The sequence below is a fragment of the Erwinia sp. 2186 genome, from assembly GCF_057812255.1.
This window is the reverse complement of sequence record NZ_CM173824.1, coordinates 2,524,655-2,582,082: the sequence shown is the minus strand read 5'-3', so window position 1 is coordinate 2,582,082 and position 57,428 is coordinate 2,524,655. Positions and strand designations below refer to the sequence as shown.

Here is a 57,428-nt window from a genome sequence, read left to right as displayed (position 1 = left end):
CTGGATGGCACCATTGCCGGCGGGCAGTATCAACAGGTGCTGCAACGCTGGGGCGAGCAGGATGAAGCGATTGCTCATTCCACGGTGAATCCGCAGGGGATTGTTTATTAAAAATATTGGTATTTTGCAGAAGTATAGGGTTGATATGTTGACAATATAGGTTTTCGACCCTATATTTCGCATGGCGCTGGGATGGCGTTTTAAGGATGTTAAGCTAACAAGGATGTTATATGGTTCAGATCTATTGGACAGGTAAAGCAGCGAAAGACCTGCGAAAACTACCAGCGAGAGACCAGGAAGCTGTGCGCAGCAAGGTTAATTCTCTGGGTGATTTCCCCATTATCGGCAATCTTGATTTCAAAAAGCTTACCGATATGAAAAACCAGTTTCGCCTCAGAGTTGGAAATTATCGTGTCCTCATAGAGTTACATGGTGGAACCCCAGTAGTGATTGAAATTCTGCACGTTCTTCGCCGAAACAACTCGACCTACTAAGCAAACTGGGCGATCCGTCTGGCTTTTCACCTTAGCTTATGATTTTTGGGCTAAGACGCCAAAACAAGCAGCATAATGATAATTTATAACTCTCTGAATTAGGAAGGATTAATGGCATGGCGATTCAATATATCACCAACAGTAAAGGTGAAAAACTTTCGGCTATTGTGCCTATGGATTTGTTTAAAAAGTTAATTTTTAACAGCGAGTTAGATGAGCTTTATGAATACCTTGAAACCGAAAGGGGCCCCAGCGATAACGTTAAATACCCCAATGAGGTGATAAACATATTCTCATCGAAAAACTGCACCATGCAGGCTGCCTGGCGACTCTACAGAGGCATGACGCAAAAGCAAGTTGCTGAAAAATTAGGAATCACTCAAGCAACTGTTTCAGAGTTTGAAAAGTCAGAAAAACCCAGAAAAGATAATTTAGAAAGGCTTGCCCAACTCTATAAGTGTGATCCCGAACAGTTGACGTTAGAATAAATTTAACCCCGCATAAGCGGGGTTTTTTGTAGATAAATTAAGGCGATAGAAACAGGGTGGCAACCTGTTTCACTGATGATATGTCGGCGAACAGGTCGCGGCTTTTATAAGGTCAGATAAGTGAGCGCCTGGCATATCTGTCCACCGCATAACGGATGCAGATATCCTTATTTCCGTTCAATGCTGGGATCCGGTAAATCTGGTGTCACAGAACGAATAATCCTTTAGGAGATGATGATGAGCAACTGGTTAACTCGCCTGTTTGGGCAGATCGCTAACGGGCAAACCGATGAAATGGCCAATCACAATCCGATCTCAGAACGCGTGTTTGAGTCGATTATTCCTATCGCCGGTATGTATGGCCTGGATTTTGGCAATTTCGATCCGAGATGGTTTGCCAACGCTGAATCGCAGTAACCCCGTAAGTGGGTCACAGCTTAGGAAATCCATCGGGAAAGTCCGTGTAGCGTAATGAATGAACGTCGAAACCATCGCCGTGAGGTGAAGGAATGTGTTGAAAGTAGGGTCGTGTGTTGAGGTTTGCTGTAGTTTTGCACGCTATGTGTTACCGGGGCAGGCTGAATCTGCCCCGGTTTTTTCATGCTTTACTTGCCAATCTGCTTCAGGATTAATGCCAGCTCATCACGCTGTTCGCTGTTGATTTCACGCGCTGCCGAGTAGCCCGCGTTTTGTAAAATCATCTCGTTTAATCCCACCAGCCAGTCATAAATATACCAGGCCGCGTAATTATTCGGTTTCAGATCCAGTTTGGTCAGGCGCTGGCCGGGGCCCAGGCTGGCGGTCTGCGTTTCCGGTTTGGCGAAAATCGGCTTTCCACGGTTGATCTTGCTCTGCGGACGCTCGGCTTCCGGCACATGCTGGAAACCTAACCAGGCGACAAAATCCCCCATCACGCTCAGCGCGCGGGAAACCTGACGATCGGCCATCATTTCAACCGGCGTGCCTGACGCGTCATGATCGGTCAGCTTTTTCACCAGCAGGGCTTCAATATCTAAACGGATGCTGGCGGTCACCAACTCTTCGGTCAGCATTTCCAGCGTCGGCTTGGTCACGCCCAGCAGCTCCAGCAGCGGCCCCTGATCCGGCAACTGACGCAGAATATTGATCCAGTGGCGATACACCTGCTGGGCAAATTCGGCTTCCGGCTCTTCGGCGGCGTGTTGCTCTTCCGCATTCAGCAGTCCGGCAACCGGCTCATCGCTCAGTAAATCGATGCTCATGCCGATGCCAAACGGGTCGTCTTCACTTAACGCATATTCTTCCACCAGCGGACGCTCGCCGGGGTTCTGACGCTGAAGGAACAGGTGACGCAGGGTTTCACGCGCTGGTAACAACCTTTCCAGCAGCTCGCCATGCACGCCGGTTCTGGCCTGCAAGGATTTCAGCAGGCTTCCGGCAATGCGCAGACGCGCCTGCGGCTCTTCCTTCTCGGAGGCCAGATACCAGCGGCCCAGCAGGTTTTCAGCCAGTTCACGACGGATTTCGGCGCTTTGTTCCTGCAATCTTTCCACTTTGGCTTCGCGACGGATCTCGGTCATCAGCCAGCCCGCCATACGCTTAACGCCTTTTTCATCCATCGCCAGCATCGATCCCCAGACATCGCCCGGATTACCGACATAACGCTGAACGGCTGCATCAAAGTTTTGTCCACGGGTGATGCGCTGATCGAACGGCGTCAGTGCCCAAATCAGGCCGGGCTTGCGGCGACTGCGCACCTGGGTATTTTCGCCCTGAGTCTGCTTCACCCAGTTGTCCAGCACGCGGCCGACGGTGCGGGTCTCCGCGCGGTGACCGACGGCGCTGCACACCATCAGCAGGTTAACATCCTGATGCTCTGCGGCACGGGTTAACAGGAAAGGGCGCTTGGCGGTCATAAAGGCCAGCGCCAGCTCATGGTGTTCATCATCGGGCAGCACCGCAGGCTGTTCGAAGCCGGGATAATCCAGCATATCGACCTGCTCGAACAGGCTTTCACGCGGGGCGCTGTACAGCGGCATCAGCACTTCGCGGCCTAATAGCGCCAGCTCGGCCAGCGGCAGATTGACCGGCTGCAGATTGCGGCCGTTATGCTGAGGCACCACCTGAATCACGCGATCCGATGAGGCGTTGAAATAACGCAGGCCGTTGCTATTCAAAATACTCAGGGACGCATCGTCCAGCGCCGCCAGCGGAGCCAGCACGCGAGGCACGCAGGAGACATGATGCAGCACGTGCGCCAGCTGGCGATAAAGGGCGGTCAGCCCGCGATCTTCATTCCATAACAGCGAGAACAGGCGGGCACGATCGTCGACGCCGAGCATCGGGGCCAGTTCAATCGCCAGCGGCCAGAAGTGCGTTTCCAGCGCTTTACCGGAACACAGCTGCGAGGTGGCAAGGCGATCCCACAAGGCCACCACGTCCTGGCGGTTCATGCCATCGATGGCCTCTGGCTGACGGTACATCGACACCGTTTTCAACCGTTCAGAAATCTGCTGCTCGTCGAGCACCGCCGGTTGATCGCCGCAGCGGCGTGACCAGACGTCGGCCAGAATAGCGACCAGCTCTGCTTCACTCAACAGCGCCAGCTGCACCGGCCACTCATTATCAACGCGAACCTGCTGACCGCTGTAGCGAACCACCATGGTGCCGGTCAGCTGTTGCGGATTCAGCACGCTGTAGTCGATGACCGTATTGCCCAGCGCAATCTCGGTTTTGCCTTTTTCACTGGCCGCCAGGGAGGTGATCAGATAGGACTTACCGGCCTGCGACAGGCCGAAAAAGCCAATCGCGCACTCTTTACCGGCGGCTTCCAGCAGGTTAGTGGCTTTATTCAGCTGACGCTGCAGCCGCACGCTCAGGCGATCGGCTTCCATATTCAGGCGCGGCGAGGTTTCGCGGGCGCTTTCCAGCCAGCTGACCGAGCGCTCAATGCCTTTGGCCAGCGTTTCCAGTTTTTTGCCGAAGGTGCCGGACAGCTGTTTTGGCGTCAAAGGTTTCATTTCTTGTATACGCTCCCGCTGTCGATCCAGTAATGGGTTAATCCCGATCCGCTGCTGGCTAAGGTATTCAGCTTCAGGCGTAAATGCTCCAGCGGAACCTGGGTGCCGTCATCGAGCGTGGCGTCCGCAATTTCAAAGCGTTCCGGGCCAAAGTCGCCGGATTCTTTAGCGACAGCAAGTTTAATTTTCAGCACCTTATCGCCAGCCACGCTGCGCGCCAGCTGTGGATCGGCAATGTGCAGGGTGTAAAGCGGCGAGGCGGGCCAGCGGTCATTATCCAGCTGACGGAAGCCCAGCGTCAGGGCACCGCGTACCTGGAAACGCTGACGGGAATCGAGGCTGAACTTCTCGTCATCCAGATCGATATCGCCATACCAGACGTTATCCGTGCTCAGCGCGCCGTTGCTGTCCAGCATCCCCAGATAGCGGATGGTTGAATAGGGCTGGAAATCGCCGGCCTTGAACCAGAAGTTCGCCAGGCGTAAATCCAGCGACAGCAGGCAGAGCATTGCCCCGACGGCGGCGGTAGATTTAGGGTTCTCAATGCGGCCCTGTTTGTTAAACGGATACCAGTCGTTGGTGTGGTAACCGTCCAGCGACAGAATACGGCTGACCGGCAGCGGCTGAAGGTGGCGGAACAGCGCCTGCACGCCAGGGAAGCGTGAAGGGCGGCCGGTAAGCAGCAGCACATCGCAATCATATACCGCCACCACTTCCGCCATCGAACGCAGGCTGTGGGTGATATTCATGCGCGGTGAAAGGAACTCGGCGTGCAGCTTGCTCAACTTGACGATCAGCGGCACGCGCAGAATATCAAACTCATCGGCTTCACCCGGCAGCTCGCGCTGGATTTCCCGGTTGATGTAATCCAGCAGCTTGCTGGTCGGTGGCAGCGCCAGCAACTCTTCAAAGCGGGCATCCACTTCGGCATTCAGATCCAGCGGGTCGAAGCGCTCGTAGGCTTCCAGAATCGCCTGGCCGACCGGAATAAACACCTGCAAGGTCACCTGCTGACGCAGCGTGGAGTGTCCGTCCAGACGACCTTCATGGCCGAACAGGCGGGTCATCACGCCTTCCGGGTTGACCATCCCAGCCTGCTTAAACGCCGCCTGTAAGGCCGGCAGGACATACAGCTGGATCACGTCGAGTAAGATGTCGTCACCCGCCAGCTTAAAGCCTTCACGGAACAGCAGGCGCGGCATGATTTTGACGTTGTTGCCGACGCCATCATCAAGACGGTACTGGGTGATCGCCAGGTCCGTGGTGCCGCCGCCGATATCAATCGAGGCGATGCGCAGGGTTTTGCCAACCGGCTCATCCGCCGCGCGGGCGCGGTCCGGGCGTGCCATGCTGACAAAGAAGGCTTCCGCACGGCCACCAAAGTTCACCTGGGTTTCATTGTAGAGATAGACCATCTGACCACAGGTGGCTTCATCCCATTCCATTTGCACTTCCGGCACCGGTACCAGGCTTTTGGCCTTGTCTTTGGCGCTGGTAAAGTCGTCATCCGCCGGGTGCCAGCCCATCGCTTTCCACACCAGCGCGATGGCTTCGTGCATCCGGCGGCGGAAGATTTCCCGCTCGGGTTTCGGCATCGCCGACGGTAGCGTCAGGATGATGTTGCGTAACTGGCGCGGCGCGCTGCTGTGCAGCATTTTCTGGCGCTGGATGGCGCTGTTCATCTGCATCAGGGCCTGGGCCAGCAGTTCGGACAGCATAAAGCTCATTACCGAGCTGCGGCTGTACTGCGGCAGGAACACCGGCAGACGCTCATCAAACGGTTGATTATACAGCGGCTGGCCTTCGTCATTGACCAGATTGGTCATCGGCGCAGCGGTGGCCAGCGGCTCCTGAGCGGAGTTGCCCGGCGTCCGGCTGAAGCGCCAGCCCGGCGTGTAGCTCTCTTCATCCCACAGGTAGCGACGCGGGCTGGAGATGCCGGTGGCGCCTTCGGTGCCGAGACGTTGCAACGCCAGATGGCTGGCTTCGCGGCCCACGCGGGTGATCGACGGCCAGATAAAGGCGTCATCGCGGCCGCTTTCGACCGAGAAGTTCTGTTTGCCAAAGTTGGCCTGGGCAAATTCCACGCGGCTTTCAAACAGCTCGTTAAACAGCTGATGCGGTTCGCTCAGGTTGCGCAGATGCAGTTCGTAGGTGTGCTTGAGGCCATGATGATCGTCAACATGCTCTTCCACCATAATGCCGCAGGTGTGCGAGTTGCCGACATCGAGGATTAAATCCACCGGGATCGCCGGTTCCTGCAGAGTGGCGGCGCTGATTTTCAGCTCTGGCAGGTTTAGCTGCTCGCCGAGCATATGCAGGACATTCAGGTAATGCGCCTGATATTCAAACTCGCGCAGGGCGGCACGAATATTGACCTGCGGGCGGTCTTCCACGCTGGCTGCCTGCTGGCTGAACACTTCGCGCAGCCAGCCGTCAATCCAGGTGTGGTCGAGGAATTCACCCAGTTCGTTACTGCGATGTGCCAGCGCAAAGCTGACGCCATTTTTGACGTCGCTTTCGTTCAACGCCAGCGACTCATCTTCACCTTCGGCCCAGACACGGGTTTCAAAGGCCAGGCAGACGCGGTGCGAGTTGCCATTCTGATCCGGCTTATCAAGGGCGATAATCTGCATGCGCGCCCAGTTGTCCGGGCCACCTATAAAGGTGCGCGGCGGATTAAAGCGCAGGAAGGGCAGCGGCAGCCAGATGCCGTTCAGCAGCGCAAGGGATTGTTCCAGCGGGAAGCTGAACTCCGGCTTCACCACTTCAGGCGCGGTGCCGGCGTTCACCGGCAGCATATATTTGCCGTTTTGCGTGTTGAAGTTCAGGCGCAGCAGCGGGCCGTTGGCGGTCTGGCGGACAAATTTGCCCGGCAGATCGGCGTCCAGCTCAGGCGTCAGCGCAAAGTCGAGGAACTGAATGCCACTGTTCTGAATCAGCGTCATATTCGGTTTAAAATCAGCGATCGTTGCCAGCATCATCATTTACTCTCGCGCTTCATCGTCATCGGTAACACCGTATTGGCATCGTACTGTCCGCTGCATTCGGCTGCGCCAGTCAGGCCTTGTTTACATACCAGGTCCGGCATCTGATAGCGCGAACCGTCACTGCATTTGGCTTTGGTGCGGCTGTTGATCACCAGGTTGCCGGATTTCATCAGGCCGGCATACACATCAACGCGGCACACGATGCCATCGCCCATGGTCATTTTTGCCACGCCTTTGCCAGCTTTCATCTGATAGCGCAGGCTCGGTGGCTTGCCGGTGATTGGGTTCTTACCGCCAACAATCACGCGCCACTGGCCATCAAGGAATTTGGTTGATCCCAGCTTCACCGCATTGGCCGGCAGCACCAGATCATCTTTCTGCGCGGGTGGCAGGTCGGCGACCGGTTCAGCGGGTTGTTCTGCCGCGGGTGTCGCCGCAGGCGTCGCCGCAGGCGTCGCGTCAACCGGGGCAACGGTTGAAGGCGCAACCGGCAGCGCAGGCTTCACGTCAGCAGGCGTTTGTGGTTTAGCGGCTTCAGGCGCGGCTGCTGGCTGAGGTGCAGCGGCGGACTGAGGTGCGGCAGCAGACTGAGGTGCAACGGCGGGCGTTGTGGCTGTCGCTTCAGGCTGTGTCTGGGCGTCTGGCTGCGCTTTCGTCGCTTCAGGCGCGGCCGGTTTCACTTCCGCCGGCGTGGCGGTTTTCGCCGTATTCGGTTGGGAAACACAGCCTTTAATCTGCACGCCAAAGGCAATCAGCAACGCGGCAGCCGGCACCATCCAGCCGTAGCGGATCAGCTTATTTTTCGCGGCAGGCGATGTCACCGTCGGTTGCGCTTCTACGGCTGCAGGGGCTGCATCCACCGGGGCTTCCGGTAATAATGGCGTCACGGCAACCGGCTCTGGCAGCACGTCAGGTGCGGCGGCAACCGGAGCAGGAACGATAACCGGGGCCACGGCGGTAACCGCGGGGATCGTCGCCGTCATTTTGGAGAGATTCAGTGGCGGCTCGTCCTCTTCCACGGCGCGCAGGCAATCCAGTGCATCCTGACGGGATTTTTTATCCAGGCTGACGAAGCCCCAGAAGGTCAGCACCGGCTTACCGCCCACCAGATAGACAAAGTTCTGGTCGGGGAACTGCAGCGCCTTGGCGAGCAGGGCACCGAACAGCTTCTGGCTGGTTTTTTCTGACTGCTGTGCTTTCTGGCACATATCCGCAACGGCCTGCTGGCAGGCGATCAGCTGATTGAGCGCATGGCTGCGGGAGCTTTCGCTCGCGGCGGCCCAGGAAGTGACCTTTCCGGAAATCGGTGAGTACCAGTCAAGGCGATCGCCGGCATCGTTAGGCTGAGGGATAGCCAGGCAATCAGCAATCTGAGGTTGTTTCCTGAGGCGCAGCGTTTCGCGCAGTTGCAGGGCTGACAAATAAACGGGCTGACCGTTCTCGCCAAGAGGCAGAACCGCATCCAGACTTCCGCTGCGTAAGAATGATTTTGCCACGCAAAAAGGACCTTCTAGTCAGAAGTGGAAAGTAAACTATTCTCCAGTGTTGCCGATAGTGTAGTTGAATTTGACTTAAGGCTAAGGCGGAAATAAGAGGGTAAACAGGTGATTACTTTCGCAATGGGATGCGCGAAAGGCGGTGCCGAATAGGGTGAAAATTCACGGTGGCCATCCTTGGCCGGGGGATATCCTGCCGTTTAACCGCTTACTCGCCGGCTAAACGGGCGTACAGCCTGTCCAGATCGTGCCATTCCTCAATGCGATGCTGGTCGATCAGCAGGAAGCGATTGCAGCTTGAGGCGATCAGCTCCCGGTCGTGACTGACGATCAGCGCGGCACCCTGATAGTTACCTAACGTAGCGGCGAGCTGCGCTTTGCCATCCAGATCCAGATGGTTGGTCGGCTCGTCGAGCAGCAGCAGGGAATAACGCGCCAGCGAGAGGCCGACAAAAAGCAGCCTCGATCGCTCGCCGCCGCTCAGCGTACTGACCGCTTGCTGATGGCGTACCCACGAAAATCCGGCGCTGATTAACGCCATTTTCCGCTGTTCGCTGGTCATCGGGGCAAAACGCGCCAGCGCATCGCTCAGGCTTTCACGCTCATCGAGCTGCATTAGCCGCTGATCGTAATAGCCCACCTCAACGCGGGGATGAAACACCAGCCCGTCACGCGGGTGCGAAAATCCCTGCCAGACGGTACGCAGCAGAGAGGATTTACCGCCGCCGTTGGCGCCGATAATCGCCACGCGATCGCCACTTTTGACCTTCAGACTGTTGACGGTAAACAGCCGCGGAGAGCCAACATCGGCGGAAATCGCCGCATTGTGTAGCTCAATAAGCCGATCGGCAGGCAGTGCTTCGCCCTGTAGCGTCAGCCGCCATTTCGATCCTTCCGTCAGCAGCGTTTGCTCATCCCGGAGCTTGTCGACGCGCTTCTCCATCTGCTTAGCCTTGCGGGACAAATCCTCGTTATCGTAAACCTTTCCCCATACTGCCAGCCGTTTCGCGCTTTTCGTCACCCGATCGATTTCACGCTGCTCGGCCTGATTGCGTAACGCATCGGTCTCATCCCGCAGGGCCAGTTCCGCCAGCGCCTGGCTACAGGGCAAGTGAAAGCTGTGCAGCTGCTGGTCACGCATAATCCAGCTGCGCTGAGTGACGCGATCCAGCAGATAGCGGTCATGAGACACCAGTACAAAACTGCCGTGCCAGCTTTTCAGAAACTGCTCCAGCCACAGTAGCGTCGGCAAATCCAGGTGGTTGCCCGGTTCATCAAGCAGCAATAAATCGGGCTGCAGCATTAACGCTCTCGCCAGCAGCAGACACGTATGCTGTCCGCCGCTGAGGGTATCAACCTGTTGTTGCCAGACAGCTTCGTCAAAGCCTAAGCGGTCGAGCATTACCTCGGCCTGCCAGCGATCGCTTTGACGTTCGGCAGCGGGAAGTTGGGCAACAACCGCGTCAATCAACGTCGATTGGGTCAACGCTGCGGGAAGGTGCTGTTCGATATGCGCCATCAGACAATGACTGGCTTTAGTCACCGAACCGGAAACAGGCTCGATATCGGCGGAAAGCAGATGCAGAAGGGTGCTTTTGCCACAGCCGTTATGACCAATCAGGCCAATACGATCGCCGCGTGAAAGCGTCAGGGAAACCCGATCCAACAGCGGACCAAAGGCGTTATCAAAACAGAGTGATTGTGCAGAAAGTAATGTGCTCATTGCTTAATCCAGAGTTGCAGGCAAAAGCATGCCCGTCGTCATAAAAAGCAGACGACAACCCGGAAAGCCGGAGGGAAGGGAAAATCAGTAGGTAGCTTCGCTCAAGCTCAGGTCATCGCCGCAGGAAAGCGGATTAGCCTGAGCAGCCCAAATACCAAAAGTACGTGAAAATAAATTCATTTCACAATACTGCATGGGGGCCTCCTTACTATTGGTTAAGGGTTAATCGGTGCCAGAAGTATAGCCATGAAATCAACAGGGTTTCAAATCGCATTGAAAATAATCAGAAAAAACCGTTTTAAAGATGCCTCTCAATTACAGCTTAAATTTCCGCCAAATCTGCCGATAGTGTACTTGTGACGAATACCATAAATATGACAATAAGGTTACAACATGATTAGCACGATTAAATCCGGGGTTTTATCACGTGTTTTCTACAACAATACCCGTCATTCAAAAGCGACATTAAGTTCGCTGAACGACGCCATTGCGATGATCGAATTCACGCCCGAAGGCATTATTTTGAATGCCAATGCGCTGTTTTTAGAAAAGATGGATTACGAGTTGCATGAGGTGATCGGACAGCATCACCGGATGTTTTGCCCGCCATCGCTGGTCAGTTCGCCCGAATATGCCCACTTCTGGCAACGGCTGAAACAGGGCGAAAGCTTCAGCAATAAGTTTCTGCGCATTGCCAAAAACAGCCGTCCCTTGTGGCTGGAGGCCAATTACGTGCCGGTGCAGGACCGCAGCGGTCGGGTGATCAAAATCGTTAAGCTGGCCTCGGACATCACCGACCACATTCTGGATGCGCAGGAACAGCGGGCGATGACCAATGCGATTAACCGCTCAATGGCGGTGATTGCCTTTAACCTGCGCGGCCAGGTGCTGCGCGCCAATGACAATTTCCTGAAAACCATGGGCTATCAGTCCCATGAAATTATCGGCAAAAATCACAGCCTGTTTTGTACGCCTGAGCTGGCGAACAGCCGGGAATACGCCGAGTTCTGGAAGAAGCTGCGCCGTGGCGACTTTGTTTCCGGGCAGTTTGCGCGCATCAATAAGCAGGGCAAAACCATCTGGCTGCGCGCCACCTATAACCCGGTATTCGACGAAAACAATCAGCTGTATGAAGTGGTGAAGTTTGCCACCGACGTGTCACCACAGGTGCTGAAAAACCAGCAGGAGCGCGAAGCCGCCGAGCACGCCTATCAGGCCGCGCTGGAAACCAGTGAAAATACCCGCGTTGGCGTGACGGTGATTGAAAACAGCGTGCGCAAAATGAATGAAATTGCCAGCGAGCTGCGCAAAGTCTCCAACGATATTAACGGGCTCAGCTCGCAGTCGGCGCAAATTGGGGTGATTGTCGAAACTATCCGCTCGATTGCCAGCCAGACCAACCTGCTGGCGCTGAATGCGGCGGTGGAAGCTGCACGCGCCGGCACCCATGGCCGCAGCTTTGCGGTGGTTGCCAACGAGGTGCGCAGCCTGGCGGCCAATATTCATACCGCCAGTCAGGAGATCTCCGGTGTGGTCGATCGCAACCACGAGTTAGCGGCGATGGCGCAGAAGAACATCACCGCAAACCTGGTGCGTGCCGATGAAGGCGTCCATCTGGTGCGCGAAGCGGGTAACGTGATCGTCGATATTCAGGCCAATTCCTCGCAGGTTGTCGAAGCGATCGGCCACGTTACCCACAAACTGACGGATTAAGTGGCGCCCGGCGTAATCTCTGGTTATCGACGCCTCGCGGTTCATTTTACCGCGAGGTTAATTTTCGCGCGGTCTGGTCGATAAAACCGCAATAGTTACAATCAGATACAATAGACTGGTCTCTTATGACGCGTTTCGGTCCATGGCAGCCTTGAGCGGTTTGCTAAACTCTCTCAGGTAATTTCAAAAACCGAGGTGAAGAGTGAAAATTAAAAGCTACGCAGCTATGCAAGCCGGACAGGCCCTTGAACTGTACGAATACGAAGCAGGTGCACTTAGTACAGAAGAAGTGGAAGTGGAGGTTGAATACTGCGGTGTCTGCCATTCTGACCTGTCGATGATTGATAATGAGTGGGGCATCTCCAGCTACCCGACCATTGCCGGCCATGAAGTGATTGGTCGCGTTTCGGCACTGGGCGAAGCGGCTGCGGGCAAAGGCCTGAAAGTCGGTCAGCGTGTCGGCATTGGCTGGACGGCGAAAAGCTGTCAGCACTGCGATTCCTGTATCAAGGGTGAGCAGGTTAACTGTGAAAACGGTTCAACGCCGACCATCCTGAATCACGGCGGTTTTGCTGAAAAACTGCGTGCAGACTGGCAGTGGGTGATCCCGCTTCCGGAAAGCCTGGACGTGGCCAGCGCCGGTCCGCTGCTGTGTGGCGGTATTACGGTGTTCAAACCGCTGCTGATGAGCAACATCAACGCCATGAGCCGCGTCGCGGTGATTGGGATTGGTGGTCTGGGCCACATCGCCATCAAAATCCTGCGTGCAATGGGCGCGGAAGTGGTGGCATTCAGCTCAACGCCAGGCAAAAAGCAGTCGATTCTGGATATGGGCGCAGATGAGGTGGTGAACAGCCGCGATCCTGAAGCCCTGAAAGCGCAGGCCGGACGTTTCGATCTGATCCTCAGCACCGTGGCTGTCGACCTTGACTGGAAACCGTACTTTGACGCGCTGGCGCCACAGGGTAAATTCCATACCGTGGGTGCAGTGATGAAGCCGTTCCAGGTCAGCGCGTTCGACCTGATTATGGGCGACAAAGCGGTAACGGGTTCTTCTACCGGTTCTCCGGGCCAGCTGCGCTCTCTGATGAAGCTGGCATCCCGTGCCAACATCGCCCCACAGGTCGAGTTCTTCCCAATGTCGAAAATCAACGACGCGCTGGATCATGTCCGCGCCGGTAAAGCGAATTTCCGTGTGGTTCTGAAAGCGGATTTCTGATTCGCGCATAAAAGTTCCTGACATTGTTAACCAGCGCACTGTGCGCTGGTTTTTTATTGTCTGAAGCCGGGCATTCACCCGCTATAATCAGTGTTATTGCACTCCCGCGCAGCATTCAGTATGTTGTCCGCCATTCTCACCCGGATCAGGACATACCATGACCACTCACTCTTCAAATGACCCAATGCATGGCGTAACCCTTGAAGCCGTCGTTCTCGCTTTAGTGGATCGCTTTGGTTGGGCCGAGTTGGCCAACCGCATCAACATCAACTGCTTCAAAAGCGACCCGAGCGTCAAATCCAGCCTGAAATTCCTGCGCCGCACGCCGTGGGCACGTAAGGAAGTGGAGGATTTGTACCTTGCCTCGCTGAACGACAAATCTGCCGCGACCACCCGCGCCACAGCAGTGCCACAATCTGCGCCGGTGCCCGATCACAGCGCGACGCACGAGCCAGACATCCTCACCGAAGATCCCTGGGCGAACTGGAAAAAGAAAGACCAGTAAATCAGAGGCTTCTTAGCGCTTAAGGCATGTTCGGGCAAGTGAGCAGGCATTTATGGCTGATACTCTTTCATTCATCATGGCAACGACCTGACGGTCAGCGCTGGTTTATGACGAATAACGAAAGGATTACCCATGAAAGCTGCAATCTACACCTCACCTGGCAAACCTGAAGTCCTCCATATTGCGGACGTTGCCGATCCGGTTCCTGCGGATAATGAACTGTTGATTCGGGTTGAAGCGATCAGCATTGAGGGGGGTGATCTGGTAAATCGCCGCGAATTTCCTCAGGAAGACCATGCGGTGATCGGCTATTCCGCCGCCGGTGAAATCGTACAAATCGGTAAAGACGTCAGCGGATTTAGCCTGGGTCAAAAGGTCACGACCTTCTCGTGGAAAGGCTCCCACGCTGAGTTGCGCGCTGTTCCGGCGGGCAACTGTTTTGTGGTGCCGGATGGACTGGATTTGGGCGTGGCGGCGACTATCCCGGTCAGTGCCGGAACGGCGGCATGGGTTCTGGAACTGGGCGCGCTCAAGGCCGGTCAGACCGTGCTGGTGTTAGGTGCCAGCGGTGGCGTGGGCGTGGCGGCAGTGCAACTGGCAGCGAAGAAGGGCGCGCGCGTGATTGGCACCGGCACCCGTGCGGAAAGCCTGGAAAAACTGCGCGAATATGGCCTGTCTGACGCCATCGTCACCGCCGATAAAACCGCCCATGAGCAGGTTCGCGCACTGCTGGACGGCAAGGGCGTCGATCTGATTATCGATAACGTCGGCGGCGATGTATTAAATGATGCGCTTCAGGCATTGAACGAAGGCGGACGGGCGGTATTGGTTGGTGTATTCGGTGGCCGCAAAACGCAAATCGATGCCGGACAATTGCTGATGCGCCGTCAAACGGTGATTGGCTGCCTGCTTGGCCCAATTATGGGTGAGCCGGAACCGCGTAAACTGATTGAGGAACTGCTCAACCAGGCGCTTAACGGCGAACTGAACGTGCCGATTGACGCCACCTTCGCCTTCGCCGATGTGGCCGAAGCCCATCGCCGTGCAGAAGAGCGCGGCCGCATTGGCCGCGTGGTGATGACCCTTTAGTCAGCCAGATCCTCTTTGGTCAGATAATGTCTCTGCATGCCTCGCTCGGGGAAATCCGGCAGAGACATTTTCAGCGCATAGCCGAGTTTCTGGTAAAACGGCAGCGCCTGGAAGCTCATCGTATCGACCTGAACATGCAGGCAGCCCAGCGTCAGGGCTTCCTGCTCTGCCGCTTTCATCAGTTCACTGCCTAATCCAGAGCCTCTGCTGCTTTCGCTGACCCACAGATAGTCAATGCACAGCCAGGGACCTCTTTTGGTGGCAATAAGCCCGCCGGTCATCTTGCCTTCACTGTCGTGGCGGTAAATCCCCACCTCATGCCAGTGGCTGTTACTGAAAAATTGGCGGTTATACGCTCGAAGCCCATCCAGCAATTCTTCACGATCTTTATCGGTAATTTTATGGCTGACGGTCAGTTTCATTGCGGTCCCTTTTTGCTCTGATTTTAAGGCGTTATAACACAATAACCCCTCTCCAGATCAATGATCCGCGCCTTACCACGGCACCACCTTTCCCTGATAATCCAGATAGTGCAGCCCGCGGCGGCCTTCATATTCCGCCATGGTATTGACCAGTGACGGAATGCTTTCACCGATGGTTAACCGCGCGCCGGCACCGCCCATATCGGTACGTACCCAGCCTGGCGCCATCAACAGCAGCGTTTTGCTGTCATCACTGTGGCGCGCGGCAAAACTGCGCATAAACATATTCAACGCCGCCTTGCTGCCGCGATAGAGTTCGTAATTGCCGTTGGTGTTATTGGTCAGGCTGCCCTGGCCGGAAGACATCACCGCCAGGGTTCCGTTTTGCTCCACCAAATCCTGAAACGCTTCGATAAAGCGCATCGGGCTGAGGGCATTGGTGATCATCACGCGAATAAACTCCTCGGTGGACACATCGGCGATGGTTTCTCCGTCCTTGTTTTTCACCCCCGCATTAACAAACAGCATCTCAAAGCGATGTTCACTGAGGCGTGAGTGCAGATCCTGAACCTCGTCCGGCACGGTGATGTCGACGGTTTCCACTTCAAGCGCATGCGGGAACTGCTCTGCGAGCATCTCCAGTTTTTCGGTGGAAGCGCTGCGGCCGGTGGCAACCACCTTGCAGCCGCGCTGCAGATACTCTTCGACCAGCGCGAATCCCAGCCCGCGAGAAGCGCCGACGATCAGCACGGTTTTGGCATGTGATAAAGGCATTATGCAGTTCCTCTGAATAAGGCTTCCGGTCTGGGAAGCGAAGACGTTTGCGTCACTGAAAGAAATATAGACCCGTAACAGACCGGGCGGAAGACGCAGCATTTGCAGTAATAACCTGCATCAAACGCCTTCCCACCGTTTCTGTTGCATGCCAGGATAGGGCATGACTGATCCCGATCTGAACTTACTGATTGCGTTAGATGTGCTGCTGGCTGAAATCAGTGTGGCTGGCGCTGCGCGTCGGCTTGGCTTAAGTGCTTCGGCGATGAGCCGCACCCTGAGCCGGCTGCGTGCGGTAACCGGCGATCCGTTACTGGTGCGTGCCGGACGAAAAATGGTGCTGACACCCTATGCCGACGGCCTGCGCGAACGCACCCATCACGCGGTTTCCGATGCCCGATCGCTGCTGCGACCTTCCTCAAATACCTTACAGTTAGCCACCCTGGAACGAACCTTTACGCTGCGTACCAATGACGGTTTTGTGGAAACGTTCGGTGCGGCATTGATTGCGGCCGCCGCTGCCGTTGCGCCCGGCGTGTGTCTGCGGTTTGCGCCCAAGCCGGAAAAAAGCGCCGAACCGCTCAGGGAAGGGCAGATCGATATCGAGATCGGTGTACTGGGTGAGATGGGGCCGGAAGTGCGGTTGCAGGCGCTGTTCCGCGATCGTTTTGTTGGCGTGGTCAGAAAAGGGCATCCACTGGCGGCAGAAACCCCTGTCAGCAAAGCGCGTTATGTCTCTTTCAGTCATGTGATCGCGTCCCGCCGTGGAAAGCTACGGGGTCCGGTAGATGACGTGCTGGCCGAGTCCGGCCTGCAGCGGAAAATTGCGGCAGTGGTGCCGGGCTTTTCTGCCGCGCTGGCGGTAGCTGAAGCGTCCAATCTGGTGGCGTTGGTGCCCGCTTCCTGCCTGAACAACGCCATGCTGTCGGGGCGACTGGTTGCCTTTGAGCTGCCGGTAAAAACGGCCGAGATCACCGTTTCACAGATGTGGCATCCCAGGCTGGATGCGGATGCCGCACATCGCTGGCTGCGCCAACTGCTGCTGAGCGTCTGTCGGCCGCAAAATACGCTATCGGCCTGAGCTGTGGCATACTGCGTATAATAAACCGTACGGTTCAGTAATTAATAATGCGGTTCCGATCATCATCGCATCAAGGCTCAACCCGTTTTTAAGGAATAATTATGAGAACACTGACAGAGGAAAAACGTCAGGCAATCATTGTCGCGGCTTCCCAACTTTTCCAGGATGTTGGCTACGAACGCGCCTCAATGAATGAAGTAGCAAAACGAGCCGGCGGTTCCAAAGCCACGCTGTATAACTATTTCGCTTCGAAAGAAGCGCTTTTTGAAACGGTGGTCCGCCATCACAGCACCCGCTTTCTGACTGAAGCCGCGTTGCAACTGGTGGCAGAAGAAAACGTTGGCCAGAACCTGGAACAACGGCTTATTCAGTTTGGGGAAGGGATGTTGAAGGTGCTGGGCGGTGACAATCAGGCGATGCAAATTTACCGCGTGGTGGTCGGTGAAGCGGGGCATTCTGATATCGGCAACCTTTTCCTCGATGCCGGCATTCGCGAAAGTATGGGCACGCTTGGCCAGGTGATGTCTGAAGCCATGCGGAAAGGTGAGCTGAGTGAAGCCGATCCGATGCTGCGTGCCCAGCAATTCACGTCGTTAATGAAAGCCGAGATAGACGGTTTCATGCTGCAGCGGGAAATTCCCCAGTTCACCTCAGGGCAGATCGCACTGATGGTGACCAGGGGCGTGAACGTCTTCCTGTACGGCACCCTGGCTGGGCAGGCGGGTCGCCAGTCATAAGTTTCCCTGTGCCGGACAGGATGCTGTTTGCGTCGACAAGGTGATTGCGGTCGCTGCAATCTGTTCACTGAGCCGGTTGAGCAGGGTTTGCCACGCCGGGAACAGCGCTGAAACGTCACCCCTTACCGCTTGTGATAAATCGCTGTGACACAGGGCCTGACGGTTTTCAGGTTTCAGCGTCAGCACCCAGTCAGCCTGCAGGTGGATTTTGTTTCCTGGCCAGCTGTCAAAACGGCGCACTTTTACCTTCACGGTGACCACGGGCCGGTTCGGCTGATTCGCCAACCCGGAAATATCCTGCGTTGCCAGTCGCTCCGCCAGTTGAGCGGACAGGGCGGTGGTAAACTCATCAGCCAGCGGGCTTAACCAGCGCTCGTTTTCAAGTATCGCCGCGCCGCTGCTGTTCTCTCTGATCACCACCTGCTGCATATCGAGCTGTGCCGGCACGATAACCGGCAAAACACTGATATCAAAATGGCTCCGATAAGCGGCGGAAGGCGTGCTGCTCATTAAGGTGTGATAGTGACTATCAGGCGACGTACATGCCGCCAGCAGCAGGCATATTCCGGGCAGTAAATATCTCACTCGACCCTCCATTACTGTTTCCCTTCTGACTTCGCCTGGCGATCGGCCGCGCGGCCCTGAATCAACGATTCGGGATGGCGGCTCAGCTGGTCGCTGACATTTCTGATCGCTTTAAACGCCCGTGCCGATTCCTGCAGGGTCTGCACTAACCCCATTAACAGCGGTGAATCTTCGGAAGTTATGTTCTGAACGTTGTCACTGCTTTTCTGTACCGACAGCAGCAGCGAATTGGCGCCAGGTAAGGTTTGTGTATTGACGATGCGCAGGGTTTTGCTCAGTTCGAACAGCGTGCTGTCCAACCGGTTGCCGATCGATTCCAGCGGCATTTTATTGACCTTACCGACGATATCGGCGAGCTGTTGCTGAATTTCATCCAGTCCGCCGCCGATCGTTGGCAGCATTAACGGCCGGGCATGGCGATCAAACGGGACCTTTGCCGCCTTGGGGAAAAAATCCAGTGTCAGGGTCAGCTGTCCGGTTAACAGGCTGCTGGCAACGGCTTGCGCCCGTAACCCGTGATCGACCAGATCCTCGGTGAAAACAGCGGCCGCCATTGCCGGATCGCCTGAAGATTTAGGCAGTTTATTGAGCACGTTGCCCATTCTGGCCGGATAGACCTCAATATCGACCAGCGTGGGGAAACGATAGCCGTGGGGATCGTAGTCCAGCGAGACGGCAGAGACCCGGCCGATCCTGACGCTGGCGAACACCACCGGCGCGCCCACCTCCAATCCACGCACCGAGTGTTCAAATCTAAGGCGAAAAGTCATCGCCTGACCATCTGCGGGCGCCATCGCTTTATCCTGATCGGCGGCCAGCGGGAAAATGGCGGCAGGATTAGCGGGTGCTGATGGCTGACTGTCCGGCGTGTAAAAGGCGATGCCGCCGGCCATAATGGCGGCCACCGTTTGTGTCTTTAACTGGAAACCGTTACTGCCAACGGAAAGATCCAGCCCGCTGACGTTCCAGAACCGACTATTGGCGGTGACCAGGCGATCGTAAGGGGCGTCAATAAAGACTCGCAGCTGAACGCCTTTCCCGTCCTCCTGAAGATGGTAGGAGGCAATGCGGCCAACCTGCACCCGGCGAAAGTAGACCGGCGAACCCACATCCAGCGAGCCCAGATCGTCTGTGTTAAGCAGAAATTGACTGCCGGGCGTATCGTTGATCACCGAAGGCGGCTGTTCAAGCCCGGTAAATTCGCTGGCATGTTGCGCGGCTTTGCCTTTATCCACGCCGATATAGGCACCGGAAAACAAGGTGTCGATTCCGCTCACTCCGTTGATGGCCACGCGCGGCCGAACGACCCAAAAACGGCTGTCTGCGGCGGTTAAATTCTCTGCATTTTTATTCAGTCTGACCTGCACCAGCACCTTTGCATCGTCAGAACTTAGCGAGACCGCTTCCACCACCCCGACATTGACCTCTTTGAACTTCACCACGGTTTTTCCCGCCTCCAGTCCTGAAGCATTGGTGAAGACAACGGTGATCAGCGGCCCTGCGGCCAGATGAGACTGAATGAGAAGGGTTATCCCGATCACCAAAGCCACCATGGGCACCAGCCAAATCAGATAGGGTTGGCCGCGCAGATAGAGTGGCTCGTCAGTTGGCTGTGCGTTCATGGCGTGACTTCCCAGATACTTTGTGAACGAAAACGTTGTGCCGACAGCATCGTCAGGATCACCACCAGCGCGAAATAGATAATCCCAGGCCGGGGTTCGGCTTCACTCAAGCCCGGAAATTGCACCAGGCCGGTGACGATCACCACCACGAAGACATCAAGCATCGACCAACACCCGACCCATTCGGTGAAGCGATATAACCGGTCTCTTTCGCGTCGCGCCCACGGGCTTTTGCGCTGGCTGGTCATTAGCAGCAGGCCCAACGCGATAAATTTAATTAAAGGAATAACCATACTGGCCAGGAAGATCAGCAGCGCAATGCCCGGAGATCCGCTGCGCCAGAACTCAATGATCCCCTCGAAGATGGTTTTCTCGCTGCCGGTGCCGAAAAAAGAGGTAAACATGACGGGCAGCACATTCGCGGGCAGGTAAAAAATCATCGCGGCTATCAACAGCGCCCACGCCTGACCGTTGCCTCCATGCTGTTCAGGCACTGACGGTGCTGCCCAGAACGGACGAAGATCCCGTGCAGATAGCCGGAAGAAAAGCAGCGCAGACGCCGCAAGCGCCCATGCGCCGGCACCGGGTTTGACCTGAAGCAAGGTGGATAGCTTGATGCCCACCACCAGAAACCCCACGGCAACCACCAGCGGCATACTCCAGGGGCTGATTTTTCTGAGCAGGGAGGTAATTGCAGCAAAACCCGGGGCTTTTCGCTGAAATTGACCAAACAGTGACAGCCAGACGATCAGCAAAATCTGCGTCATCGGCGCGACGACGATCAAAAAAGTCGACAGCACCGACAACAGCAGCGAGTGTGCCTCGCCCGGACCCAGCCAGGCGGCTTGCCATAGCGTCATCTCTTTTGTGATGCCCTGAAAATTCAGGCTGATCACGGGCAACAGGCAGGCAAACAGCCAGCCCAGCGCGGCCGCGACAGCAAGGGGTAACAGCGATGGCGCCTGGCCTGCTTTTCGCCACAGCGGTGCACGACAGCGACAACAGAGTGCCGCCTGACTTCCAACCGGAGGAGACAGGCGATGCAGGTAGTTGCACTGCGGGCAAACCACCAATTCTGAGTCTGGGTTCATGGGCCGGCCCTGGCGGATCACTTCAGCGTATTCGCTAATTCATCGGCCCCTTTGTCGATACCGACTTTGGCCGCGCTAAGCGAGCCAATCGTTGCGGAGATGTTCATGGCATTCGGATACTGACGGGCAACCCAGGCAGTCAGTAATGTATTGCTCTGCGCATCGTAAACTTCAACCGCATAGTCGACATAACCACTGAACATGCCCCGGCCACCGCGAACAGACTGCACAATATTGTACGGGCCGCCTGCAAGATCGAATTTGGTGAAGGTACCCACGACCTGGGTGGTGGTATCCGCTCCGGTCAATGTCAGTTTTATCCGCAACGTTTTCGGCGCAACCACGGTGGTTTCCTGATAGTGCGCGCGAAGACTGGCGGTGAATTTCTCCTTCATATAGGCCGCCAGCTGTTGGCGATCGGCTGGCGACATATCGCCAAACTGGCCGTCAGCACCCTGATAAATCGTCACCGGTTCAACAATCATGGTGCTGTACTGATTCCAGTCTACCTGCGTGCTGTACTTAAACGGGATGCGATCCGCTTCATCGCCCGTATTGGGTGTCAGCCGCGAGGCGGAATCTATCCCGGCATAGCGGGCGGGGGGTGTGCTTGTACAACCGGTCAGGAAAACAGCCACGGTGAGTAAGGCAACAGTCGACGGTCTGATCATTTTTTAGGCCCTGGAAAAAGGAGAGAGAAAGGTCAGTGGATAAACTCAGTTTATAACTGAACTGTACGGTTTAGTTATGCATGGGTTGTGAGGAAGTGTCAAGAGGATGTTGCGTGGTGTTAACGTGAGGGAGGCGGTTAACGCCAGCCACAGAGGATGTGGCTGGCGGAGCGATCAGAGTTGACGGACCAGCGCCCGTGTCTTATCCAGCAGGAAAGGGCGCAGATAACCGACGGTGTTGGAAAGCAGGATGACATCCTCTGATACCGTGATATTCAGCACATCGCGCAGATAGCGTTTGCGGGTTTCCATCCGCTGCCAGACATCCGGATAGTGGGTTTGCAGTGCTTCTCTCAACGCCGCATCCGCCAGCGCAACGGTATCTTCAATGCTGCAACCGCCATAGCCAGGCAGTGACGGAATAATGTCGATCTGAAAAATCATTCCGCTCTCAAGCGCGATCGTCGAATCCGGGTAGACCGGCGAGCAGAGCCACTCTTCATCCGCCACCAGATGGCCCGGATTTAAATGCCAGTGCCATTTCGCCTTCGGCATGGCTTCTTCAACAACCTGATAAAGCTCGCCGCCCGTCAGGCCTGGGCGAAGGGCTTCCAGCCAGCGGGTTACCGCACGATAGTAGGGGATGGCTAACGCCGGCAGATAATCCGCCACCGCCGCAGGCAGTTCATTTTCAGCCGCCACCACATAGGCGGAACGGCTGGTCAGCCCGCCCTTAAAGCCGACGGTCATCGAGAACTTATCACCGGCCTGAATCGCTTTATCCGTGGGGTATAAGCCCGCATTGGCAAAGCGGTCGCCGGTGGCGGCGATGGTAATGACGCTATTCGGCTGACCATCCGCAGCTAATAGCTGGCCAATCTGCTTCTCGGTTTTACCGGGTTCAATCTGCTCAAGCGCGGCCAGCACGTTGGTCGAAGCCAGATTGGCACCATACTCATAAAAGGCGATTTCACTGGCGGTATTTAGCCGGCGCACGCCAACGTCAGGGGAAATAAACAGCGAGGTGGCGTTAACCACATTTTTCCGCTCGCCTGCGGCGTCGATAATGGCTTCAACGATAAACGACGGCACGTCGAAGGTATAACGGGTGTCGCGCAGCCGGCTGGTAAATAACTTCCAGCCGACCACGCCGATCTGGCTTCCGCTGGTGAGGCCTGCCTGCAGCAGTACATCCACTAACGGCGCGTCGTTATCCATTGGTTGATTAGGCAGGGAAAAGGCCGGTGCGTGCAGGCATTTGCCGCCGTTGCGCGCAAAGGGAACCAGTTTCAGATTCTCATTACCCATCACGTAAGTCAGTTCCCCCTGCGCCGTGAGGATCAGCAAGGCTTCTTCAAAGCGCGGAATAAATCCGGCGAGGTATTCGAAATTCCCGCCATGCTCTTTGTCGGCATAAATCGCAATGGCATCAAGCCGATGCTGCTGCATGGCCAGGAGAATATTCTGCAGCCGCTGACGCATCGCCTCATCGCCGATCGCCGGCGATTTTGCATCAGGGAAGGTCTTTGGTGGCGGGACAGACGTAAGCTCAAAACGGACAGGGGACTGATTCATCGTCAACCTCAATGTTTTCGAATTAACTTCATTGTTAACATATAAATTACAGTGGTTATAGAAAAGACAGTGATGACGGAGAGAGAAAAATACAGGTCATAAAAGTTATCAGCACCTATATCACCGTCACCATAAAGTAGTTTAGCGATGCGCGTCGCTAAGTCATGACTCAACCATATTTCAGGACTGCCGAGCGTGCGCCCAACAATCAGTGACGTCACGAAATAGAAGATGATTTTTGTGATCTTGCGGGTAAGGAGATTCATAGGGCTATATAAGAGCAGGTTAGCCCCTGAAAGAATAATTAATTTGGCTTAAGTTGATAACGTGCGGGGGAAATGCCCCCCGCGCGTCGCCTTAACGGCCAACGGACTGCATTTGTACCAGCGTCGCCTGCAGAATCTCTGCAACCTGGCGCTGCGTGTCTTCATCGCTGCCGTGATACGCATGCAGCTGGCTGCGCAAATCGTGGATGGCCTGGGTCAGCTCCGCTGAAAACGGCTGGCGGTGTTCGAACATCGCCTGACTGACGGAATCACTCTGGCTGGCAAACAGGGCCAGCTTGGCAATCAGGGCATTCGCCACCGCCTTGTTTTCGTTCAGATGCGCTTCGCCTTGCTCATTAATCGCATAGCGTTTGCGGTTGCCTTCCTGCTGAACGGTCACAAAACCCACATCCTCAAGGTAGGTCAGCGCCGGATAAATTACGCCTGGGCTTGGCGTATAAAAGCCACCGCTCTTGTCGGTCAGGATCTTAATCAGCTCATAACCGTAGCTGGCCTGTACTTTTAACAGGGACAGCAGCAGCAACTGCAGTTCGTCCGCGCCAAACTTACGGCCACGCAGGAAAGAAGGGCGATCGCGATGACCGGCGTCGTCCCGGCCGCCACGGTGTCCGCCGCGATGCCCATCATGACGATCGCCACGGCGATCGAAATGACGTTCACCAGACGCATCATGACGCCCGCGATGGTGGTGGTGATGTCCGCTGCGGGGATCTTCATGGCGGCTGCGCATCCGCTCATTGCGCATCGCTTCACGCCACTGGTCAAACATCATCGCCAGCGCCTCTTCGCGACTTTCGGCCTGTTGGAAGCAATCACTGCGACGGTCCTGAGACTGGGAGTGAGAATGGTGGCGACCGCCACGGCGATCATTAAACATTTCTTTAAACATAGGGTTCTCCAGATTGAAAGGTATCTTACGACTGTATCGTAAGATAGTGCTAGTTTTATATCTTACGATAGTAAATAGCAACAGACAGCGATCGGCATTGCGCACGTTATGTTCATTTCGGCCTGTGGGCAGGGACGGTGAAAAGGGGAATGCGCAGGGTGGATCACAGCGCCCATGCCGCCATTGGCGAGAAGGCCGGATCCGTCGCATACTCTTTTAATGATTCATTTTTATCATGTTAAGGAACAACGTCGTGATCAACGAGCAGCGTAAAACCACGCTTTCCTCCATTCCCTTGTGGCAGAGCCGTGGCCATATGGTCAGCCATGCCTTAGCGAAAAGCCTGAGCTGGTTCGCCTTTGTGAACGGCAGCTTTGCGCTGATGATTTACCTGCGCAACATCATGTTTGGCAATTTTGATGCGGGAGTGGTTGTCTCTGGCAAACTTCTGACGGTGATCGACCTGCTGATGTTAGCGACCCTGCTGGTGTCGGTCGCCATGCTGGCCATCTCTTTCGTTTTGAAGGCGAAGCCATCTCCAGCAATTAAGCCTTTACTCTCGCTCCTGTTGCTGCTGCAAAGCGGACTCTGGGCCGCCAGCGGCTTCAGCTTTATCACCGCGTTGCAGACGCCGCTTGCCTATCCCTTAAGTTCGATCTTGATGATGAGCGCGCTGGCAGCCCTCTATTACTGGCCTTCAGGTCTGCTGCTGTTTGTGGTGCCCATCTGGCTGGCCACGGTGGCGGGGAATCTGCAGGTCAATGCCGGGTTGAATCTGCGTTTTTCAGCGGTGTGCCTGATCTTCACGCTGATCCTGATTTACGGCCGCTATATGTTGCAGGGCTGGTTTAATGAAGCCTGGCTGCGCTTTCAGGAAAATCAGCTGCTGATTTCCAGGCTGGATACGCTGGCCCACCAGGATGTTCTGACCGGCACCGCTAACCGCCGTGCGCTGGAAGATCATCTGCACAATGCCGTCAGCCGACAGGCGAGCGTTGAGCTGGTTATGCTCGATGTCGATTATTTCAAACGCTACAACGACCATTATGGTCATCAGGCCGGGGATGTCTGTCTGGCGGAAGTGGCTGCGGTGCTGAAAACGGCGGTACGCACCTCCGAGGATCTGGTGGCGCGTTATGGCGGTGAAGAGTTTGTTGTGATGCTGTTTGGCGCAACGCCAGCGGGGGCAGAGCAGATTGCCGAACGCATTCAGGCTAACCTGCAACAGGCGCATCTGCGACACGAACGGTCAGATGTGAGTGACACTGTCACGGTGAGTATGGGCATTGCCTCATCGGATGGCAGTAAGGGCGCGGCGCAGATCCTCGCCGATGCCGATGCCGCACTGTATCGTGCCAAGGAACAGGGCCGTAACCGCTGGTGCCGTTAGGGGCACATTCCGCACCGACGGCAGTCCTTATGAACGAGGCAGGCGGATAAGGTTCGACTATTTTTGCAACTCCGGGCACTGAATATCATCGATCGCTTCGCCGTAGGCGTCGCTGTTCTTATTTCTCAACGCCGCGGCCACGGCCAGGATCTGCGACTCGGTCTGCTTATCGTGCAAGAACGTGGATTTTATTTTTGCATCAGGAATAGCGGTATCAATCTGGCAATGGCTGCGTAAGTCATTGATGATTTTTTGCTGCCTCAATGCATACGCCAGGTCGTCGTAGGGTGCTGCGACGGCCGGGGCCGTCAGCGAAAGTAAAAAGCCAGTCAGAATCGTTTTGCGAAAGTTCATGCTGTAGCTCCTGTAGAAGTTATACGCCGGGATTGATTGAAGTGTATTGCAACATTGGCACATCGCCATCAATGACGTTAAAAGCTGTGGCGAGCAGGATTATTTAATAACAGTGAATGCCTGGCAAAATCTTGTGCGCAGAAATCCGACACGACTCTCAACGGCGTTATTCCGGCGAAATCCCTTTGCACAACAGGGCGAGCGCGTGTTGGACGATCGCTTCACGGGTTTCATCATCATCACCCGGCCGCAGTTGCACCAGGGGCACCAGCACCAGGCTAAGTAGAGAGCTCATCAACAGCACCGTATTGATCTGCGCGTTAATTTTTCCCTGCTGTTTCCAGCCTTCCATAATGCTGAGGATTTTAATGCGCGCTTCTTTGCCAAATTTTTCCTGGATCCGCAGGCGCAGGGGTGAGTTTTCACTGACCGCTTCCTGCATCCACAGGGGGGCAAACCAGCTGTCGCGCTGCGCGGTGGACGCCAGTTCCCTGACCATCTGTTCAATCGCCAGCATCGGTGCGTCAGCGTTGGCGACAAAAACCGCAAAAATACGACTGCGCACCGGCAGGAAACGCTCTTCAATAATGATATCGAGCAGGGCTTCTCTGGAGTGAAAGTAGTAATTCATCATCGCCGGCGTCACACCGGCGTTACGGGCGATGGCGTTCATCGAGGTTTCAGCGATGCCCTGTTGGGCAAAAAGATGGAGCGCAATATCCAGCAGATGATCGCGCTGCTCGACGTTAATCGCACCGCCGCGAGGGCGGCCTGGCTTACGTGGGCCAGTTTTCAGCGGCTTAGCGCCAGAATTTGCTTTCAGTGCGGACATTTTTTACCTGCCTGTTGCGTTCATGTTAAGCTTTGCGGTAAATATTAATTGTGCATTTAATTAATTACAAGCGAGTCATCTCATGGATCCAGAATCCACTTCATTAAATCAACCTGACGTGCAGACCAAAGAGCCTTCTTTGCGTCTGCTGTTTAGCGCGTTACTGCTGGTGATGCTGCTAGCCGCACTGGACCAGACCATCGTTTCAACGGCGCTGCCGACCATCGTTGGCGAGTTGGGTGGGCTGGATAAGCTCACCTGGGTGGTGGTGGCCTATACGCTGGCCTCCACGGTAGTGGTGCCGCTGTACGGTAAGTTCGGCGATCTTTACGGTCGTAAGCCGGTACTGCAGCTGTCGATCGTGTTGTTCCTGCTGGGATCGGCGCTGTGCGGACTGGCGCAAAACATGGATCAGCTGGTGTTGACCCGTGCGCTACAGGGACTTGGCGGCGGCGGGCTGATGGTGGTCAGTATGGCGGCGGTGGCCGATGTGGTTCCACCCGCCACGCGGGGCCGTTATCAGGGGCTGTTTGGGGGCGTGTTTGGCCTGGCCACGGTGATCGGGCCGTTAACCGGCGGCTTTATCGTCCAGCATATGTCGTGGCGTTGGATTTTCTATATCAACCTGCCGCTGGGGCTGCTGGCGCTGGTGATTATTGGTCTGGTGCTGAAGCCCGGCGGCAAGCGCAAGCAGCATGAGATTGATGTGCTGGGCGCCTTTTATCTCAGCATGGCGCTGGTGGGCATCACGCTGTTTACCAGTGAAGGCGGCTCGGTGAAAGCCTGGTCCGATCCGGCATTATGGTGCATCCTGGCGTTTGGTATCGTCGGTGTGATTGGCTTTATCCACGAAGAGCGGCTGGCCTCAGAGCCGATTATCCCGCTGCGGCTGTTCCGCGAGCGCAGCTTCCTGCTGTCGAGCCTGATCGGCTTTATTATCGGCATGTCTTTATTCGGCAGCGTGACATTCCTGCCGCTCTATTTGCAGATAGTGAAAGAGGCAACGCCCACCCAGGCGGGGATGCAGCTGTTACCGTTGATGGGCGGGTTATTACTGACGTCGATCATCAGTGGCCGCATCATCAGCCGCACCGGTAAGTATCGCGTCTTCCCGATTGCCGGCACCTTACTGGCCAGTATCGGTATGGGACTGCTGACCACCATTACCACCGAGTCGCCCACCTGGCATCTTTATCTGTTCACCTGCGTGATGGGAATGGGGCTGGGCATGGTGATGCAGGTGCTGGTGATTGTGGTACAGAACACCGTGGAGCCGCATTTGCTCGGCGTGGCGACCTCATCGGTGACGCTGTTCCGCTCTGTGGGCGGCTCGATTGGCGTGGCGCTGTTTGGCACGGTGTTCAGTCAGGTGCTGAAGTCCGGGCTGGAACGGCTGATACCTGAAGGAACAGAATTGCCGCGCAGCATGGATCCCAAAGCGATACAGCACTTGCCGACGGCCATTCACCATGACTATCTGCTGGCGTTTGGGGATGCCATTCATGCGGCGTTTTTAATGGCGATGTGCGTGATGATCCTCGCCTTTGTTTTATCCTGGTTGCTGCCTGAAGCGCCGCTTCGTCGCGAATAGGCGAGGGGGCTGCATCGGGAAAATAAGCACAGCGCGATGAGGTTAATAAGGAGGCGGTCAGGGGAAATAAGTGCAATTTCACCCCTGAACGTTGCCCGGTGTTATTTTTGCAGCAGGGAAGTTTTGTAAAGATAAGTAAGGTGGGGTGGATAGTTAACACTGGCTGTTTAGTCGGATAATTATCTACGGTATAAGTTGTTATCTTTTATCTCTCCCTGCGGCCGTATTAATGAAACATTTATTCACATTCAAGAATCTGTTCACTCTCGCCTTTATCGTCATTGCGGGATGTTCATCGAAACATGATTCTGGCCGTAACGTTGCAGATAATAATGAGCAGCAAAATAGTAACCTGGCTGAGCAACCCGATTTGATTCCGGTGCTCGCCGCTTTGCACGATCAAATGCACTCATGGCAGGGTACGCCGTATCACTGGGGCGGGACCAACCTGCAGGGCGTTGACTGCTCCGGATTTGTCTGGCGCACCTTGAAGGATCGCTTCAATATTCCGATGGATCGCGTCACCACAAAAGAACTGATTGAAATGGGTAAGCCGGTGGCAAGGAATCAACTGCAAACTGGCGACCTGGTATTTTTCCGTATTCATAATGAGCTGCATGTGGGTTTTTATGATACTCAGGATCAGTTCCTGCATGCGTCAGTCAGTAATGGCGTGATGCGTTCGTCGCTGGATAATCCGTACTGGAAATCGGTTTATTACCAGGCGCGCCGATTGAAAAAAGAAGTTGGGGCGGAAATTTCGTTTAATAGCGATAAGAAAAATCTCTTTCTTGCCAGTAAATAATCGACAACCATATATCGATCGCGGGATCGTGGCGTAATTATCATTGGGCCGCCGTCCTGGCGATTTCCCCGGTGGGTCAGACCGGGGAATTTAACCACTAGCCATTCCTGCTAAGCCAGTTTTCCAGCAGTCGTAAACTGGCTTCCTTCAGACTGTTTTCTCTCCACACCAGATAGTAGGTCAGCTTGCCGCAGTCAACCTGGTGCGCTTCCATGGCGATCAGCGAACCGGCCTGCAGCTCGCTTTCAACCAGCACCCGTTGCGCCAGAGCAATTCCCTGACCTTCAAGCGCCGCCTGATACGCCAGCGCGGAGCTTTCCAGTTCACGCCAGCTCTGTTGCTTCAGGTCGACGCCAAACGCCTCTCCCCAAATCTGCCAGTCATCCGGTCTTCCGCGCACGCTTAACAAGGTATGTTTATTCAGGCTGTCGGGCCGGAAACTTTCTTTTCTGCCCGGCGTCGGTCGACAGACCGGAACCAGCACGTTGCCAACTAAGGCGGTGGCATGGAGTTGCGGCCAGTCGCCGCTGCCCAGGCGGATGGCGGCATCATAATCGGTGGCATCGTCCCAGTCCGAGGCGGTGGTCAGCCGGATATCGATTGCCGGATGCGCCAGCTGAAATGACGTCAGCCTGGGGATTAGCCAGCGCGTGGCGAAGGTGGTAAAAGAGTGCAGGCGGATTACGGATTTCCCTGCGCTACGATGTAAGAGGCCGCCCGCCTTGCGTAAGCCCTCAAAATGCACGCTGACCTGTTGGTAATACGCATTCCCTGCGTGAGTCAGCAGCAATCCGCGTCCCTGTCGGCGGAACAGTTCAGTGGCAAAATGTTCTTCTAACAGGCGCAACTGCCGACTGACCGCACCAGGCGTCACCGACAGGGATTCCGCCGCGGCGCGCACGCTGCCGGTGCGGGCAACAGATTCAAAGGCGAGCAGGGCATTTAACGGTGGAAGCTCACGCACAGAAATTTCCCGATTTAGTTTTTCTCAATGATTGCGTAATTTTAATCGATTGTGGCGAGAATGCTATCGCAGCAGACTCTCGGGACACCTCTTCTCCGTCCGCTTGAGAAGAACCTGTTCAGACGACAACTCAGGAAATCATCATGATCGATGTAATCAATCCCGCCGACGGCTCGGTGATCGGCCAGACGCCGTTAATGAGCCCGGCAGAGGTCGCCGAGGCGATCGACCGCACCTGTGAAGCCTTTCCGGCATGGGCGCTAAAAACCGCCAAACAACGCAGCGATATCATGCGCCGCTGGTATGACCTGGTGCGCGCCGATAAGCGCGTGTTCGCCGAACTGATGGTCAGAGAAAACGGCAAATGCCTGAGCGAAGCGCTGGGCGAAATCGAGTACGGTTTGGGCTTTATCGAATGGTATGCCGAGGAAGCGCGCCGGGTCTATGGCGACACCCTCCCGTCGCACGATGCCAATGCCTCGGTGCTGGTGATGAAGGAGCCGGTTGGCCCGACTGCCGCCATTACGCCATGGAATTTCCCCTTTATGATGATCACCCGCAAGGTGGCCACCGCGCTGGCAGCCGGCTGCACCATGGTGATCAAACCAGCAGAAGAGACACCGCTGACGGCGTGGAAGTTACTGGAATATGCGCGCGAAGCCGGTATTCCGTCCGGAGTTTTTGAAATGGTCACCGGCGATCCGCAAGCGATAGGCGAAGCCTTTACCCGCGACGAGCGTATCCATAAGGTGTCGTTCACCGGTTCGACCCGCGTTGGAAAGATCCTCGCGAGCCAGTGCGGCACCACGCTGAAAAAAATGACCCTGGAACTGGGTGGCAATGCGCCGTTTATCGTCTTCGACGATGCCACGCTTACGGAAGCGGTAGCCGGCCTGGTCAGCGCCAAGCTGCGTAATTCTGGGCAGGTGTGTATTTCGCCCAACCGCATCTTTGTGCAGGAAGGCATTTATTCCCGTTTTGTAGAGCAGCTCATCGCGGCCGTCTCGAAAATTCGGGTGGACCAGGGCATGCAGGAGGAATTTGTTGTCGGGCCGCTGATCAATCAGCAGGCGGTGAAGAAAGTCACGTCGCTGGTGAACGATGCCATTGACCAGGGCGCGACCGTCCATCTGGGTGGGAAACTGCATGAGAAAGGCGGATTATTTTTCCAGCCGACTATCCTCGGTGATTTAGACGACAGCTCAGCACTGCATAACACCGAGATTTTCGGCCCGGTATTCGCCCTGTATCGCTTCAAAACCGAGGAAGAAGCGATCCGTCGCGCCAACAACACCGAATATGGCCTGGTGACCTATGCCTGGACCAACCAGTTTGGCCGCGCTTTCCGCCTGTCGAAACAGCTGGAAGCGGGAATGATCATCATGAATTCCGGCTCGGTCGGCACCGCGTCGGTTCCTTTCGGCGGCATCAAGCATTCGGGATATGGTCGTGAAGGCGGGCGTTACGGTATTGAGGAATATGTGCAGGTAAAATATGTGCTGATGGCCGGACAGCAGCTTTAATCCCCACTTTGGGGACCGCCGCCGCCGATTTTCTTCACCAGCAAGCGTCCATTCTGTGACCGCCATCAACCCAATTGTTGGCTGGCGGGTTATACTGCGATGGTAGGCTACCATACAAGCTAAACAGTATAGCGAGAATTAATCATGCAAATGACGATGCGTTGGTTCGGTCCGGAGCAGGACAAAATCCCCCTGGAGTATTTCCGTCAGGTACCGGGCGTGGAAGGCGTGGTTGGGGCACTGTACGATGTTGCCGTCGGTGAAGTCTGGCCGGAAGAGAAGATTGCCGCGCTGGTGGGTCAGGCTCAGGCCGCAGGTCTGACGATGGAAGTCATCGAAAGCGTGAATATTCACGACGACATTAAGATTGGCCTGCCAAGCCGTGACCGCTACATCGCCAATTATCAGCAAACCATTCGTCATCTGGCCAAAGCGGGTGTGAAGGTGATTTGTTATAACTTCATGCCGGTATTTGACTGGATGAAGACCGATATGAACTACGTGCTGCCAGACGGCTCCCTGACCATGGCCTTCGAGAAGAAGGGTATCGACAAGAGTCTGGAAGAGGTGGTGAAAGAGGTTCTGGAAAATTCCAACGGGTTTGCCTTGCCAGGCTGGGAACCGGAGCGTCTGGGTAAAGTGCAGGAGCTTTTTGCCCAGTATAAAGACGTCGATGATGTAAAACTGCGTGAAAATCTGGCCTACTTCCTGAAAGCGGTGATCCCGGTGTGTGAAGAAGTCGGTGTGAAGATGGCGATCCACCCGGACGATCCCCCGTATTCCATTTTCGGCCTGCCGCGCGTAGTGAAAAACCGCGACGATCTGGACTGGATCTGTAACGCGGTCGATTCCGAGGCAAACGGCATTACGCTCTGCACCGGTTCCATTGCGGAAGATCCGGCTAACGACGTGTACGGCATTCTGGCTGAGTTTTCGCGTCGTAAGCGCATTCACTTTGCCCATGTGCGAAACATCAAAATCATCCAGGACAAGGATTTCTACGAATCGGCGCATCCCACTCAGTACGGCTCCCTGAATATGCTGAAGGTCATTGAGTCGCTGCACGACAATGGCTTTGATGGCTATATCCGTCCGGATCATGGCCGCTTTATCTGGGGCGAGACCGGTCGTCCGGGCTATGGTTTGTACGATCGTGCATTAGGCGTTACCTATCTTCTTGGCTTGTGGGAAGCCGTCAGCAGTAAATAACCTCTCCAGCGGGGAGCTTTCCCCGCTATTTCCCGGTGTCGGCTTACAGATAGATAACATCATTATGAGGGATCATTATGTCGCCTGTATTATCACTTACATGGGTTCTGCTAGGGATTGCGTTATTAGTCGTACTGAATCTCAAATATAAATTTCATAATATCTTTTCGCTGTTGATTGCCGGCGTGCTGGTGGCGATTTTAGAGGGGATCCCGCTAGATAAGATTGTCTCCACGGTACAGCAGGGTATTGGCAGTATCATGGGCCACCTGGCGCTGATTATTATCTTCGGTGCAGTGATCGGTAAGTTTATGACCGAATCCGGTGCCAGCCAGCAGATTGCCGACACGGTAATCCGCCGCTGTGGCACGCGTTACCTGAGCGTCGGGCTGATGTTTATCGGGGTCATCTTCGGTATCGCCATGTTTTACGAAGTGGCCTTCCTGATCGCTATGCCGCTGGTGATGAATATCGCCAAAAATGCCAACATCCCCTATATGAAGCTGGTGATCCCAACTGTTGTCGGTGCAACTATGGGACACAGCCTGTTCCCGCCGCAACCGGGGCCGGTGGCACTCATCAGTGCCTTTAATGCCGATATCGCGCAGGTCTATCTGTATGGCGTGCTGGTGATTATACCTGCGCTGTTTTGTGCCGGGATCCTGCTGCCTAAATTTCTGCCGGGCATTAAAAACATCCCGCTCAATTCGATGATCAAACCCGTTGCCGAGTTAGATCCGCAGTCGCTGCCTTCGTTTAAAACCAGCATTATGGTGCCGCTGATCCCGGCTATTTTGATGATTCTGGCATCAATAATTAAGCCACTGGCCGGCAAGGGGACCTTACTGACGCAGTTATGTGATTTCCTCGGCAGTGCGGAAATCAGCATGTTAATTGCCACTTGTACCGCCATCTGGTTCCTCGGTATCCGACGTGGGATGACCGCGGACGCCGTAACAAATAACGTCAGCCTGTCGATTTCACAGATCGCTAACGTGCTGTTCGTCATCAGCGCCGGTGGGATATTGAAACAGGTGATCATTGATTCGGACGTTGGCGACAGCATTGTCCACGTGATGAGCAGCGTGCCGTTCTCGCCGTTTGTGATTGCCTGGCTGATTACCGCCGTCATTCGCATCCTGACCGGTCAGGGTGCGGTGGCCGCCATTACCTCCGCCGGCATTGTGGCGCCGATGGTCGGTGCCTTCCATCTTAATCCGGCCTTGATGGTGCTGGCCGTAGCCTGCGGCAGTAACACCATTACGCTAATGTATGACGGGGGTTTCCTGCTGTTTAAGGAGACCTTTGGCATCTCGATGAAAGATACCTTTAAGACCTGGGGATTGCTTGAGTTAATTAACTCGGTGGTCGGCCTGGGAATGGTGCTGCTGTTAAGCCTGTGGATCCACTGACACCCGTTCGTTCTGAAGACGCAACCCCCGCTGCAGAGGGGGTTGCGTCGTTATCATCCCGTCCGATTAACGGCTGAGCGTGGCGTTCAGCGCATCAATCGACGTTTGTAACCCCGCCTCGACGCTCATGGTCAGATCTTCCATCTCCAGCGAAACATAGCCGTCGTAGCCGGTCATACGCAGCACCGAAAAGAACTCTTTCCACCAGCGCAGATCCTGGCCACAACCCACCGCGACATAGTTCCAGGTGCGGGTTTTGGTGTTGGTCACCGGCTGATACTCCATCAGCCCATCGATGTCGGCCAGCCCGCGTTCGATGCGCGCATCTTTGCCATGCACATGGTAAACCGCACCCTCAAGCTTGCGCGCTGCAGCGATAGGATCGGCGCCCATGGCAATCAGGTGCGAGGGGTCGAGATTCATCCCGATCATCTCGCCGACCGCCTCCCGCAAACGCATTAATGTCGATGGGTTAAACACCAGCTGGCAAGGGAACTCTTCGATCGCAATCTGCTCAATGCCATGTTCTCTGGCATGGGCGACAAATTTCTTCCACCACGGAATAGCCACTTTGTTCCACTGATAATCAATCACTCCTGGCATATAGCCCGGCCAGGAAACGGTTGAGGTGATCCAGTTGGGTATACGATCTTCCGGTCCGCCGCCGGGCAAACCGCTCATCATCACGATCTTTTTAACACCCAGCTTGCCTGCCAGCTCAACGGTACGATAGCTGCTTTGCGTGTGTTGCTCGCCCAGCTCACCCGGCGCTAAAGGATTCCCTGAGCAGTTAAGGGCAACAATCTCCATTTCACGTTGGGCAAGCGCGTGACGAAACTGGTCGAGCTTTTCTGCCGAGGAGAGCAGTTCTTCAGTATTGACATGCGGGCAGGGCGACCAGCCGCCGGCCGTCATTTCAACGCCGGTAATGCCGTAGCTTTTAACTTTATCCAACATTTTCTCAAACGATAAATCAGCCAGAACGTCGGTACAAAGGGCGAGTTTCATAACATGTCCTTATTCAGAGTCAGAGCATCGTTATAACAGAGAGATGAATGAAAGCGACGCAGTGGCAAAAAGCGTGATTTCAGACTGTGCTGAAGATCAATTATCTGAAGATAAAAAGCGAAATAGCCGTGACGGTTATCCCAGTTGCGATTTAACGCGTTGACATAGCAAGAATGGAGAGAAGCGAAATCAGCGAAAATTGGGCCGAAAAAAGATAACGCGACGGGATTCAGGAAATCAGTTGCGTAGTTTTAATTAACACGCAAAATTGGTCGTACAACAGGCCGCAAGAATAGCGACAAACTCAGCGGAGGCGCCATGCTGACTTTTTGCAGTAACCAACAGCCTTCATCAGGCGGTTTTGCCCAGGACAGTCGTCCCCGGCTGATGTTCATCTGCAAACATCAGGGAAAAGAAGCGGCTAAACCGAGGATAATGCACAAGCATGACGAGCGTTTTGAACTGATGTTTGTAGTTGAAGGGACGGGAAGCTACAACATTGATGGACGTGGTTATCAGGTCAAACGCGGTGACCTGATGCTGTTTAATGTCGGCGTGTTGCATGATGAAAACCCGCATGCGTCAGACGATCTGTTGATGTACAGCTGTGGTGTTGAGCAGCTGAAATTTGAAGGATTGCCGGTTAACGTTCTGACGCCACGTTCGCACATTGCGGTGATGCCCAGCGGTGAGTGTTACGAAGAGATCCGGCATCTTTTTGAGCAAATGTGGCGGCACGTCAGCGCCAAAAAGCTGCATGGTGCGGACATCGGCAACAATCTGTTGAACGTATTGTTACTGATTTGCCGCAGCCTGTGGATCGAAAATAAAGCGCTTGATGACACCACGGAAGTATTATTGGGGCAGCGCATTAAAGATTATATCGACGATCATTATAAAGAGGATATCGACCTGAAATCGATTACCGCTGCCATCAATATGAGTCCGTTTTATCTGGCCCATGTCTTTAAGGATTTCTCAGGCTACTCGCCCAAGCATTATCAGAGCCGTCGAAGAATAGGTGAGGCGCAAAACTTATTACTCAGTACCGAACTGGGCGTGACGGAAGTGGCGAATGCGGTGGGTTACGATAACGTGAATAACTTCCACCGCATATTTAATAATATGGTGGGGATCCCACCGGCCAAATATAAAAAATACTGGCTAACCGGTCAGGCTAAGGCCTGACGATACACCTGCAAATTGACGTTTACCGCGTTCAGTAGCGGCGTGCTGACGCTGTTCCTGGCCGCGCGCAGCAGCAAATCGCCAATCACCTGGTCTGACTCAATGTCATAGCCCTGGCTCAAATCGCGGTACATTGACGAGGTCATCGGCGTGTCAGGGTTGCTGAGGATGGCGTAAATTTTGGCGGTCACCGCCGGGCGAGGGTGATAGCCATCGGCGCTGATGACCGCGAGGATCTCGCTGAACACGCCCTGCAACAGCGCTTCGCCGCCTTGTGACCGCAGGATCTGCTGAGTGTTGCCGCGTGACAGGCAGGTGACCGCGCCCAGCGTGCTGAGCAGCAGCCACTTTTCCCACAGCTCGCTGATAATGTCGTCGCTGAAAATTGTCTCTAAGCCGCAATCGCTTAACGTTGCGTCGACCCGCTGCAGGCGCGCGTCATTGTTGCCATCCAGCGCGCCGTAATAAATTTGCTGCAGCGGCGTCATTTGCACCACTTCGCCATTGGCTCCCAGCGTGGCGTTGATTTTACACAGGCCGCCGATGACACGGTGCTCGCCAAAGCGATCGCGCAGGGTGTCGATATGGCGCATGCCGTTGAGGATCGGCATGATCAGCGTCTCCGGCCCGACCGCCGGCGCGATATCCTGCATGGCCTGTTCAAGGCCGAAGCTTTTGACCGTCAGGATAATCAAATCAAACGGCCCGTTGAGCGTGCTGGCCTGCGCCAGCTGCGGATGCAGCGTCTCGGTTCCACTGGGCGTTTGTAATATCAGCCCGTTTTGCTGCAACTGCTGCAGGCGACGTTCGCGTACCAGAAAGGTTACATCACGACCAGCCTGCGCCAGACGTCCACCAAAATAGCCACCGGTTGCTCCGGCACCCACCACCAGAATACGCATTGAGTGATCCTGTTAAGTCATCAAGAGAACCCCTACCTTAAAACGCGTCGGCAGGCGTTGCCAGCAGAGAAATGTTTCATTCATCTGAGCACGGTGTGTGCTGCTATTCCCCGGATTGTCGCGTAGTCTGGCGAGTCCGGCGCCGCCGTGCCATTCAGCCGGTATTACGGTTACCGTCTTTCACTGAGGAGCAGTTCCATGTTTCACCTGATTTTCAGTTTGCCTTCGCTGTACGTCATTACGCGTTTTATTGGCCCAATGCCCTGGCCACTGTCCGTCCGGCTGGCAACGGCGCTGTTGCTGCTGATCGCTTCTCAGTACCATCTTTTCTGCCGCTTTTCGTCAGGCAGCGTGTTTGCGCCGGAAATGCCGCGCTTTATCGTTATTCTGTTTAACTGGGCGTTCTGCGCCATCTTCCTGATTGCGCTGATGCAGATCGCCACCGATGCGGTCGCGCTGATTTCGCTGATCGTTCAGCACAAAATCACCATTCTGCCGGGCTACCGTTACGCCATCGGACTGATTGCCGTGGTGCTGTCGGCGTATGGCGTGCATCAGGCGATACGGGTGCCGCCGGTGAAAAACATCACTGTGGAAGTCAGCGGTCTGCCGGCCGAGTTTGAAGGCTATAAGATTGTGCAACTGACCGATATGCACATCAGCCGCTTGTTTCCTGCTTCCTGGTCGGCGGCCGTGGTGAAAAAAGCCAACGGACTGGGCGCGGATCTGATTGCGATAACCGGCGATGTGATTGACGGTACCGTTAACAACCGCCGGAAGGATGTTGAACCGCTGCGTGACCTGAGCGCGCCGGATGGCGTGTATGTGATCACCGGCAACCATGAATATTTCTTTGAACAGAAAAAATGGACGGAACACCTGATCCAGCTGGGCATGAAGTCACTGCCGAACAAGCATGCGGTCATCAACCGCAACGGTGCTAAGCTGCTTCTGGCTGGCGTGAACGATCTTTCCGCCAGCAACCGTTCTTCCACCTCATCCGATCTCGATCAGGCGCTGGAAAATGCCCCGGTCGGCGCGCCGATTATCCTGCTGGATCATCAGCCGAGAAATGCCCGCCAGGCCGCGGCACGCGGTGTTCAGCTGCAGCTCTCTGGCCATACGCACGGCGGATTGATTTCCGGGCTCGATCGGTTCTTCGCACCGGCGAACGGCGGTTTTGTTTCGGGATTTTATGATGTGGAGGGGATGACGCTTTACGTCAACAACGGTACCGGCCTGTGGCCGGGCATGGCGCTGAGGTTGGGACGTCCTTCGGAACTGACGTTGATCACCTTAAAAGCCCGCCGCAGCGAGCCCGCAAAAGAAGCCGTGCCTGAGACGGTGGCCCTTGTCAGTGAGTAAAGGCTGAATGCCCCGGCTCTGCGAACTGCTGTTGCGCAGAGCCGGGCGTTTGGTTCAGTTCAATCGCGATCCCGACTTACTCAACCGCAATCGGTTTCTCATCGATCTTGGCCGGCTCATCTCCCTGAATTGTTTTAACCCGCTGTTCAACTTTCTGCACCGCCGCCGCGTCTTTCAGCAGGGAATAGGTGAGGGTGAATTCGGTGCTCTGGCCCGGTTGCAGTTGCTTAACCCGACCCTGTTCTTTTTCGATGGTGACCGGATAGGCGTAGTTGGTGCCCGGTTCAATGCCGGTGACATAACCCTGTTTCAGCGTGTCGGTATTCTTCCACATGGTCAGCAACGGCAGTTGATGGGTATCGAACTCAATCGACGCGCCTTTATCCCCTTTACTGTTAATCACCGCGGCCAGCGTCTTGCCATCTTTGTCCGCTTTCGGCTTCAGGTTAAACACCATCTCATCAAAGTCTTTGGTTGGCGCACCATAGGTTGACCAGCCATCCAGGCCTTTTTTGGCATAGTCATTAAACGGCGATACCGATTCCAGCGGAGCGATAAAGCGGGCGTTCTTCTCGAGGATCGGCGTACCAAAGTTACTGTGATAAATAATCTGGTAATCGTGCGGATAATCCGCCTGGTTGGTCAGCACGTCATGGACGGTAAAGGAGTCGCTGCCCGGCGTATAGCGCAGTTCAGTCCAGGTCTCCAGATTGGCTTTCTTGAAGGTATGTTCCTTCAGCAGACCGCGGATGCGGATTTGGTGCGGCGCCTGGTCATCAACAATCACCTCGACTCTTGATGCTGGCGTATTGCCGGCCTTGCCGTGCAGCGTATAAATAACGCCGTCTTTGGTCACCGGATGGCCGGTCCATTCAAAGCCGCAGCGCACCATCATTTCGTTGAAGCCTTCCAGCCAGCCGAGGCCGTTGCGACTCTCAAGATTTATATAAGCCGGATTAACCACTTCATTCACCGGGGAATCCCACCCCAAACGCACGCCATGACCCTGCACATGCAGTAAATCCATGCCTCGGGTTGGGCTGAGGGTGATAGTCAGGCCGTTGGCGCTGGACAGGGTAATAATTTTCGAACCTTCCTGCTTACCGCCGTGCAACACCTGCTGTTCGATGCTGAAGTTCTCTCCGCCAGCCTTCAGCTGATCGCTGGAGATTTTCCAGTTTCCCTTTTCAGTACTGGTGCTTGTGTCCGTCAGCACCCAGGTTTTAGCTGGGGTCTGGGTACTTATTACCGCGAGTAGTGCGAGGGCCAGGGTACGTTTTTTCATTATTATCTGCCTTTTTGCTGAATTGATTTAGCTGAAAACGTCCCGAGAGTACAAAGCACTGAGCATTAAAAACGTGAACAGGGTCACCGCAAGGTAAATTCGTTGAAAAAGGCGGCAGAACTTAGAGTTTCATCACGAAATCATGAGCGTTATTTTAGTTTTCATCAGCTGAATGTGACCTGGAAGAGGACGAAAAGGGAAAAGCTGAACTCGATTCAGCTGGCTGTCCGGCGAGTGTCCTTGGCTGGCCATCGATCTGATTCGGTCCGGACGTCCGATCAATCCTGCGTGCAACACCTGACTTTCCGGGCGCTTTAGCCGGGGAAAGTTTCACCGGCTGGCCATCAGCGGGTAATTCATCGTCTATGATTATTTTTTACCATGAGTGCCTGAGAACCGGACTCCACCGCGTTTTTTCTTCTCCACCATTATTGCTTTTGCCCATTGCTGGCTTAAACGAGGGAATCGAATGGCGTCCAAATCTTTTATCAAACGTTGGGGTAGTGAGATCGTCGGCGACGGAAAAGTCCGCTTTCGTTTGTGGGCGACCGGGCAAAAAGAGGTGATCTTAAGGCTTGCGGGCGAAGATCATCCGATGACGGCGCAAGCCGACGGCTGGTTTGAATATCAGGCCAGCGGCGTTTCAGCAGGAGCGGAATATAACTTCGTGCTGGCCGACGGCATGGTGGTGCCCGATCCGGCATCGCGCGCGCAAAAATCGGACGTTAACGGTCCGTCGCTGGTGGTCGATCCTGAGCACTACATCTGGCATAACGCCGACTGGAAAGGCCGTCCGTGGTCTGAAAGCGTGGTTTATGAATTGCATATCGGCACCTTCACGCCTGAAGGGACCTTCGCCGCCGCCAGTGAAAAGCTGCCTTATCTGGCCGACCTCGGCATCACCATGATTGAAGTTCTGCCGTTGTCGCAGTTCGGCGGCCGTCGTGGCTGGGGTTATGATGGTGTGCTGCTGTACGCGCCACACTCGACGTACGGCACGCCCGATGATTTTAAGACCTTTGTCGACAGTGCCCACCATCACGGCATTTCGGTGGTGCTGGATATCGTGCTCAACCACTTCGGGCCGGAAGGCAATTATTTGCCGCTGCTGGCACCGGACTTCTTCCATAAAGAGCGGATGACGCCCTGGGGCGCGGGCATCGCCTATGATGTTGCCGCCGCGCGCGACTACATGGTTGAAGCGCCGCTGTTCTGGCTGGAAGAGTACAACCTTGACGGCCTGCGCTTTGACGCCATCGACCAGATTGAAGACAGCTCGGAGAAGCATGCGCTGATTGAAATTGCCGAACGCATCCGCCATCAGTTTCCTGACCGCCATATCCATCTGTCGACCGAAGATTGCCGCAATGTCACCTTCCTGCATCCGCGCGCGGCGGACGGCTCAGCGCCGTTGTTTACCGCCGAATGGAACGATGACTTCCATAATGCGGTACATGTGTTTGCCACCGGCGAAACCCATGCCTATTACCAGGATTTTGCCCGGCAGCCCGAAAAGCTGGTGGCCCGAACGCTGACCGAAGGCTTTGCCTATCAGGGCGAAGTGGCGCCGCAGTCTGGCGAGAAAAGAGGCGTCAGTAGCCTCAGTCAACCGCCGGTGACCTTTATTGATTTCATCCAGAACCACGACCAAATCGGTAACCGGGCGCTCGGCGAACGGCTGATCGATCTGGCGGGTGCCGAGCGCACCCAGGTGCTGCTGGCAATGCTACTGCTTTCACCGCACATACCGCTGCTGTTTATGGGCGAAGAGTATGGCGAAACCCAGCCGTTCCTGTTCTTCACCGACTTCCATGGCGATCTGGCCAAAGCGGTGCGCGAAGGGCGCGCACGGGAGTTCGCTGGGCACGCCGGACACCAGGGGACACGCGTGCCCGATCCAAACGACAAGCAAACCTTCCTCAGCTCAAAGCTTGACTGGGAGAAACTCACCCGCGAAGACGGCAAGCAGTGGCTGGCACTGACAAAACAGCTGCTGACGCTGCGTCAGCAATATATCGTGCCGTTGCTGGACAAGGCCGGCGGAAACAGCGGCAAGGTGCTGAAGACGGCGGAAGGTTTCCTCGCCGTCAGCTGGACCTTCCCGGAAGGTACGCTGTCTATGGCCATCAATCTGGCTGAAACCGCTCAGCCGCTGGTCGAGCTTCCGGGTGAAACCCTGTTCGCCTGGCCTGCCGCTGAAGAAAAGCTGGCGCAAAACGCCATTATTGTCCGTCTGGCCAGGGAGAGCTGAAGTGACCATTCCCGCTGCAACTTACCGAATTCAATTCCGTAATGGCATGACCTTCGATCGTGCCGCCGATCTGGTGCCTTATTTACTGCAACTCGGCATCAGCCACCTGTATGCGTCGCCGATATTTACCGCCACCCAGGGTTCAACCCACGGCTATGACATTACTGATGCCAATGAAATCGATCCGGATATCGGTGGCCGCGCCGGTTTTGACCGGATGGTCAGGGCGCTAAAGGACGCCGGACTGGGCCTGATCCTCGACATTGTGCCGAACCATATGGCGGCCTCGCTGGAAAATCCCTGGTGGCGTGACGTTATCGAACACGGTGAAAACAGCCGTTATGCGCGTTATTTCGATATCGACTGGTCGCGGCGGCTGACCTTACCTTTCCTTGGAGACACCTTTGACGTCGCGCTGGAAAAGGGCGAGATCGCCGTCAAAGCCGATCCTGCCACCGGGCGTCCGGCGCTGGCCTACTTCGAGAGTTTTTATCCGCTGACGCCGGAAAGCTGGCAAGGGAAAGAGCAGGAAATCCTGCAACTCACCGACAAAACGGCCATTGCTGAACTGCATGACCTTCAGCCCTGGCGGCTGATGTCGTGGCGCGATGCGCCAGAAGAGCTCTCCTACCGTCGCTTCTTTGAAATTACCGGTCTGGCGGGCGTGCGGGTGGAAGATCGCGCCGTGTTTGATGATACCCACCGGCTGATCCTCGAACTGGTGCATGCCGGCGCGGTTGACGGACTCAGGGTGGATCATGTGGATGGCCTGGCCGATCCGAAAGGCTACCTTGAGCTGTTGCGCCAGCAGGTTGGCCCGGACTGCTACCTGACCGTTGAGAAAATTCTGGGTGAGGGTGAGGTTATCCCGGCGGACTGGCCGATTTCCGGCACCACCGGCTATGAATTTATTGCGGCGATTTCCGACGCGCTGGTCGACGGCAAGCAGATCGGCACCTTGCGCAAAGTCTATGAGCGGGTGATTGGCCGACAGGTTGATATGGAGGCGGAACTGCGCGCCGCCAAAATGCTGATGGCGGACCGAAATTTCGCCGGTGAGTTCAGCACCTTGCTGACGCTGGCCACCGAGATTGCCAACAAAGAAAACGTCAGGCTGGACGAGGAAACCGGGCGGGAAGCGCTACGCGAACTGCTGATCGCTTTCCCGGTGTACCGCACCTACGGCACCGAAGAAGGTCTGCCGGAAGAAGGCACTGAAATGCTGCACCAGGTGGCCGGAGAGGTTAAAACGGGCGAGAACGTGCCTGATCGTGGCGCGGTAGATTTTCTCACCCGTATCCTCGCGGGCAAGGTGTCAGACGGTGCCACGGAAGAGGCGGATACCTTCCGTACCCGTTTCCAGCAGCTTACCGGACCGCTGATGGCGAAATCGGTGGAGGATACCTTGTTCTTCCGTCAGCATATGGAGCTGGCGCTGAATGAAGTCGGTGCCGAACCCTTGCCGCGCACCTTTACGCCAGAGCGTTTTCATCAGGAGATGGCGCAGCGGCTGCAACTTCAGCCCGATGCGATTTCCAGCACCTCAACCCATGACACCAAACGCGGTGAGGATGCCCGCGCCCGACTGTATACGCTGACGGAAGCGCCGCACATCTGGCAGGCGTGCATCGTTCGCTGGCAGCAGATGAATCAGCATAAGGTCAGCAAGCTGGCGGATGGCCTGGCGCCGAAACCGGCGGTAGAGTGGATGCTGTATCAGGCGCTGGCTGGCGTCTGGCCGGCTACGCTTGAGCCGCAGGATCAAGCGGGCTTAAAAGCGCTGGAAGAACGCTTCCTCGCCTATGTGGAAAAAGCCCTGCGCGAAGCGAAGCAGCGCACCGACTGGGCCGACACCAACGAACCCTACGAACAGGCGGTATTCGACTATACCCGCCATCTTCTCGATCCGCAGAATCAGACCTTCCTGCAGGACTTCCACCGTTCGCTGCAACCCTTTGTGCGGGCGGGGCTGGTCAACAGCCTCACCCAGTCGGTGATTAAACTGATCGCGCCCGGCGTACCGGATATCTATCAGGGAAGCGAAGCGCTGAATTTCAGCCTGGTCGACCCTGATAACCGCCGCGATCCTGATTTCCCGCAGCTGGCACATCAGCTGACGGCCGACGACGTGTTGCCCGCGTCCTGTGACGAAGCCGACTGGCGCAGTGGCAAGCTGAAACAGCAGGTTATCGCCCGACTTCTGCACCTGCGGCTGGATAAGCCTGCGTTGTTCAGGAAAGGGGATTATTTGCCGCTACAAGCCAGCGGAAAGCAGGCGGAGAACATCCTGGCATTCGCCCGCAGCGACGGGGCTAATGCAGTGATTGTGATCCTGCCGCGACTGGTGTTTGCTCTGGTGGGCGAAAGCCTGTCTGCCGGGCCGAAGCAATACTGGAATAACGCTGTGATTAACCTGCCGCCTGAGCTGGCTCAGCGTCGTTATCGCGATGTGCTGACCGGGGAAGAACACTTCCTCAGCGGCCGCTTCAATTTAGAAAATATTGCATGCATAACCCCTGTGATCCTTCAGGGTTGATTGAAAAAACAATCTAAAAACCGCAGTCACATTAACGTTTTGCAATGGAGAGTGGCATGTCTAACGGTAAACCTTACGGGATCACCGCGGGTAACAGCCTGCGTCTTGGCGCGAATTTTGATGGCAAGGGGGTGAATTTCGCGCTGTTCTCCGCTCATGCCGAACGGGTCGAACTCTGTCTTTACGATCCGACCGGTGTATTTGAAATCACCCGGCTGGATCTGCCGGAATACACCGATGAAGTCTGGCACGGCTATGTGCCGGATCTGCAAGCTGGCGCGCTGTATGGCTATCGCGTGTATGGCCCTTACGATCCGGAAAATGGCCACCGCTTTAATCCTAACAAGCTGCTGCTGGATCCTTATGCCCGTGAGCTGTCTGGTGAAATTGAGTGGGACGAATCGCACTTCGCTTACAACCTGTATGATGATGACAAAGACCTGACCTTCGACGATCGCGACAGCGCGCCGTATACGCCAAAATGCCGGGTTATCGACCCCGATGAGTTCAACTGGCAGGATGAGAATCGCCCGGTGATCGGCTGGCCGGAAACGGTGATTTACGAAACCCATGTGAAGGGCTTCACCCAGCTCAACTCCGCCGTACCGGAAGCCATCCGTGGTACTTACGAAGGCATGGCGCACAAGGCCACCGTCGAGTACATCAAAAACCTGGGCATTACCTCCGTTGAGCTGCTCCCGGTTCACTGGTTCCCGGACGATCAGCATCTGCTGGAAAAAGGGCTGAAGAACTACTGGGGCTACAACACGCTGAATTTCTTCTCGCCCGCCAGCCGCTATTTCGGCCCGAATGGCATTCAGGGTTTCCGCGATATGGTGAAGGCTTACCACGATGCCGGTATCGAGGTGATCCTCGACGTGGTGTATAACCACACCGCCGAAGGCAATGAGCTGGGTCCGACGCTGTCATTTAAGGGCATCGACAACTACTCCTATTACCGCACCTTCCCCGAACAACACCGCTATTACATCAACGATACCGGTACGGGCAACACGGTAAACACCTCGCATCCGCGCGTCTTGCAAATGATTATGGATTCGCTGCGCTACTGGGCGGAATCGATGCATATCGACGGTTTTCGCTTCGATTTAGGCACCATTCTTGGTCGCGAGCCGGAAGGTTTCGATCAGCGCAGCGGCTTCTTCGACGCCATAATGCAGGATCCGGTGCTGTCGAAACTGAAGCTGATTGGCGAGCCGTGGGACATTGGGCCTGGCGGCTATCAGGTGGGCGGATTCCCGCCGGGCTGGGCAGAGTGGAATGACAAATATCGCGACACGGTGCGCGAATACTGGAAAGGTGACAACGTCGCGTCTGAGTTTGCTGCACGCCTGTTAGGCTCCGGCGACTTATACGATTTGCGTGGTCGCCGGCCATGGGCAAGCGTCAACTTTATCACCGCCCATGATGGCTTCACGCTTAACGATCTGACGTCCTACAACGACAAGCACAACGAAGCCAACGGCGAGGACAACAACGACGGCCATAATGATAACCGATCGTACAATTATGGTGCTGAAGGCCCGACCACGGACGAAGGGATCAACGCGGTGCGCGACCGCCAACGCCGCAATTTCCTCACCACCATACTGTTCTCTCACGGCACGCCAATGTTGCTGGCCGGTGATGAGTTTGGCCGCAGCCAGTTAGGCAACAACAACGGCTACTGCCAGGACAGCGAAATCTCCTGGGTAGAGTGGGACAAAGTACCGGATACCGGTGCGGCACTGCGCGAATTTACCCGCCAGGTGATCAAGCTTCGCGCCGAGCAGCCGCTGCTGCGCCGGGAAAGCTGGCGCGATGGCATGGATATTAAGTGGTTCAATGCCGGCGGTGGTTTCCAGCAGCCGGATCAGTGGGACGAAGGCGTCACGCTCGGGGTCTATATCGGTCGCCCGGATCTGCATACCGAAGAGGGCATCTGGCATGATGTGCTGATGCTGTTTAACCCGTATGAGGGCAACGTACCGTTCCAGATCCCGCAGTTTGGTGAAGGTGGCTGGGTGCTCGAACTGACCACCGCCACCTCGTTGACCGCAAAACCGGGGCTGGTGATTACCCGGGAAAAGGATTTCGAGCTGGAAGGGCGCAGCATTGCCTTATTCAGAAGGCCATAATGGACGACAAGGAATAATGCGTGTCAGATGTAACGAATATGTAATCAGATGAGAATATCTTCCTGAAAGTTCCGTTAGTTGTGGCGGAACCTTTCTTAACAAGAATTTAGCAAGTTTAGCTAAAACGATTAACGAGAAAGGGAGTTAAGTAGACCTGACGGCGCAATTCGCCGGACGTGCGCAATAACCGACAGGGCGGAACATTCCCGTCGACCTGACAGCAATAATAATGCCGCCTTATCGGTTTTGAACTGGAATACTCAGGAGTCACAACATGAAAGATCTCGTTAACGATGTTTTATCCATCTTCTCACCACAAAGCGTTAAGCCTGTCCTGATCCGTGCAGGGTTAACACATCGCGAGATTGCCTCCATGCATCCAGTTGGCGTAACACAGGTCAGTTGGGTGACCTCCATGGAAGAGCTTAACGATGCGTTTGTGAAAAAAGCGATGGAAGCGGGAGCCGCGGGTTATCACATTACCGATGTGGAGTCTCACAAGCCGGGAAACGATGACCAACATGTGCTGGCCGCCAAAGCCACGCTGTATTATGTTGCTGAAAAAGCGGCTAATGGCTGATGTTTTTATCGGGCAACAACAGAATAAATAAACACCGCATCTCGTAACCGAATGCGGTGTTTTTTTTGCCTTAGATAGCGCGTTAAATAGCGCGACTTTCATAGCTAAGATTGGCTTCTTCAATACTGTCGCCATGTTCCATCGCCCACTGACACAGCGCCTCAAAGGGGCCGCGTAATGAATGCCCCAGCGGCGTAATGGCATATTCCACGCCAATCGGCGTTGTCGGTAATACGGTGCGCGTCACCAGACCATTTTTTTCCAGCCGTTTCAGCGCATCAGCCAGCGCTTTATGGGTGATATTCAGCCGTTTTTTAATTTCGTTAAAGCGGGCAGGCTGCGGGCAAATCACGGTCAGGATCATGATCGTCCATTTATCGGCGATTTTATTCAGCACCGGACGAACCAACTCCATATCGGCGCGGCTTTTCTCAAACAGCCTGTCCAGCTCGGTATACTCAACCATATCTTGTATCCTTCAGGTGCGTTATTGATATCAGATATAAGAAGTATATCATCCATTCTCTACGCTAATGAGGAGAGAATGATGACCAAAATGACGGATAAAGTTGCCCTTATCGTGGGGGGCGCCAAAGGCATCGGTCTTGCTATTGCTGAACGGCTGAACGGCTGACCGCAGAAGGCGCGGTGGTGTTCCTGACCGGCAGACGTGAAGAGGAAGTGAACGCTGCGGTTACGCAGTTGGGCGCGAGCGTGACCGGTTTGGTAGCCGATGCGGGAATACAGAGTGATATTCAGCAGGCGATTGCCACCATTACGCAACGCAAAGGCAAGATAGACCTGCTGGTACTTAACGCCGGCATGAGTACGCCTGCATTGTTGGCGGAAGAAACGGCCGGGCACGTCAATCAACTGTTCAGCGTCAATGTGCAAAGTCACGTCACGGCATTTCAGGCCGCGCTGAGTTCGCTTAATGACAAGGCCTCGGTGGTGTTGATTGGCTCTGTCGCCAGCGGACTGGGTGTGGCGGGTTATGGCACCTACAGCGCCACCAAAGCCGCGCTGCGATCTTATGCCCGCACCTGGAGTCTGGAACTGGCACCGCGCGGCATTCGTGTCAATGTGGTGGCGCCGGGCCCAACCGATACCGATATGATGGCCGCCGTGCCGGAAGCCGTTCGCCAGACGCTGATCGCGCCGATCCCATTAGGGCGTATGGCGCATCCGCAGGAAGTGGCCGCTGCGGCGTCCTTCCTGTTAAGTGAGGATGCCCGCTTTATTACCGGCGTGGAACTGCTGGTGGATGGCGGCATGGCGAATAACCTGACCTGACTCTGTCAGGCCGCGATGGGTAAACCATCGCGGCTAATTACGCTGGATAATGAGTGAGAAATATTCTGTCCGCCCAAGCTAAGAAAGGCGATTTTTTAGCGGGTGATAATCCGCGTTCCCGGAATAGTTAAGGCGAAATCAGGCCCGAAGACTTTTGCGGGCGTTTGAAAACCCGGTTGATGGTCACCATTCAGCACGCGGGATACAGCCGCTATGGCGGCGAGAGGGGTATAAGAGTACCCATTCACCGTTTCAATCACTGCATCGTGAATCTCTCCATTGGCTGCGGTGATTTCTACCAACGCGCGCGCGATACTTTTCTCACGTTCTTCAGTCGTCGGGCCATCAGGCAGCTGGGATAAATCACCTGAAGGAAACGCGTCGCCGCTCACGTGCACATACATTTCAATATTGGGGATGTGGGTTGAATGCCAGGCAGTCACAAGGTCACCAAAAGAGAGCGGGAAGCACTCAACTTTGCCTTCACCAAAATCAAACCACTCGGTTGCGCTGTTCGCTTTGGTCGTCAATACCCCGTTTACCCGTGCAAGCAAACCTGCACTGATAATTTCTCCAGCACTTGTCGCCGATCCCCGTGACATCGATCCGGCTACCTGCAGCGCAATTCTTAGCTTTACCGGTGTATTAACCTGCTGTGCCAGCATGACCGACAGACTATCAGTCGGCACCACATCCCAGCCCACGCCAGTCATCAACATACTTCCCGACGACAACGCCGACTCATTTAACGATTCGGCCAGACGGTAGACGTTAATCTCAGCAGTGATATCAAGATAATGGATCCCCAGCTGAATACAGGCTTTCATCAGTGGCTCAGCCGTCTGGGCAAACGGGCCAGCACAGTTGAGGACCACGCTAACGCTCTGCAATTCCTGCGCAAGCCTGTCCGCGTCATCTAACGTGAAGACTGATGCCTGAAGTTTCAGCTCGCTCGCCAACTCGTGCAGCTTAACGTGGTTCCTTCCGGCGAGAACGACATTCAGTCCGGCTGAGGTTGCCTGTTCGGCAATCATGCGTCCGGTGTAACCCGTAGCGCCGTAAATCAGTAATGTTTTCATGATGGCGTGTGCTGCCAGCTTTTATAGACGAATTCAAGCGTATGACCGTCGGGATCGATCACCCCGGCGGCGTAATAGCGTGGGTCATAATACAGGCGTGCGCCAGGCGCACCATGGTCTGTGGCACCCGCCGCTATCGCCGCGGCATAGGCAGCATCTACCTGGCTTTCGCTGTTCGCCACAAAGCCAACATGGGTAGCGCTTCCGCCGGGTAGACCCGTGCGCAGCCAGAAGAAAATCCGGCCATGTGCACCAAACCCCTTCAGGTCGGGATGGCCCGGCGGTCCGTCCTTGCCGTCGTAGTCCAGACGGACGGTGATGCCGAGTGGTGCCAGTGTTTGAGTATAAAACGCGACGGAACGGTCGGTATCGTTAACCGCCAGAAAAATGTGATCGAGCATAGAATCCCCTTACTGGATTAAATTTGATAGTGGCCAGTGACTCTGGATGACGTGCAAGACATTCAGAGTAGGGAAAACGGCCGGATGCGGATTCCGTGTTCCTGCTCGATTCTTGCCTTTTTCTGCTTTATGCTGCCTTACGTTGTTTCGCGGAAGGATGAAAAGGTGTTTAACCTGCAGCTTGATGAATTGCGCGACCTGGCGGCCCATGCCAGAAACTGGCGAACTGAAACCGGCATCCCCCGTGTGGCAATGGTGCAGGGCAATGTGCCGGCTGAGGCGCTCGCCGCCGTGTATGAACCGATGATTAACCTGATCCTGCGCGGCAGTAAGTCGATGACCGTGGGAGACAGAGTCTTCAATTACGATCCCGCCTCGTACTTTGTCATGTCGGTGGATTTGCCCGCCGTCGGCTCGGTGCATCCCACAGAGCGTGGTGAGCCGTATCTGGCCGTCAGCCTGACCATCGATCCACAGCGTGTTGCGGCGATGATCGAGGATCTGCCACCGTCAGCGATGCAGGATCGACCGGACAGTGGGGCATTTTCAGTTGCCTCGGTGACGCCTGAACTGCTGGATGCCTGGGTCAGGATGCTGCGCCTGATGAAAAACCCTGAGGATATCGCGGCGCTGGCACCGGGATACGAACGTGAAATCCTCTATCATGTGTTAAAAGGCCCGCACGGCTGGATGCTGAGGGATATTGCTTCGCCGGGGACGATGCTGGCGAGGATTGGTAATGCGATTCAGTGGTTGCGCCACAATTTTGCCGAAGAGTTTATTGTCGGGGCGCTGGCAGAGCGGGAGGCAATGAGCGTTTCCGCGTTTCATCGCCACTTCAAAGCCGTCACCGCGATGAGTCCTGTCCAGTATCAAAAGCGGGTGCGGCTTCTGCATGCCCGCCGCATGCTGCTCGGCAGGCAACAGAGCGTCACTTTTGTGGCTCAGGAAGTTGGCTATAAAAGCGTGCCGCAGTTTAACCGCGATTATGCCCGCGTCTTTGGTCTCCCGCCGCTGAAGGACGTCACCCAGTTGCGCAAGGCGATCAACGTACGCGACGGGCAGGGGTAATTATATGGACCAACTTCTGGCTATGCGGGTGTTCATTCGTATCACCGATGCCCGTTCGCTGGCAAAAGCGGCTGATTCGCTCAACCTCCCCCGATCCTCCGTCAGCAAGCTCTTACAGGATCTTGAGCAGCATCTGGGCACTAAACTCATCGAACGCAGTACCCGATCTTTCACCATTACCCCGATGGGTGAACGTTACCGGGAGCAGACGCGTGAAATACTGGCTCAACTTGATGAAATGGATACCGCCGCAAGGTACGCAAAGGTAAATCCTCAGGGAAAACTGCGCGTTGATGTTGGTTCATCACTGGCTAATGAGATCATCATTCCGGCACTGCCCGAGTTTCATGCCCGTTATCCGCAGCTTGAATTATTGCTTGGCGTCAACGATCGTCCGGCTGACCTGATAGGCGAGGGGGTTGATTGCGTCATACGTGGCGGAGTACTTCCTGACAGCTCAATGATTGGCAGACAGCTCTGCACCCTTGATTATGTCACCTGTGCCACATCGGGGTATCTTTCGGCTCATGGCACGCCTGTGCATCCGCAAGATATTGAGGATAACCACCAGACTGTACGGTATTTCTTTCCGCACTCGGGGAAATCATTGCCTTTACAGTTCAGCAACGGAACGGACGAGTTTGAAATTCACGGTAACACGGTGGTCAATATCAGTGAGAGCACGGCACTGACGGAAGCCTTGTTGACGGGAATGGGTATTGGACAGATTTTTCGCTTTAGTGCTGAGCATCATTTCCTCTCCGGTCGTTTAATTCCGCTACTGGAGGAATGGAAGCAACCTTCGCTGCCTGTGCAGTTGGTTTATCCGGCCAACCGTCATCAAAGTGCTAAACTGCGGGCATTCGTCGACTGGGCGTTGGAACTCTTTGCAAGGGAGTTTGCCAGCCCGTAATAAGGTTTTTGGCTAATAATCTGCTATCCATGAGGCTGAATTAAGTCTCCACCTGCACGGGCTTCTGCCATCACAGCCCGCTAAATATACTCGGTTCAGGATGCCGGTCTGACTTCTTCAGATTGGCCACTCCTGACTGAGGAAACTAATGATGACCTACAAACTTGACGGTAAAATTGCGTTAATCACCGGCGCTACCAGTGGCATTGGCCTGGCAACCGCCCGGACTTTTCTGGCTGAGGGTGCCCATGTCTATATCACCGGCCGCAACAAAGCGGCGCTTAAGACGGTGCAGGACGAATTGGGCAGTTCGGTAACCTGTATTGAGGTTGATTCAACCCACGGCCCCGATCTTGATCGTTTGTACCGTCAAATAGAAGCGGAAGCGGGTGGACTTGATGTGATATTTGCCAATGCGGGTGGGGGATCCATGTTGCCTTTAGGGCAGATCACGGAAGAGCATGTTGACCAGATTTTTGGCCAAAATGTGAAATCGTTGATTTTCACCGTTCAGAAAGCATTACCTCTGCTGCGCAAGGGCGCTTCAATTATCCTTGCGGGGTCCAGTGCCAGTATTGAAGGCACCGCCGCCTTCAGCGTTTACTCCGCCTCGAAAGCGGCGGTGCGCAACCTTGCGCGGAGCTGGGTACTTGATCTTAAGGGCACCGGGACGCGAGTAAATGTGCTCAGCCCGGGGCCGATACGAACGCCGTTTCTGCTCGATTTTGCCGGCGACGATCCGGCACATCAGCAGGCCATGCTCGATTATCTTAATACCCGTATTCCGCTGGGTCGGATTGGCGAGCCGGAAGAGATCGCCAAAGTGGCCCTGTTTCTTGCCTCAACGGATTCGAGTTTCGTGAACGGCACTGAGCTTTTCGCCGACGGCGGACAGGCTCAGGTTTGAGCCTTTACTGGAAAGACGTTCAGTAACCGACGCCCCGGACGCCACCGGCGGCTCTTAATGATTCGCCCGTGACCCAGTGTGCATCATCAGAGGCCAGGAATACCGCAACGGGGCCAATATCCTCGGGTTCGCCAAAACGGCCCAGAGGTGTTCCGGCCAGCAGCTTTTCACCCAGCTCTCCGGCAAAATTCCCGTCCGTACCTGGGGTGTTGGTATGCCCCGGCAGGATCGAATTTACCCTGATCCCTTTTGCCCCCAACTCTCTGGCAAGGGCAAACGTGAGCGTATCGACCGCGCCTTTGGTGGCGGAGTAAACGCTGGAAGCCAGATACGGGTCGGTACTCAGAATCGAACTGATGTTGATAATGCTGCCAGACGGGCTGAATTGCTTTAGCGCGTCACGCGTGGCCAACAGGTAACCCAGCACATTGAGGTTAAACTGTTTATGAAACGCCTCTTCGGTCAGATCTTCAATCATTTCAAACACCGCCACGCCGGCATTATTGACCAGAATATCCACGGTGCCGAATTCCTGCCTGATCGTATCAAACATCCGCGTAATATCCGCAGACTGACTCATATCCGCTTGGATGGCCGATGCTTTTCCACCTGCGTCACGGATGTGCGACACTACCTTTTCCGCATCACGTTGACTTGATGCATAGTTGACGATGACCGTAGCGCCGGCAGCAGCAAGTGCTTTAGCAATACCGGCACCGATCCCTTTAGACGCGCCGGTTACGACGGCTGTTTTGCCTGATAATTTCATTTGATGACCTTTAGATGAGTGAGAAGTTGTCGGTAAACAGTATCGGGTCTGAAGGGCAATAAGCGCGTGCCCAATCTTCCCGGATAATTGCCTGTTCTTCTCAACGCCCTTGTTCGGCGGAAATATCAGGCCTATGCTCGACGGGATGAATACAGTGATGAATGAACTGCGCAGCTACGTGTTGCCTGCTGATAATAAGTGGACAGCAACGGATCTTCCTCGCGTCTCGATGGTCAACGCGGAAGCCTGTGCCAATCAGATCTACCAGCCTATGCTGCATTTTGTCCTGCAGGGAGAGAAAACACTGTCCATTGGTGGGCAGATGTATCGCTACACTGCGGGGACGTATTTCGTGGTGCCAGTCGATATGCCGGCCACCGGGGAAATTTTCGCTGACGGTCCAGACAAGCCTTTTCAGGCGGTCAGCTTAACGTTAGATGCGCACATCATCGCCTCGCTGTTGGCTGCGAACAGTGACATGCCTGTCAGGCCCGCGAATGACAGCTTTGCTCCCGTAGCCACTTCACCGGAACTGCTTGATGCCTGGCTGCGAATGATGAGACTGCTGGCGCGGCCAGGTGACGCGACCGTGCTGGCACCGATGATTGAGCGTGAAATTTTGTTCAGAGTGTTACAAGGGCCGTCAGGTGACGTGCTGCGTAATATTGCCTGCCCGGATGGGCATTTGTCGCAGATTCGCCGTTCGATTAACTGGATAGGCGATCATTATGCGGAACCCCTGCGCGCAGAGGCATTAGCTGGCATCGCGAACATGAGCGTCGCGGCCTATTATCGCCATTTTAAAGCCATCACCCATATGACCCCGATCCAGTACCAGAAGCAATTACGCCTGATCCGCGCACGGTGGCTGCTGATATTTGAACCCAGCGATGTGGCGATCGTTGCCTTTTCGGTGGGTTATGAAAGTGCTTCACAATTCAGTCGTGAATATGCCCGCCTTTTTGGGCGACCTCCGGCACGCGATGCAGCACGTTTCAGGTCTTTACCCACTCTTCCGATCGCCCACCAGGCCGTCCCACAACCGCATAACCTGACCGATTGACCGTTCAATATCGTCAACGGGCACACCATCGCGTGCCAGCGTGGAAACCCCGGTGAGGAAACTGTTAAAGGTGAGGCCCAGGGTTTTCGCTGACGTTCCGGCGGGCAGCTCGCCGCTTAACAGGCCGCGATTGACGCAGTGAATAAAGCCGTCGCAGGTCTTTTTTCTCGATTGCTCCAGCGGGCTGAGCAGGTATTTGTGCTCATCGGTACTCACCGACATCAGGCCCAGCGTGACCATGCAGCCTTTGGGATGATCGTCTTCACACTGCATGCGTGCCGAACGTAGTAGGGTGGATTCAATGGCGTCGCGCGGCGGCAGCTCATCCTGCCATAAGGCTTCGGTCACGCGCCCGTGTGTCTGCAAATAGCAGGCAACCGCTTCCTGGAACAACTTCTCTTTTGAGCCAAACGCCGCATAAAAGCTCGGCGCGGTAATGCCGTTGCCGATCGCACTTTTCAACTGACTCAGCGAGGTCGAGTCATAGCCGCGATCCCAGAACAGGTGCATTGCCTGTCGCACCGCTTCATCGCGATCAAACTGCCGTGGTCTGCCCGTTCTCATTCGGTTTCTCCTTTCAACTAAGTTATATACTAATCGATACATAAATATTTGACAATGCTGCGCGCTCGGGATATCTATACCAAACGATACATAATTAACTGGATACCTAAGAGAGGGCAGTTTGGCTGATATTTCTCCGGTCGCGAAGGCGACCCAACAAGAACGACTACCGGTGATGGCGCTGCTGGCACTGGCGATGACCGGCTTTATCTGCATCGTCACGGAAACCATCCCAGCCGGTCTGCTGCCGCAAATCAGCGCCGGACTGACGATTTCACTGTCGCTTGCCGGCCAGATGGTGACGGCGTACGCCGCCGGATCGCTGATTGCCGCCATCCCGTTGACCATCGCAACCCGAACCTGGCGGCGTCGCAGCGTTTTGCTGATCACAATTGTTGGATTTTTGCTGTTCAACACCCTGACCGCGCTGTCGACCAACGTGGTGCTGACGCTGGCCGCGCGTTTCCTGGCGGGCGCATCCGCCGGATTAGCCTGGAGCCTGCTGGCAGGCTACGCCCGCAGAATGGTGCCGGTTTCATTGCAGGGAAAGGCGATGGCGCTGGCGATGGTTGGTACGCCCATTGCCCTGTCGCTGGGTGTGCCGTTGGGCACCTGGCTGGGGAATTTGCTGGGATGGCGGCTGACGTTTGCCGTGATGTCGGGCTTATCGGTGCTGCTGGTGGCCTGGGTTCTGCTGGCCGTGCCTGATTTTGCCGGGCAAAGCGGGCAGCAAAAAATGGCGCTGAAGAACGTCTTTACCACGCCTGGCGTGCGCCCGGTACTCGGCGTGGTGTTCACCTGGATGCTGGCCCACAACATTCTTTACACCTATATCGCCCCGTTTGTGGCACCGGCCGGACTGGAAAATAAGGTCAGCCTGATTTTGCTGATTTTTGGTCTGGCGGCGCTGGTGGGCATCTTTATCACCGGGCGGATTGTCGATCGTCATCTTCGTCTGGCCGTCTTAATTTCGCTGGCGGTGTTCGCGCTTATCTCACTGATTTTCGCCGTCGCGTCAACGTCGCCTGCGGTCATCTATGCTGGCGTGGCGGTGTGGGGCCTCAGCTTTGGCGGGGCTGCCACCTTGCTGCAAACCGCGCTGGCGGATGCTGCCGGTGAAGGGGCCGACATTGCGCTGTCGATGAATGTGGTGGTGTGGAACAGCGCCATCGCCGCCGGTGGCCTCAGCGGAGGCATGTTATTACAACAGGCCGGCGTCACCGCGTTTCCCTGGGTAATGCTTATACTTTTGCTGCTGAGCTTTGCCATCGCTTCCCGCGCCAGCAAACACGGTTTCAGTAAAGCAGGCAGACCCGTTTGTTCAATCGCCAGCTCGTGACAGTGGAGCGGCTCAATTCTGATTTTTTATCAATAGATGACGAGGAATGACCATGACTGATTACACCGATAAACCCGATACAGGCAGAAAGGTTTTGATCCTGGGCGGCAGCCGCGGCATTGGCGAGGCGATCGTCCGTCGCTTTGCTGAGCAGGGCGATGACGTGGTGTTCACGTACGCCAGCTCCCAGCAGAAAGCCGAAGTCATCGCGCAGGAGACACACAGCCAGATGATCAAGCTGGACGT

52 protein-coding genes (2 of these 52 running past the window's edge) are annotated in these 57,428 nt (G+C 55.4%); 29 read left to right on the top strand and 23 right to left on the bottom strand.

Going from position 1 to position 57,428, the window contains the following annotated elements:
- From ACXKZG_RS11915 to ACXKZG_RS11900, 4 genes are all read left to right on the top strand, one after another.
- On the top strand, positions 1 to 111 hold the end of the coding sequence (locus ACXKZG_RS11915; protein WP_488874905.1) for an ABC transporter substrate-binding protein. Its footprint begins 825 nt before the window's first position; the window shows 111 of its 936 coding nt (coding positions 826-936); the start codon falls outside the window, past its left edge; its stop codon occupies positions 109 to 111.
- 119 nt (positions 112 to 230) lie between these two features.
- On the top strand, positions 231 to 494 hold the full coding sequence (locus ACXKZG_RS11910) for a type II toxin-antitoxin system RelE family toxin (protein WP_013202114.1): 264 nt from the start codon (positions 231 to 233) through the stop codon (positions 492 to 494).
- Positions 495 to 610: 116 nt separating this feature from the next.
- On the top strand, positions 611 to 982 hold the full coding sequence (locus ACXKZG_RS11905; RefSeq protein WP_013202115.1) for a helix-turn-helix domain-containing protein: 372 nt from the start codon (positions 611 to 613) through the stop codon (positions 980 to 982).
- 237 nt (positions 983 to 1,219) lie between these two features.
- Positions 1,220 to 1,399, top strand: a complete 180-nt coding sequence (locus ACXKZG_RS11900) for a hypothetical protein (protein WP_134824099.1) — start codon at positions 1,220 to 1,222, stop codon at positions 1,397 to 1,399.
- A gap of 188 nt (positions 1,400 to 1,587) precedes the next feature.
- Here ACXKZG_RS11900 and ACXKZG_RS11895 read toward each other — a convergent pair whose 3' ends face one another.
- The 4 genes from ACXKZG_RS11895 to ACXKZG_RS11880 form a co-directional block, all read right to left on the bottom strand.
- Positions 1,588 to 3,981, bottom strand: coding sequence for a virulence factor SrfC family protein (locus tag ACXKZG_RS11895; RefSeq protein ID WP_488874904.1), 2,394 nt, complete (start codon positions 3,979 to 3,981; stop codon positions 1,588 to 1,590).
- On the bottom strand, positions 3,978 to 6,962 hold the full coding sequence (locus tag ACXKZG_RS11890; protein ID WP_488876259.1) for a virulence factor SrfB: 2,985 nt from the start codon (positions 6,960 to 6,962) through the stop codon (positions 3,978 to 3,980). The genes ACXKZG_RS11895 and ACXKZG_RS11890 overlap by 4 nt, the downstream gene beginning before the upstream one ends.
- A gap of 2 nt (positions 6,963 to 6,964) precedes the next feature.
- A complete protein-coding gene (locus ACXKZG_RS11885) occupies positions 6,965 to 8,467 on the bottom strand; it encodes an SrfA family protein (RefSeq protein WP_488874903.1) in 1,503 nt (500 codons plus the stop codon).
- A 208-nt stretch (positions 8,468 to 8,675) separates the two neighbouring features.
- On the bottom strand, positions 8,676 to 10,190 hold the full coding sequence (locus ACXKZG_RS11880; protein WP_488874902.1) for an ABC-F family ATP-binding cassette domain-containing protein: 1,515 nt from the start codon (positions 10,188 to 10,190) through the stop codon (positions 8,676 to 8,678).
- Between the two features lie 393 nt (positions 10,191 to 10,583).
- On the opposite strand from ACXKZG_RS11880, the gene ACXKZG_RS11875 reads away from it, so the two are divergent.
- From ACXKZG_RS11875 to ACXKZG_RS11860, 4 genes are all read left to right on the top strand, one after another.
- Positions 10,584 to 11,903 (top strand): methyl-accepting chemotaxis protein, encoded by a 1,320-nt coding sequence (locus ACXKZG_RS11875; RefSeq protein WP_488874901.1) that lies wholly within the window; start codon positions 10,584 to 10,586, stop codon positions 11,901 to 11,903.
- Positions 11,904 to 12,105: 202 nt separating this feature from the next.
- Complete coding sequence (ahr, locus tag ACXKZG_RS11870; RefSeq protein WP_013202122.1) at positions 12,106 to 13,122, top strand: NADPH-dependent aldehyde reductase Ahr; 1,017 nt, start codon at positions 12,106 to 12,108, stop codon at positions 13,120 to 13,122.
- A 157-nt stretch (positions 13,123 to 13,279) separates the two neighbouring features.
- Positions 13,280 to 13,627: a VF530 family protein gene (locus ACXKZG_RS11865; RefSeq protein ID WP_013202123.1), complete on the top strand. Its 348-nt coding sequence runs from the start codon at positions 13,280 to 13,282 to the stop codon at positions 13,625 to 13,627.
- 132 nt (positions 13,628 to 13,759) lie between these two features.
- Entirely contained in the window at positions 13,760 to 14,716 is a 957-nt protein-coding gene (locus tag ACXKZG_RS11860; protein WP_151037490.1) for a quinone oxidoreductase family protein, read from the top strand.
- On the opposite strand, the gene ACXKZG_RS11855 is transcribed toward ACXKZG_RS11860, so the two are convergent.
- On the bottom strand, positions 14,713 to 15,138 hold the full coding sequence (locus ACXKZG_RS11855) for a GNAT family N-acetyltransferase (RefSeq protein ID WP_488874900.1): 426 nt from the start codon (positions 15,136 to 15,138) through the stop codon (positions 14,713 to 14,715). The genes ACXKZG_RS11860 and ACXKZG_RS11855 overlap by 4 nt on opposite strands.
- A gap of 72 nt (positions 15,139 to 15,210) precedes the next feature.
- Complete coding sequence (locus ACXKZG_RS11850) at positions 15,211 to 15,912, bottom strand: SDR family NAD(P)-dependent oxidoreductase (protein ID WP_013202126.1); 702 nt, start codon at positions 15,910 to 15,912, stop codon at positions 15,211 to 15,213.
- A 163-nt stretch (positions 15,913 to 16,075) separates the two neighbouring features.
- Here ACXKZG_RS11850 and ACXKZG_RS11845 point away from each other — a divergent pair, with 163 nt between their 5' ends.
- Both ACXKZG_RS11845 and ACXKZG_RS11840 read left to right on the top strand, forming a co-directional pair.
- A complete protein-coding gene (locus ACXKZG_RS11845) occupies positions 16,076 to 16,993 on the top strand; it encodes a LysR family transcriptional regulator (protein WP_488874899.1) in 918 nt (305 codons plus the stop codon).
- A 101-nt stretch (positions 16,994 to 17,094) separates the two neighbouring features.
- Positions 17,095 to 17,730 carry a TetR/AcrR family transcriptional regulator gene (locus ACXKZG_RS11840; RefSeq protein WP_013202128.1) on the top strand — a complete coding sequence of 212 codons (636 nt, stop codon included), beginning with the start codon at positions 17,095 to 17,097 and terminating at the stop codon, positions 17,728 to 17,730.
- Here the strand turns inward: ACXKZG_RS11840 and ACXKZG_RS11835 are convergent.
- The 6 genes from ACXKZG_RS11835 to ACXKZG_RS11810 form a co-directional block, all read right to left on the bottom strand.
- Complete coding sequence (locus ACXKZG_RS11835) at positions 17,725 to 18,315, bottom strand: PqiC family protein (RefSeq protein ID WP_488874898.1); 591 nt, start codon at positions 18,313 to 18,315, stop codon at positions 17,725 to 17,727. The two genes, ACXKZG_RS11840 and ACXKZG_RS11835, sit on opposite strands and share 6 nt — an antisense overlap.
- 11 nt (positions 18,316 to 18,326) lie before the next feature.
- The gene (locus tag ACXKZG_RS11830) at positions 18,327 to 19,937 is read right to left on the bottom strand and encodes a PqiB family protein (protein ID WP_488874897.1); all 1,611 of its coding nucleotides are present in this window, start codon (positions 19,935 to 19,937) and stop codon (positions 18,327 to 18,329) included.
- Complete coding sequence (locus tag ACXKZG_RS11825; RefSeq protein ID WP_488874896.1) at positions 19,934 to 21,028, bottom strand: paraquat-inducible protein A; 1,095 nt, start codon at positions 21,026 to 21,028, stop codon at positions 19,934 to 19,936. The genes ACXKZG_RS11830 and ACXKZG_RS11825 overlap by 4 nt, the downstream gene beginning before the upstream one ends.
- 17 nt (positions 21,029 to 21,045) lie before the next feature.
- Entirely contained in the window at positions 21,046 to 21,699 is a 654-nt protein-coding gene (locus ACXKZG_RS11820; RefSeq protein WP_455864482.1) for a DUF3313 domain-containing protein, read from the bottom strand.
- 174 nt (positions 21,700 to 21,873) lie between these two features.
- The gene (locus tag ACXKZG_RS11815) at positions 21,874 to 23,274 is read right to left on the bottom strand and encodes a M24 family metallopeptidase (protein WP_488874895.1); all 1,401 of its coding nucleotides are present in this window, start codon (positions 23,272 to 23,274) and stop codon (positions 21,874 to 21,876) included.
- Between the two features lie 357 nt (positions 23,275 to 23,631).
- Positions 23,632 to 24,450: a PadR family transcriptional regulator gene (locus ACXKZG_RS11810; protein WP_488874894.1), complete on the bottom strand. Its 819-nt coding sequence runs from the start codon at positions 24,448 to 24,450 to the stop codon at positions 23,632 to 23,634.
- 253 nt (positions 24,451 to 24,703) lie between these two features.
- On the opposite strand from ACXKZG_RS11810, the gene ACXKZG_RS11805 reads away from it, so the two are divergent.
- Positions 24,704 to 25,840, top strand: coding sequence for a GGDEF domain-containing protein (locus tag ACXKZG_RS11805; protein ID WP_488874893.1), 1,137 nt, complete (start codon positions 24,704 to 24,706; stop codon positions 25,838 to 25,840).
- A gap of 57 nt (positions 25,841 to 25,897) precedes the next feature.
- Here ACXKZG_RS11805 and ACXKZG_RS11800 read toward each other — a convergent pair whose 3' ends face one another.
- Both ACXKZG_RS11800 and ACXKZG_RS11795 read right to left on the bottom strand, forming a co-directional pair.
- A complete protein-coding gene (locus ACXKZG_RS11800; protein ID WP_151037479.1) occupies positions 25,898 to 26,194 on the bottom strand; it encodes a YicS family protein in 297 nt (98 codons plus the stop codon).
- Positions 26,195 to 26,360: 166 nt separating this feature from the next.
- The gene (locus ACXKZG_RS11795) at positions 26,361 to 27,026 is read right to left on the bottom strand and encodes a TetR/AcrR family transcriptional regulator (RefSeq protein ID WP_488874892.1); all 666 of its coding nucleotides are present in this window, start codon (positions 27,024 to 27,026) and stop codon (positions 26,361 to 26,363) included.
- A gap of 82 nt (positions 27,027 to 27,108) precedes the next feature.
- Between ACXKZG_RS11795 and ACXKZG_RS11790 the strand changes: the two genes are divergently transcribed.
- Positions 27,109 to 28,617 (top strand): MDR family MFS transporter, encoded by a 1,509-nt coding sequence (locus ACXKZG_RS11790; protein ID WP_488874891.1) that lies wholly within the window; start codon positions 27,109 to 27,111, stop codon positions 28,615 to 28,617.
- 229 nt (positions 28,618 to 28,846) lie between these two features.
- A complete protein-coding gene (locus ACXKZG_RS11785; protein WP_013202151.1) occupies positions 28,847 to 29,422 on the top strand; it encodes a C40 family peptidase in 576 nt (191 codons plus the stop codon).
- Positions 29,423 to 29,519: 97 nt separating this feature from the next.
- On the opposite strand, the gene ACXKZG_RS11780 is transcribed toward ACXKZG_RS11785, so the two are convergent.
- Complete coding sequence (locus ACXKZG_RS11780) at positions 29,520 to 30,386, bottom strand: LysR substrate-binding domain-containing protein (protein ID WP_134824116.1); 867 nt, start codon at positions 30,384 to 30,386, stop codon at positions 29,520 to 29,522.
- A 143-nt stretch (positions 30,387 to 30,529) separates the two neighbouring features.
- Between ACXKZG_RS11780 and ACXKZG_RS11775 the strand changes: the two genes are divergently transcribed.
- The 3 genes from ACXKZG_RS11775 to gntP all read left to right on the top strand — a co-directional run bounded on the left by ACXKZG_RS11775 (position 30,530) and on the right by gntP (position 34,530).
- On the top strand, positions 30,530 to 31,909 hold the full coding sequence (locus tag ACXKZG_RS11775; protein ID WP_488874890.1) for an NAD-dependent succinate-semialdehyde dehydrogenase: 1,380 nt from the start codon (positions 30,530 to 30,532) through the stop codon (positions 31,907 to 31,909).
- 144 nt (positions 31,910 to 32,053) lie between these two features.
- Complete coding sequence (gene uxuA / locus ACXKZG_RS11770; protein WP_151037475.1) at positions 32,054 to 33,118, top strand: mannonate dehydratase; 1,065 nt, start codon at positions 32,054 to 32,056, stop codon at positions 33,116 to 33,118.
- A 77-nt stretch (positions 33,119 to 33,195) separates the two neighbouring features.
- Complete coding sequence (gene gntP / locus ACXKZG_RS11765; RefSeq protein ID WP_488874889.1) at positions 33,196 to 34,530, top strand: gluconate permease GntP; 1,335 nt, start codon at positions 33,196 to 33,198, stop codon at positions 34,528 to 34,530.
- Positions 34,531 to 34,596: 66 nt separating this feature from the next.
- On the opposite strand, the gene ACXKZG_RS11760 is transcribed toward gntP, so the two are convergent.
- Positions 34,597 to 35,538 (bottom strand): sugar phosphate isomerase/epimerase family protein, encoded by a 942-nt coding sequence (locus tag ACXKZG_RS11760; RefSeq protein ID WP_488874888.1) that lies wholly within the window; start codon positions 35,536 to 35,538, stop codon positions 34,597 to 34,599.
- Between the two features lie 318 nt (positions 35,539 to 35,856).
- On the opposite strand from ACXKZG_RS11760, the gene ACXKZG_RS11755 reads away from it, so the two are divergent.
- Positions 35,857 to 36,726: a helix-turn-helix transcriptional regulator gene (locus ACXKZG_RS11755; RefSeq protein ID WP_488874887.1), complete on the top strand. Its 870-nt coding sequence runs from the start codon at positions 35,857 to 35,859 to the stop codon at positions 36,724 to 36,726.
- Here the strand turns inward: ACXKZG_RS11755 and ACXKZG_RS11750 are convergent.
- The gene (locus tag ACXKZG_RS11750) at positions 36,711 to 37,628 is read right to left on the bottom strand and encodes a ketopantoate reductase family protein (protein ID WP_488874886.1); all 918 of its coding nucleotides are present in this window, start codon (positions 37,626 to 37,628) and stop codon (positions 36,711 to 36,713) included. The genes ACXKZG_RS11755 and ACXKZG_RS11750 overlap by 16 nt on opposite strands.
- 198 nt (positions 37,629 to 37,826) lie before the next feature.
- Between ACXKZG_RS11750 and ACXKZG_RS11745 the strand changes: the two genes are divergently transcribed.
- Positions 37,827 to 38,993, top strand: a complete 1,167-nt coding sequence (locus ACXKZG_RS11745) for a metallophosphoesterase (protein ID WP_488874885.1) — start codon at positions 37,827 to 37,829, stop codon at positions 38,991 to 38,993.
- 76 nt (positions 38,994 to 39,069) lie between these two features.
- Here the strand turns inward: ACXKZG_RS11745 and ACXKZG_RS11740 are convergent, their stop codons facing one another.
- A complete protein-coding gene (locus tag ACXKZG_RS11740) occupies positions 39,070 to 40,278 on the bottom strand; it encodes an aldose 1-epimerase family protein (RefSeq protein ID WP_346567739.1) in 1,209 nt (402 codons plus the stop codon).
- Positions 40,279 to 40,747: 469 nt separating this feature from the next.
- Between ACXKZG_RS11740 and treZ the strand changes: the two genes are divergently transcribed.
- The 4 genes from treZ (at position 40,748) to ACXKZG_RS11720 (ending at position 47,783) form a co-directional block, all read left to right on the top strand.
- On the top strand, positions 40,748 to 42,529 hold the full coding sequence (treZ, locus tag ACXKZG_RS11735) for a malto-oligosyltrehalose trehalohydrolase (protein ID WP_346567737.1): 1,782 nt from the start codon (positions 40,748 to 40,750) through the stop codon (positions 42,527 to 42,529).
- A gap of 1 nt (position 42,530) precedes the next feature.
- Positions 42,531 to 45,065: a malto-oligosyltrehalose synthase gene (gene treY / locus ACXKZG_RS11730; RefSeq protein WP_346567733.1), complete on the top strand. Its 2,535-nt coding sequence runs from the start codon at positions 42,531 to 42,533 to the stop codon at positions 45,063 to 45,065.
- Between the two features lie 56 nt (positions 45,066 to 45,121).
- Positions 45,122 to 47,203 (top strand): glycogen debranching protein GlgX, encoded by a 2,082-nt coding sequence (gene glgX / locus ACXKZG_RS11725; protein WP_346567731.1) that lies wholly within the window; start codon positions 45,122 to 45,124, stop codon positions 47,201 to 47,203.
- Between the two features lie 274 nt (positions 47,204 to 47,477).
- Positions 47,478 to 47,783: a YdgH/BhsA/McbA family protein gene (locus tag ACXKZG_RS11720; RefSeq protein ID WP_013202164.1), complete on the top strand. Its 306-nt coding sequence runs from the start codon at positions 47,478 to 47,480 to the stop codon at positions 47,781 to 47,783.
- Between the two features lie 82 nt (positions 47,784 to 47,865).
- On the opposite strand, the gene ACXKZG_RS11715 is transcribed toward ACXKZG_RS11720, so the two are convergent.
- Positions 47,866 to 48,249 carry a winged helix-turn-helix transcriptional regulator gene (locus ACXKZG_RS11715; protein WP_428980698.1) on the bottom strand — a complete coding sequence of 128 codons (384 nt, stop codon included), beginning with the start codon at positions 48,247 to 48,249 and terminating at the stop codon, positions 47,866 to 47,868.
- Between the two features lie 182 nt (positions 48,250 to 48,431).
- Between ACXKZG_RS11715 and ACXKZG_RS11710 the strand changes: the two genes are divergently transcribed.
- Entirely contained in the window at positions 48,432 to 49,076 is a 645-nt protein-coding gene (locus tag ACXKZG_RS11710) for an SDR family NAD(P)-dependent oxidoreductase (RefSeq protein WP_488874884.1), read from the top strand.
- 95 nt (positions 49,077 to 49,171) lie between these two features.
- On the opposite strand, the gene ACXKZG_RS11705 is transcribed toward ACXKZG_RS11710, so the two are convergent.
- Positions 49,172 to 50,155 (bottom strand): saccharopine dehydrogenase family protein, encoded by a 984-nt coding sequence (locus ACXKZG_RS11705; RefSeq protein ID WP_488874883.1) that lies wholly within the window; start codon positions 50,153 to 50,155, stop codon positions 49,172 to 49,174.
- Complete coding sequence (locus ACXKZG_RS11700) at positions 50,152 to 50,556, bottom strand: VOC family protein (RefSeq protein ID WP_206401192.1); 405 nt, start codon at positions 50,554 to 50,556, stop codon at positions 50,152 to 50,154. The genes ACXKZG_RS11705 and ACXKZG_RS11700 overlap by 4 nt, the downstream gene beginning before the upstream one ends.
- Before the next feature lie 129 nt (positions 50,557 to 50,685).
- Between ACXKZG_RS11700 and ACXKZG_RS11695 the strand changes: the two genes are divergently transcribed.
- The 3 genes from ACXKZG_RS11695 (at position 50,686) to ACXKZG_RS11685 (ending at position 53,447) form a co-directional block, all read left to right on the top strand.
- On the top strand, positions 50,686 to 51,627 hold the full coding sequence (locus tag ACXKZG_RS11695) for an AraC family transcriptional regulator (RefSeq protein WP_346568003.1): 942 nt from the start codon (positions 50,686 to 50,688) through the stop codon (positions 51,625 to 51,627).
- Positions 51,628 to 51,631: 4 nt separating this feature from the next.
- Positions 51,632 to 52,540, top strand: a complete 909-nt coding sequence (locus ACXKZG_RS11690; RefSeq protein WP_053143113.1) for a LysR family transcriptional regulator — start codon at positions 51,632 to 51,634, stop codon at positions 52,538 to 52,540.
- A gap of 151 nt (positions 52,541 to 52,691) precedes the next feature.
- On the top strand, positions 52,692 to 53,447 hold the full coding sequence (locus tag ACXKZG_RS11685) for an SDR family oxidoreductase (protein WP_488876258.1): 756 nt from the start codon (positions 52,692 to 52,694) through the stop codon (positions 53,445 to 53,447).
- Between the two features lie 19 nt (positions 53,448 to 53,466).
- Here ACXKZG_RS11685 and ACXKZG_RS11680 read toward each other — a convergent pair whose 3' ends face one another.
- Positions 53,467 to 54,216 carry a glucose 1-dehydrogenase gene (locus ACXKZG_RS11680; RefSeq protein ID WP_488874882.1) on the bottom strand — a complete coding sequence of 250 codons (750 nt, stop codon included), beginning with the start codon at positions 54,214 to 54,216 and terminating at the stop codon, positions 53,467 to 53,469.
- Between the two features lie 133 nt (positions 54,217 to 54,349).
- Between ACXKZG_RS11680 and ACXKZG_RS11675 the strand changes: the two genes are divergently transcribed.
- Positions 54,350 to 55,279, top strand: coding sequence for an AraC family transcriptional regulator (locus ACXKZG_RS11675; RefSeq protein ID WP_488874881.1), 930 nt, complete (start codon positions 54,350 to 54,352; stop codon positions 55,277 to 55,279).
- Here the strand turns inward: ACXKZG_RS11675 and ACXKZG_RS11670 are convergent.
- Positions 55,220 to 55,843: a TetR/AcrR family transcriptional regulator gene (locus ACXKZG_RS11670; protein ID WP_346567715.1), complete on the bottom strand. Its 624-nt coding sequence runs from the start codon at positions 55,841 to 55,843 to the stop codon at positions 55,220 to 55,222. The two genes, ACXKZG_RS11675 and ACXKZG_RS11670, sit on opposite strands and share 60 nt — an antisense overlap.
- A 175-nt stretch (positions 55,844 to 56,018) precedes the next feature.
- Between ACXKZG_RS11670 and ACXKZG_RS11665 the strand changes: the two genes are divergently transcribed.
- Together ACXKZG_RS11665 and bdcA are read left to right on the top strand one after the other, a co-directional pair.
- Positions 56,019 to 57,182, top strand: a complete 1,164-nt coding sequence (locus ACXKZG_RS11665; protein WP_346568001.1) for an MFS transporter — start codon at positions 56,019 to 56,021, stop codon at positions 57,180 to 57,182.
- 52 nt (positions 57,183 to 57,234) lie between these two features.
- Positions 57,235 to 57,428, top strand: partial view of an SDR family oxidoreductase gene (bdcA, locus tag ACXKZG_RS11660; protein ID WP_346567713.1) — the start only. The gene runs 535 nt beyond the window's last position; only the first 194 of its 729 coding nucleotides appear in the window; the start codon lies at positions 57,235 to 57,237; its stop codon lies beyond the right edge, outside the window.

Bases quoted from the DNA above. Each gene is read 5' to 3' on its own strand.
- ACXKZG_RS11695 (WP_346568003.1), top strand. From the start codon at position 50,686: ATGCTGCCTTACGTTGTTTCGCGGAAGGATGAAAAGGTGTTTAACCTG.
- ACXKZG_RS11670 (WP_346567715.1), bottom strand. From the start codon at position 55,843: ATGAGAACGGGCAGACCACGGCAGTTTGATCGCGATGAAGCGGTGCGA.
- ACXKZG_RS11680 (WP_488874882.1), bottom strand. From the start codon at position 54,216: ATGAAATTATCAGGCAAAACAGCCGTCGTAACCGGCGCGTCTAAAGGG.
- ACXKZG_RS11775 (WP_488874890.1), top strand. From the start codon at position 30,530: ATGATCGATGTAATCAATCCCGCCGACGGCTCGGTGATCGGCCAGACG.
- ACXKZG_RS11860 (WP_151037490.1), top strand. From the start codon at position 13,760: ATGAAAGCTGCAATCTACACCTCACCTGGCAAACCTGAAGTCCTCCAT.
- ACXKZG_RS11825 (WP_488874896.1), bottom strand. From the start codon at position 21,028: ATGAACCCAGACTCAGAATTGGTGGTTTGCCCGCAGTGCAACTACCTG.
- ACXKZG_RS11745 (WP_488874885.1), top strand. From the start codon at position 37,827: ATGTTTCACCTGATTTTCAGTTTGCCTTCGCTGTACGTCATTACGCGT.
- ACXKZG_RS11785 (WP_013202151.1), top strand. From the start codon at position 28,847: ATGAAACATTTATTCACATTCAAGAATCTGTTCACTCTCGCCTTTATC.
- ACXKZG_RS11750 (WP_488874886.1), bottom strand. From the start codon at position 37,628: ATGCGTATTCTGGTGGTGGGTGCCGGAGCAACCGGTGGCTATTTTGGT.
- ACXKZG_RS11685 (WP_488876258.1), top strand. From the start codon at position 52,692: ATGACCTACAAACTTGACGGTAAAATTGCGTTAATCACCGGCGCTACC.
- ACXKZG_RS11895 (WP_488874904.1), bottom strand. From the start codon at position 3,981: ATGAAACCTTTGACGCCAAAACAGCTGTCCGGCACCTTCGGCAAAAAA.
- ACXKZG_RS11810 (WP_488874894.1), bottom strand. From the start codon at position 24,450: ATGTTTAAAGAAATGTTTAATGATCGCCGTGGCGGTCGCCACCATTCT.
- ACXKZG_RS11755 (WP_488874887.1), top strand. From the start codon at position 35,857: ATGCTGACTTTTTGCAGTAACCAACAGCCTTCATCAGGCGGTTTTGCC.
- ACXKZG_RS11705 (WP_488874883.1), bottom strand. From the start codon at position 50,155: ATGAAAACATTACTGATTTACGGCGCTACGGGTTACACCGGACGCATG.
- ACXKZG_RS11715 (WP_428980698.1), bottom strand. From the start codon at position 48,249: ATGGTTGAGTATACCGAGCTGGACAGGCTGTTTGAGAAAAGCCGCGCC.
- gntP (WP_488874889.1), top strand. From the start codon at position 33,196: ATGTCGCCTGTATTATCACTTACATGGGTTCTGCTAGGGATTGCGTTA.
- ACXKZG_RS11820 (WP_455864482.1), bottom strand. From the start codon at position 21,699: ATGATCAGACCGTCGACTGTTGCCTTACTCACCGTGGCTGTTTTCCTG.
- ACXKZG_RS11795 (WP_488874892.1), bottom strand. From the start codon at position 27,026: ATGTCCGCACTGAAAGCAAATTCTGGCGCTAAGCCGCTGAAAACTGGC.
- ACXKZG_RS11880 (WP_488874902.1), bottom strand. From the start codon at position 10,190: ATGAGCACATTACTTTCTGCACAATCACTCTGTTTTGATAACGCCTTT.
- ACXKZG_RS11875 (WP_488874901.1), top strand. From the start codon at position 10,584: ATGATTAGCACGATTAAATCCGGGGTTTTATCACGTGTTTTCTACAAC.
- ACXKZG_RS11740 (WP_346567739.1), bottom strand. From the start codon at position 40,278: ATGAAAAAACGTACCCTGGCCCTCGCACTACTCGCGGTAATAAGTACC.
- ACXKZG_RS11800 (WP_151037479.1), bottom strand. From the start codon at position 26,194: ATGAACTTTCGCAAAACGATTCTGACTGGCTTTTTACTTTCGCTGACG.
- ACXKZG_RS11675 (WP_488874881.1), top strand. From the start codon at position 54,350: ATGCTCGACGGGATGAATACAGTGATGAATGAACTGCGCAGCTACGTG.
- ACXKZG_RS11700 (WP_206401192.1), bottom strand. From the start codon at position 50,556: ATGCTCGATCACATTTTTCTGGCGGTTAACGATACCGACCGTTCCGTC.
- ACXKZG_RS11910 (WP_013202114.1), top strand. From the start codon at position 231: ATGGTTCAGATCTATTGGACAGGTAAAGCAGCGAAAGACCTGCGAAAA.
- ACXKZG_RS11865 (WP_013202123.1), top strand. From the start codon at position 13,280: ATGACCACTCACTCTTCAAATGACCCAATGCATGGCGTAACCCTTGAA.
- ACXKZG_RS11815 (WP_488874895.1), bottom strand. From the start codon at position 23,274: ATGAATCAGTCCCCTGTCCGTTTTGAGCTTACGTCTGTCCCGCCACCA.
- uxuA (WP_151037475.1), top strand. From the start codon at position 32,054: ATGCAAATGACGATGCGTTGGTTCGGTCCGGAGCAGGACAAAATCCCC.
- ACXKZG_RS11760 (WP_488874888.1), bottom strand. From the start codon at position 35,538: ATGAAACTCGCCCTTTGTACCGACGTTCTGGCTGATTTATCGTTTGAG.
- ACXKZG_RS11790 (WP_488874891.1), top strand. From the start codon at position 27,109: ATGGATCCAGAATCCACTTCATTAAATCAACCTGACGTGCAGACCAAA.
- ACXKZG_RS11830 (WP_488874897.1), bottom strand. From the start codon at position 19,937: ATGAACGCACAGCCAACTGACGAGCCACTCTATCTGCGCGGCCAACCC.
- ACXKZG_RS11890 (WP_488876259.1), bottom strand. From the start codon at position 6,962: ATGCTGGCAACGATCGCTGATTTTAAACCGAATATGACGCTGATTCAG.
- ACXKZG_RS11855 (WP_488874900.1), bottom strand. From the start codon at position 15,138: ATGAAACTGACCGTCAGCCATAAAATTACCGATAAAGATCGTGAAGAA.
- glgX (WP_346567731.1), top strand. From the start codon at position 45,122: ATGTCTAACGGTAAACCTTACGGGATCACCGCGGGTAACAGCCTGCGT.
- ACXKZG_RS11845 (WP_488874899.1), top strand. From the start codon at position 16,076: ATGACTGATCCCGATCTGAACTTACTGATTGCGTTAGATGTGCTGCTG.
- ACXKZG_RS11900 (WP_134824099.1), top strand. From the start codon at position 1,220: ATGAGCAACTGGTTAACTCGCCTGTTTGGGCAGATCGCTAACGGGCAA.
- ACXKZG_RS11665 (WP_346568001.1), top strand. From the start codon at position 56,019: ATGGCGCTGCTGGCACTGGCGATGACCGGCTTTATCTGCATCGTCACG.
- ACXKZG_RS11840 (WP_013202128.1), top strand. From the start codon at position 17,095: ATGAGAACACTGACAGAGGAAAAACGTCAGGCAATCATTGTCGCGGCT.
- ACXKZG_RS11850 (WP_013202126.1), bottom strand. From the start codon at position 15,912: ATGCCTTTATCACATGCCAAAACCGTGCTGATCGTCGGCGCTTCTCGC.
- ACXKZG_RS11690 (WP_053143113.1), top strand. From the start codon at position 51,632: ATGGACCAACTTCTGGCTATGCGGGTGTTCATTCGTATCACCGATGCC.
- treZ (WP_346567737.1), top strand. From the start codon at position 40,748: ATGGCGTCCAAATCTTTTATCAAACGTTGGGGTAGTGAGATCGTCGGC.
- ACXKZG_RS11720 (WP_013202164.1), top strand. From the start codon at position 47,478: ATGAAAGATCTCGTTAACGATGTTTTATCCATCTTCTCACCACAAAGC.
- ACXKZG_RS11905 (WP_013202115.1), top strand. From the start codon at position 611: ATGGCGATTCAATATATCACCAACAGTAAAGGTGAAAAACTTTCGGCT.